At 61.6% G+C, this 57,671-nt stretch carries 51 protein-coding genes (1 of these 51 running past the window's edge); 29 read left to right on the forward strand and 22 right to left on the reverse strand.

All coding sequences use genetic code 11. The features are described from left to right. Positions 1–131: 131 nt before the first annotated feature. Together H097_RS10715 and H097_RS10720 are read right to left on the reverse strand one after the other, a co-directional pair. Positions 132–1,625: a CoA-acylating methylmalonate-semialdehyde dehydrogenase gene (locus H097_RS10715; RefSeq protein ID WP_032859737.1), complete on the reverse strand. Its 1,494-nt coding sequence runs from the start codon at positions 1,623–1,625 to the stop codon at positions 132–134. 74 nt (positions 1,626–1,699) lie between these two features. Continuing rightward, the gene (locus tag H097_RS10720) at positions 1,700–3,049 is read right to left on the reverse strand and encodes an aspartate aminotransferase family protein (RefSeq protein WP_032859739.1); all 1,350 of its coding nucleotides are present in this window, start codon (positions 3,047–3,049) and stop codon (positions 1,700–1,702) included. 125 nt (positions 3,050–3,174) lie between these two features. Between H097_RS10720 and H097_RS10725 the strand changes: the two genes are divergently transcribed. From H097_RS10725 to H097_RS10750, 6 genes are all read left to right on the forward strand, one after another. Continuing rightward, the gene (locus tag H097_RS10725) at positions 3,175–4,095 is read left to right on the forward strand and encodes a LysR family transcriptional regulator (protein ID WP_032859741.1); all 921 of its coding nucleotides are present in this window, start codon (positions 3,175–3,177) and stop codon (positions 4,093–4,095) included. Between the two features lie 86 nt (positions 4,096–4,181). Continuing rightward, complete coding sequence (locus H097_RS10730) at positions 4,182–5,576, forward strand: nucleobase:cation symporter-2 family protein (protein WP_032859744.1); 1,395 nt, start codon at positions 4,182–4,184, stop codon at positions 5,574–5,576. Positions 5,577–5,663: 87 nt separating this feature from the next. Next, positions 5,664–6,323 (forward strand): TetR/AcrR family transcriptional regulator, encoded by a 660-nt coding sequence (locus H097_RS10735; RefSeq protein ID WP_029297545.1) that lies wholly within the window; start codon positions 5,664–5,666, stop codon positions 6,321–6,323. Between the two features lie 13 nt (positions 6,324–6,336). After that, entirely contained in the window at positions 6,337–6,918 is a 582-nt protein-coding gene (locus tag H097_RS10740) for a YigZ family protein (protein ID WP_032859747.1), read from the forward strand. A gap of 46 nt (positions 6,919–6,964) precedes the next feature. Continuing rightward, positions 6,965–7,651: an SDR family oxidoreductase gene (locus H097_RS10745; RefSeq protein WP_032859750.1), complete on the forward strand. Its 687-nt coding sequence runs from the start codon at positions 6,965–6,967 to the stop codon at positions 7,649–7,651. Positions 7,652–7,790: 139 nt separating this feature from the next. Then, on the forward strand, positions 7,791–9,146 hold the full coding sequence (locus H097_RS10750) for an 8-oxoguanine deaminase (protein ID WP_032859751.1): 1,356 nt from the start codon (positions 7,791–7,793) through the stop codon (positions 9,144–9,146). Here H097_RS10750 and H097_RS10755 read toward each other — a convergent pair whose 3' ends face one another. Beyond that, positions 9,147–10,235, reverse strand: a complete 1,089-nt coding sequence (locus H097_RS10755) for a calcium:proton antiporter (RefSeq protein ID WP_032859753.1) — start codon at positions 10,233–10,235, stop codon at positions 9,147–9,149. A gap of 194 nt (positions 10,236–10,429) precedes the next feature. Between H097_RS10755 and H097_RS10760 the strand changes: the two genes are divergently transcribed. Beyond that, positions 10,430–11,383 carry an adenosine deaminase gene (locus tag H097_RS10760; protein ID WP_032859755.1) on the forward strand — a complete coding sequence of 318 codons (954 nt, stop codon included), beginning with the start codon at positions 10,430–10,432 and terminating at the stop codon, positions 11,381–11,383. Between the two features lie 103 nt (positions 11,384–11,486). Here H097_RS10760 and H097_RS10765 read toward each other — a convergent pair whose 3' ends face one another. Both H097_RS10765 and H097_RS10770 read right to left on the reverse strand, forming a co-directional pair. After that, positions 11,487–12,185, reverse strand: coding sequence for a helix-turn-helix transcriptional regulator (locus H097_RS10765; protein ID WP_032859757.1), 699 nt, complete (start codon positions 12,183–12,185; stop codon positions 11,487–11,489). A 134-nt stretch (positions 12,186–12,319) separates the two neighbouring features. Further along, positions 12,320–13,249 carry a LysR family transcriptional regulator gene (locus H097_RS10770; protein ID WP_032859759.1) on the reverse strand — a complete coding sequence of 310 codons (930 nt, stop codon included), beginning with the start codon at positions 13,247–13,249 and terminating at the stop codon, positions 12,320–12,322. A 122-nt stretch (positions 13,250–13,371) separates the two neighbouring features. Here H097_RS10770 and H097_RS10775 point away from each other — a divergent pair, with 122 nt between their 5' ends. After that, on the forward strand, positions 13,372–14,385 hold the full coding sequence (locus H097_RS10775) for a zinc-binding alcohol dehydrogenase family protein (protein ID WP_032859762.1): 1,014 nt from the start codon (positions 13,372–13,374) through the stop codon (positions 14,383–14,385). Between the two features lie 149 nt (positions 14,386–14,534). Continuing rightward, positions 14,535–14,714 carry a hypothetical protein gene (locus tag H097_RS10780; RefSeq protein ID WP_032859764.1) on the forward strand — a complete coding sequence of 60 codons (180 nt, stop codon included), beginning with the start codon at positions 14,535–14,537 and terminating at the stop codon, positions 14,712–14,714. 8 nt (positions 14,715–14,722) lie between these two features. On the opposite strand, the gene H097_RS10785 is transcribed toward H097_RS10780, so the two are convergent. Further along, positions 14,723–15,916: a multidrug effflux MFS transporter gene (locus H097_RS10785; protein ID WP_032859766.1), complete on the reverse strand. Its 1,194-nt coding sequence runs from the start codon at positions 15,914–15,916 to the stop codon at positions 14,723–14,725. A gap of 86 nt (positions 15,917–16,002) precedes the next feature. Further along, entirely contained in the window at positions 16,003–16,200 is a 198-nt protein-coding gene (locus tag H097_RS10790) for a cation transporter (protein WP_032859767.1), read from the reverse strand. 147 nt (positions 16,201–16,347) lie between these two features. Between H097_RS10790 and H097_RS10795 the strand changes: the two genes are divergently transcribed. The 3 genes from H097_RS10795 (at position 16,348) to cueR (ending at position 19,557) form a co-directional block, all read left to right on the forward strand. Then, positions 16,348–16,728 carry a hypothetical protein gene (locus H097_RS10795; RefSeq protein ID WP_032859768.1) on the forward strand — a complete coding sequence of 127 codons (381 nt, stop codon included), beginning with the start codon at positions 16,348–16,350 and terminating at the stop codon, positions 16,726–16,728. Positions 16,729–16,951: 223 nt separating this feature from the next. Then, a complete protein-coding gene (locus H097_RS10800) occupies positions 16,952–19,153 on the forward strand; it encodes a heavy metal translocating P-type ATPase (protein WP_032859770.1) in 2,202 nt (733 codons plus the stop codon). Further along, positions 19,150–19,557, forward strand: a complete 408-nt coding sequence (cueR, locus tag H097_RS10805; protein ID WP_032859772.1) for a Cu(I)-responsive transcriptional regulator — start codon at positions 19,150–19,152, stop codon at positions 19,555–19,557. Before H097_RS10800 ends, cueR begins: the two co-directional genes overlap by 4 nt. A gap of 148 nt (positions 19,558–19,705) precedes the next feature. On the opposite strand, the gene H097_RS10810 is transcribed toward cueR, so the two are convergent. After that, positions 19,706–20,602, reverse strand: a complete 897-nt coding sequence (locus H097_RS10810; RefSeq protein ID WP_032859773.1) for a PA4780 family RIO1-like protein kinase — start codon at positions 20,600–20,602, stop codon at positions 19,706–19,708. Positions 20,603–20,776: 174 nt separating this feature from the next. Beyond that, positions 20,777–22,054: an acetyl-CoA C-acetyltransferase gene (locus H097_RS10815; RefSeq protein ID WP_032859775.1), complete on the reverse strand. Its 1,278-nt coding sequence runs from the start codon at positions 22,052–22,054 to the stop codon at positions 20,777–20,779. A 106-nt stretch (positions 22,055–22,160) separates the two neighbouring features. Here H097_RS10815 and H097_RS10820 point away from each other — a divergent pair, with 106 nt between their 5' ends. From H097_RS10820 to H097_RS10840, 4 genes are all read left to right on the forward strand, one after another. Further along, positions 22,161–23,513, forward strand: coding sequence for a 3-oxoacyl-ACP reductase (locus tag H097_RS10820; protein ID WP_032859777.1), 1,353 nt, complete (start codon positions 22,161–22,163; stop codon positions 23,511–23,513). A 2-nt stretch (positions 23,514–23,515) separates the two neighbouring features. Beyond that, complete coding sequence (locus tag H097_RS10825) at positions 23,516–24,364, forward strand: MaoC/PaaZ C-terminal domain-containing protein (protein ID WP_032859779.1); 849 nt, start codon at positions 23,516–23,518, stop codon at positions 24,362–24,364. Positions 24,365–24,676: 312 nt separating this feature from the next. Then, entirely contained in the window at positions 24,677–26,335 is a 1,659-nt protein-coding gene (locus H097_RS10835; protein ID WP_032859781.1) for a collagen-like triple helix repeat-containing protein, read from the forward strand. Positions 26,336–26,519: 184 nt separating this feature from the next. Further along, positions 26,520–28,202, forward strand: a complete 1,683-nt coding sequence (locus H097_RS10840) for a POTRA domain-containing protein (protein WP_032859782.1) — start codon at positions 26,520–26,522, stop codon at positions 28,200–28,202. 215 nt (positions 28,203–28,417) lie between these two features. Here H097_RS10840 and H097_RS10845 read toward each other — a convergent pair whose 3' ends face one another. The 3 genes from H097_RS10845 to H097_RS10855 are packed head-to-tail and all read right to left on the reverse strand — an operon-like array spanning position 28,418 to position 29,287. Further along, positions 28,418–28,606 (reverse strand): Flp family type IVb pilin, encoded by a 189-nt coding sequence (locus H097_RS10845; RefSeq protein WP_032859783.1) that lies wholly within the window; start codon positions 28,604–28,606, stop codon positions 28,418–28,420. A gap of 44 nt (positions 28,607–28,650) precedes the next feature. Continuing rightward, a complete protein-coding gene (locus H097_RS10850) occupies positions 28,651–29,043 on the reverse strand; it encodes a response regulator (protein ID WP_032859784.1) in 393 nt (130 codons plus the stop codon). Positions 29,044–29,098: 55 nt separating this feature from the next. After that, complete coding sequence (locus H097_RS10855; protein WP_032859785.1) at positions 29,099–29,287, reverse strand: Flp family type IVb pilin; 189 nt, start codon at positions 29,285–29,287, stop codon at positions 29,099–29,101. 329 nt (positions 29,288–29,616) lie between these two features. Between H097_RS10855 and cpaB the strand changes: the two genes are divergently transcribed. From cpaB to H097_RS10895, 8 genes are read left to right on the forward strand one after another with little or no spacing between them, the layout of a single operon-like run. Continuing rightward, complete coding sequence (gene cpaB, locus H097_RS10860; RefSeq protein ID WP_032859786.1) at positions 29,617–30,564, forward strand: Flp pilus assembly protein CpaB; 948 nt, start codon at positions 29,617–29,619, stop codon at positions 30,562–30,564. Positions 30,565–30,583: 19 nt separating this feature from the next. Continuing rightward, positions 30,584–31,786 carry a type II and III secretion system protein family protein gene (locus H097_RS10865; RefSeq protein WP_032859787.1) on the forward strand — a complete coding sequence of 401 codons (1,203 nt, stop codon included), beginning with the start codon at positions 30,584–30,586 and terminating at the stop codon, positions 31,784–31,786. Then, a complete protein-coding gene (locus H097_RS10870; RefSeq protein ID WP_032859788.1) occupies positions 31,783–32,976 on the forward strand; it encodes a pilus assembly protein in 1,194 nt (397 codons plus the stop codon). Before H097_RS10865 ends, H097_RS10870 begins: the two co-directional genes overlap by 4 nt. Next, the gene (locus H097_RS10875) at positions 32,973–34,244 is read left to right on the forward strand and encodes a CpaF family protein (RefSeq protein WP_032859789.1); all 1,272 of its coding nucleotides are present in this window, start codon (positions 32,973–32,975) and stop codon (positions 34,242–34,244) included. Before H097_RS10870 ends, H097_RS10875 begins: the two co-directional genes overlap by 4 nt. 10 nt (positions 34,245–34,254) lie before the next feature. Further along, positions 34,255–35,136, forward strand: coding sequence for a type II secretion system F family protein (locus H097_RS10880; RefSeq protein WP_032859790.1), 882 nt, complete (start codon positions 34,255–34,257; stop codon positions 35,134–35,136). Between the two features lies 1 nt (position 35,137). Further along, positions 35,138–36,025: a type II secretion system F family protein gene (locus H097_RS10885; RefSeq protein ID WP_032859792.1), complete on the forward strand. Its 888-nt coding sequence runs from the start codon at positions 35,138–35,140 to the stop codon at positions 36,023–36,025. 10 nt (positions 36,026–36,035) lie between these two features. After that, complete coding sequence (locus H097_RS10890) at positions 36,036–36,752, forward strand: tetratricopeptide repeat protein (RefSeq protein ID WP_032859794.1); 717 nt, start codon at positions 36,036–36,038, stop codon at positions 36,750–36,752. Positions 36,753–36,771: 19 nt separating this feature from the next. Then, on the forward strand, positions 36,772–37,044 hold the full coding sequence (locus H097_RS10895) for a DUF3613 domain-containing protein (protein WP_032859795.1): 273 nt from the start codon (positions 36,772–36,774) through the stop codon (positions 37,042–37,044). 178 nt (positions 37,045–37,222) lie between these two features. On the opposite strand, the gene H097_RS10900 is transcribed toward H097_RS10895, so the two are convergent. After that, positions 37,223–38,005 carry a response regulator transcription factor gene (locus H097_RS10900; protein ID WP_032859796.1) on the reverse strand — a complete coding sequence of 261 codons (783 nt, stop codon included), beginning with the start codon at positions 38,003–38,005 and terminating at the stop codon, positions 37,223–37,225. Positions 38,006–38,131: 126 nt separating this feature from the next. Beyond that, positions 38,132–38,605, reverse strand: coding sequence for a prepilin peptidase (locus tag H097_RS10905; RefSeq protein ID WP_032859798.1), 474 nt, complete (start codon positions 38,603–38,605; stop codon positions 38,132–38,134). 72 nt (positions 38,606–38,677) lie between these two features. Here H097_RS10905 and H097_RS10910 point away from each other — a divergent pair, with 72 nt between their 5' ends. Beyond that, on the forward strand, positions 38,678–39,115 hold the full coding sequence (locus H097_RS10910) for a TadE/TadG family type IV pilus assembly protein (RefSeq protein WP_032859799.1): 438 nt from the start codon (positions 38,678–38,680) through the stop codon (positions 39,113–39,115). Then, positions 39,112–41,856 carry an ATP-binding protein gene (locus H097_RS10915; RefSeq protein ID WP_032859800.1) on the forward strand — a complete coding sequence of 915 codons (2,745 nt, stop codon included), beginning with the start codon at positions 39,112–39,114 and terminating at the stop codon, positions 41,854–41,856. The genes H097_RS10910 and H097_RS10915 overlap by 4 nt, the downstream gene beginning before the upstream one ends. On the opposite strand, the gene H097_RS10920 is transcribed toward H097_RS10915, so the two are convergent. From H097_RS10920 to pbpC, 6 genes are all read right to left on the reverse strand, one after another. Then, on the reverse strand, positions 41,853–43,835 hold the full coding sequence (locus H097_RS10920; protein WP_032859802.1) for a pilus assembly protein TadG-related protein: 1,983 nt from the start codon (positions 43,833–43,835) through the stop codon (positions 41,853–41,855). The two genes, H097_RS10915 and H097_RS10920, sit on opposite strands and share 4 nt — an antisense overlap. A 258-nt stretch (positions 43,836–44,093) precedes the next feature. Next, positions 44,094–44,651, reverse strand: coding sequence for a DUF4136 domain-containing protein (locus H097_RS10925; protein ID WP_032859804.1), 558 nt, complete (start codon positions 44,649–44,651; stop codon positions 44,094–44,096). A gap of 45 nt (positions 44,652–44,696) precedes the next feature. Next, positions 44,697–45,299: a DUF4136 domain-containing protein gene (locus H097_RS10930; protein ID WP_029297619.1), complete on the reverse strand. Its 603-nt coding sequence runs from the start codon at positions 45,297–45,299 to the stop codon at positions 44,697–44,699. A 24-nt stretch (positions 45,300–45,323) separates the two neighbouring features. Next, on the reverse strand, positions 45,324–46,073 hold the full coding sequence (locus H097_RS10935; protein ID WP_032859805.1) for a methyltransferase: 750 nt from the start codon (positions 46,071–46,073) through the stop codon (positions 45,324–45,326). Continuing rightward, positions 46,066–46,374 (reverse strand): MazG-like family protein, encoded by a 309-nt coding sequence (locus H097_RS10940; protein ID WP_032859807.1) that lies wholly within the window; start codon positions 46,372–46,374, stop codon positions 46,066–46,068. Before H097_RS10940 ends, H097_RS10935 begins: the two co-directional genes overlap by 8 nt. Before the next feature lie 86 nt (positions 46,375–46,460). Next, positions 46,461–48,791: a peptidoglycan glycosyltransferase PbpC gene (gene pbpC, locus H097_RS10945; protein WP_050593336.1), complete on the reverse strand. Its 2,331-nt coding sequence runs from the start codon at positions 48,789–48,791 to the stop codon at positions 46,461–46,463. 99 nt (positions 48,792–48,890) lie between these two features. On the opposite strand from pbpC, the gene H097_RS10950 reads away from it, so the two are divergent. Beyond that, the gene (locus tag H097_RS10950) at positions 48,891–49,184 is read left to right on the forward strand and encodes a hypothetical protein (protein ID WP_032859808.1); all 294 of its coding nucleotides are present in this window, start codon (positions 48,891–48,893) and stop codon (positions 49,182–49,184) included. 63 nt (positions 49,185–49,247) lie between these two features. Here the strand turns inward: H097_RS10950 and H097_RS10955 are convergent, their stop codons facing one another. Continuing rightward, positions 49,248–54,149 (reverse strand): alpha-2-macroglobulin, encoded by a 4,902-nt coding sequence (locus tag H097_RS10955; RefSeq protein WP_032859809.1) that lies wholly within the window; start codon positions 54,147–54,149, stop codon positions 49,248–49,250. Between the two features lie 467 nt (positions 54,150–54,616). Between H097_RS10955 and H097_RS10960 the strand changes: the two genes are divergently transcribed. Continuing rightward, positions 54,617–54,916 carry a hypothetical protein gene (locus H097_RS10960; protein ID WP_032859811.1) on the forward strand — a complete coding sequence of 100 codons (300 nt, stop codon included), beginning with the start codon at positions 54,617–54,619 and terminating at the stop codon, positions 54,914–54,916. Between the two features lie 159 nt (positions 54,917–55,075). Then, the gene (locus H097_RS10965; protein ID WP_032859813.1) at positions 55,076–56,419 is read left to right on the forward strand and encodes an MATE family efflux transporter; all 1,344 of its coding nucleotides are present in this window, start codon (positions 55,076–55,078) and stop codon (positions 56,417–56,419) included. 113 nt (positions 56,420–56,532) lie between these two features. Here the strand turns inward: H097_RS10965 and speA are convergent, their stop codons facing one another. Beyond that, a protein-coding gene (gene speA / locus H097_RS10970) for an arginine decarboxylase (RefSeq protein ID WP_032859816.1) crosses the window boundary here: on the reverse strand, positions 56,533–57,671 show its 3' portion. It continues 775 nt past the right edge of the window; only the last 1,139 of its 1,914 coding nucleotides appear in the window; its start codon lies off the right edge, out of view; its stop codon occupies positions 56,533–56,535.

Here is a 57,671-nt window from a genome sequence, read left to right on the forward strand (position 1 = left end):
GAAGTGGGGCGAATTATAGACAGATATAAATCGCCGTCAACCGTTACTTTCACATTTCTGTCATATCGGTCAAAAAAGCTCCAGAAACGCAAAGGCCGGCCCCAAGGGGCCGGCCTTCTGCTCATCCGACCTTACAAACTAGGGAAGGCGAACTGCGATGCTTCATGGCTTGCACGCTGTGGCCAGCGCTGGGTGATCGCCTTGCGACGGGTATAGAAACGCACCCCGTCCGGCCCATAGGCATGCAAGTCGCCAAACAGCGAACGCTTCCAGCCACCAAAGCTGTGATAAGCCACCGGCACCGGCAATGGCACGTTAACCCCCACCATGCCCACTTCAATCTCGTCACAGAACAGCCGCGCCGCCTCACCGTCACGGGTAAAGATGCAGGTACCGTTGCCATATTCATGGTCGTTGATCAGTTGCATCGCCGCTTCCAGGCTGTTCACCCGGACGACGCACAGCACTGGGCCAAATATCTCTTCTTTATAGATGCGCATCTCGGGCGTCACGCGATCAAACAGGCAGCCGCCCAGGAAGAAACCATCTTCATTCCCGGCAACGCTCAGGCCACGCCCATCGACCACCAGCTCAGCGCCCGAAGACACACCGTCTTCTATATAGCCGCTGACCTTGTCGCGCGCCTGCGCAGAAACCAGTGGCCCCATGTCCAGGCCACAGGAAGTACCCGCACCAATCTTCAGTGCCTTGATCTGCGGCACCAGCTTGGCAATCAATGCATCCGCCACCTGGTCACCCACGCAGACCGCCACCGAGATCGCCATGCAACGCTCGCCGCAGGAGCCATAGGCGGCGCCCATCAAGGCACTCACGGCGTTATCCAGATCCGCATCCGGCATCAGCACCGCATGGTTCTTCGCCCCGCCCAGCGCCTGCACACGCTTGCCGCGCTTGGTCGCTTCGGAATAGATGTACTCGGCAATCGGCGTCGAGCCAACAAAACTCAAGGCCTTGACCTCAGGTGCCTCGATCAGTGCATCCACCGCGCCCTTGTCGCCATGGACCACACTCAACACGCCTTTGGGCAAACCGGCTTCCTGCAACAACTGGGCAATCAGCAGCGTCGAGCTTGGGTCGCGCTCCGATGGCTTGAGGATGAAGCAGTTACCGCAGACGATGGCCAGTGGATACATCCACAGCGGCACCATGGCAGGGAAGTTGAACGGCGTAATACCGGCCACCACGCCCAGCGGCTGAAAGTCGGACCAGGCATCAATGTTCGGGCCGACGTTACGGCTGTATTCACCCTTGAGGATCTCCGGCGCCGAACACGCGTACTCGACGTTCTCGATCCCGCGCTTCAACTCACCGGCCGCGTCTTCCAGGGTCTTGCCATGCTCTTCGCTGATCAACTGCGAGATACGCGCTTCGTTCTGCTCCAGCAATTGCTTGAAACGAAACATCACCTGGGCGCGTTTGGCCGGTGGCGTATTACGCCAGGCCGGAAATGCCGCCCTGGCCGAGTCGATCGCCTGTTGAATGGTTTCACGGCTGGCCAATGGCACCTGGTGAATCACCTGGCCGGTGGACGGGTTGTAAACGTCGGCACTACGACCGCTGTCGTTGACCATTTCGCCATTGATCAAATGCTGGATAAGGCTCATGCAAGGCTCCTGAAAAGTTGTCCACAGGCGCGACACGCGTCGCGCCAGGCTGTTGTTCTATATAGAAGGAGAAATCAGTCGATCTTGTTCAGCACTTCGCCGACGGCATCGAACAAGCGATCCAGGTCCTGCGGCTTGCTGTTGAAGGTTGGGCCGAACTGCAGGGTGTCGCCGCCAAAACGCACATAGAACCCGGCCTTCCACAACGCCATGCCCGCTTCGAATGGACGCACGATGGCATCCCCATCACGCGGCGCGATCTGGATCGCACCGGCCAGGCCGTAGTTACGGATGTCGATTACGTTCTTGCTGCCCTTCAAGCCGTGCAGCGCATTCTCAAAGTGCGGCGCGACTTCGGCCACGCTCTGCACCAGGTTTTCCTTCTGCAACAGATCCAATGCCGCCAGGCCAGCAGCACAGGCTACCGGGTGTGCCGAGTAGGTGTAGCCGTGTGGGAATTCCACCGCGTACTCAGGCGTCGCCTGGTTCATGAAGGTCTGATAGATCTCACTGCTGGCAATCACCGCGCCCATTGGGATCGCACCGTTGGTGACTTGCTTGGCGATGCACATCAGGTCTGGCGTCACACCGAAACTGTCCGCACCGAACATCGAGCCGGTACGGCCAAAACCGGTGATCACTTCGTCGAACACCAACAGGATGTTGTGCTGGTCACAGATTTCACGCAGGCGCTTGAGGTAGCCCTGTGGCGGAACAAGTACCCCCGCAGAACCAGCCAGCGGCTCAACAAATACCGCGGCAATATTTGATGCATCGTGCAACTCAATCAGCTTGAGCAACTCGTCAGCCAGGGCAATGCCACCCAGCTCCGGCATACCGCGCGAGTACGCATTGCTCGCCAGCAAGGTGTGCGGCAGGTGATCGACATCCATCATCGCCTGGCCAAAAATCTTACGGTTGCCGTTGACGCCGCCCAGGCTGGTGCCCGCGATGTTCACCCCGTGATAACCACGAGCACGCCCGATCATCTTGGTCTTGGTCGCCTGGCCCTTCAGGCGCCAGTAGGCACGCACCATCTTTACCGCCGTATCGGCGCACTCGGAACCGGAGTCGGTAAAAAACACATGGTTCAGGTTGCCTGGGGTCAGGTCGGTAATCTTTTCTGCCAACTGAAAGGACAGCGGATGACCGTATTGGAAGCCTGGCGAGTAATCCAGGGTGCCCAGTTGCTTGGCGACCGCTTCCTGGATTTCCTTGCGGGTGTGCCCCGCGCCGCAGGTCCACAGGCCCGACAACGAGTCGTACACCCGGCGCCCCTTGTCATCGATCAACCAACTGCCTTCGGCCCCCACGATCAGACGCGGGTCGCGCTGGAAGTTGCGGTTGGCGGTGTAAGGCATCCAGTGGGCGTCCAGCTTCAACTGGCTGGCCAGGGTGGATGGGGCGTTTTCGGGCATGTTCATCAGCAAAACCTCGCAAGGCAAAAGGCAGCGTCGGGATTGAAAAGCGTTGTTGCAGCTAAATTGCCACGAGGATAAAGTCTAGGAAATCCAACTCTTCTAACCTTCAGTCAGGTCTTTACTAAACTATGAGCAGCCGCCGACCCGACCCACTGGCCCAAGTCAGCGACTTCGATATCCGCCTGTTGCGCATCTTTCGCAGTGTGGTGGAGTGCGGAGGCTTCTCGGCGGCGGAAACCGTGCTGGGCATCGGGCGCTCAGCCATCAGCCAGCAAATGAGCGATCTCGAACAACGCCTGGGCCTGCGCCTGTGCCAACGCGGGCGCGCCGGCTTCTCCCTGACGGAAGAAGGCCGGGAGGTCTACCAATCGGCCCTGCAACTGTTGAGTGCGCTGGAAAGTTTCCGCACCGAGGTCAACGGCCTGCACCAGCACCTGCGCGGCGAACTGATCATCGGCCTGACCGATAACCTGGTGACCCTGCCCCATATGCGCATCACCCATGCATTGGCGCAGTTGAAAGAGCGCGGCCCGGATGTGCAGATCCAGATCCGCATGATCGCCCCCAATGAAGTGGAACAAGGCGTGCTCGACGGGCGCCTGCATGTCGGCGTGGTACCCCAGGCCAGCGCGCTGTCGGGCCTGGAGTATCAGCCCTTGTACAGCGAGCGCTCGCTGCTCTACTGCGCGGTGGGCCATCCGCTGTTTTATGCCGACGACAAGCAACTGGACGACCCACGCATCAATAGCCAGGACGCCATCGCACCGACTTTCCGTCTGCCCGCCGATATCCAGGCCCACTATCAAGCGCTCAACTGCACTGCCAGCGCCTCCGACCGCGAAGGCATGGCCTTCCTGATCCTTACCGGGCGCTACATCGGCTACCTGCCCGACCACTACGCCAGCCTATGGGTGCAACAAGGCCGACTACGTGCGCTGAAATCGCCTACACGCTTTTACGATTTAAGCCTGGCTTCGGTCACCCGCAAGGGCCGCCGCCCTCATTTGGTGCTGGAAAGCTTTCTCGACAGCCTGGCCGCAACCCGCTGATACGGGCCCCATACAAAACCTGAGCAAGTGGACAGTTTTTTGCAAGGCATAGGGACCATGAACCGTCAGCCCTGAGTCCCCATGCCATGCCAGCAGAATCCTCCAGCCCCAACGACCTGATCTACGGCCTCAACGACCGCCCCAAACCACTGCCCGCCTTGCTCGCGGCACTGCAACATGCGCTCGCCAGCTTCGTCGGCATTATCACCCCGCCCTTGATCATCGGCTCCACCCTGGGCCTGGCCGCCCACTTGCCCTACTTGATCAGCATGGCGTTGATGGTTTCCGGCGTAGGCACCTTCATCCAGGCCCGTAGGCCCTTTGGGATTGGCGCGGGCATGATTTGCCTGCAAGGCACCAGCTTTGCCTTTCTCGGCGCAGTGTTATCGGCCGGTTTCCTGGTCAAGCAGCGCGGCGGCAGCCCGGAGGACATCCTGGCGATGATCTTCGGCGTGTGTTTTTTCGGCGCGCTGGTACAGATCGTGCTGAGCCGCTTTATCGGCCAACTGCGCCGCGTCATCACCCCGCTGGTGACCGGGATTGTGATTACCCTGATTGGCATCAGCCTGATCAAGGTGGGCATCACGGATCTGGGTGGAGGCTTCAACGCCCCGGACTTTGGCGCCCCGACCAACCTGGCCCTTGGCCTGTTCGTGGTGCTGACGATTATCCTGCTCAACCGTTCGAACACGCCGTGGGTACGCCTGAGCGCGATCATCATCGGCCTGGTGCTGGGCAGCATTGCCGCCTGGTTCAGCGGCAAGTTGGTGCCCCAGCCCTTGCCCGACCTGCCCTTGATCAGTCTGCCGACGCCGTTTCATTTTGGCTTCAGTTTCGACTGGACAGCCTTCCTACCCGTCGCGCTGATTTATCTGATCAGCAGCATCGAAACCGTCGGTGATCTCACCGCCAACTGTATGATCGCCCGCCAGCCCATCAGCGGTCCTTCTTATATAAGCCGGCTCAAGGGCGGCGTGCTCGGGGATGGTGTCAGTTGCATGATCGCCGCCACCTTCAGCGCCTTCCCCAATACCACCTTTGCCCAGAACAACGGCGTGATCCAATTGACCGGTGTCGCCAGCCGTTATGTGGGCCTGTACATCGGTGTGGTGCTGTTTTGTCTCGGGCTGTTTCCGCTGATTGGTGCGGTGCTGCAGCAGATTCCCAAGCCAGTGCTCGGCGGCGCAACCCTGGTGATGTTCGGCAGTGTCGCCGCCGCTGGTGTGCGTATCCTGGCGCAGGCCCCGCTGGATCGACGTAGCATGCTGATCATCGCCACCTCGTTTGGGGTCGGCCTGGGCATCGCCGCGCAACCGAATTTGTTGCACCTGATGCCAACCCTGGTGCAAAACCTGTTCGACTCGGCCATCACCAGCGGCGGGATGACGGCCATTGTGTTGTGCCTGATCCTGCCGGAATCCAAGGCCGCGGCACCTGCCGCAAATCCGCTGGTGGAACACGACACGCTGGAACCGCTTTGACGCTTTTATCGTATCGGGACTTGTCTGAGGCTTGAGGGTGGGTTATCTGTGCAGCAATCGCATTCATCGATCTGCACGGAAACCTCCATGAGCCTCGAAGTTCCTGCCCACAACAGCCACGCCGGAAAACCCGCCAGTCGCATTCGGCAAAAGAACGAACAAGCGATCATCCAGGCCGCCGAAGACGAATTCGCCCGGCATGGCTACAAAGGCACCAGCATGAACACCATCGCCGCGAGTGCCGGGCTGCCGAAGGCCAACCTGCACTATTACTTCACCAATAAGCTGGGGCTGTATATCGCGGTACTGAGCAATATCCTCGAACTGTGGGACAGCACCTTCAACACCCTGACCGCCGAGGATGATCCCGCCGAGGCGCTGACTCGCTACATCCGCACCAAGATGGAATATTCCCGACGCCAGCCGCAAGCCTCGCGGATCTTCGCCATGGAGATCATCAGCGGTGGCGAATGCCTTACCGAATATTTCAGCCAGGACTACCGCACCTGGTTCAGCGGTCGGGCCGCGGTGTTCCAGGCCTGGATCGATGCCGGCAAGATGGACCCCGTGGATCCGGTACACTTGATCTTCCTGCTGTGGGGCAGCACCCAGCATTACGCTGACTTCGCGACCCAGATCTGCCGCGTGACCGGTCGCACCAAGCTGACCAAGCAGGACATGGAAGACGCTGGCAGCAACCTCATCCACATTATTCTCAAGGGCTGTGGCATCAAGCCGGCCCTCTGAACGAAGCGACCCGATGCCTTTCACCCTTACGGGCTTTTGTGAATTTCGCGAAGAAATCCGCAAAAGCCGCTTCATCACCTTTGCCGCACCCATTACCAGCCCGCAAGACGCCCAGGCGTTTATCGAGCAGCACAGCGACCTCAACGCCACGCACAACTGCTGGGCCTGGAAACTGGGCGGGCAGTACCGCAGCAACGATGACGGCGAACCCGGCGGCACCGCCGGGCGCCCGATCCTGGCCGCCATCGAGGCCCAGGGCTTTGATCAGGTCGTGGTGCTGGTGGTCCGTTGGTATGGCGGCATCCAGCTAGGCACCGGAGGCCTGGCCCGTGCCTATGGCGGTGGCGCCAATAAATGCCTGCAAAACGCCGAACGGGTCGAACTGATCAGCCGCGTGCCCTTGAGCTGCGCCTGCGGCTTCGCCGAACTGACCCTGGTCAAGCTGCGCGTCGCCGAACTGGGCGGCCTGGTGCTGGAAGAAACCTTCACCGCCAACGGTGTTGAGCTGCAATTGGCACTCGGCGAAGCCCATATCGACACCCTGCAAACGCAGTTGGCCGACCTGAGCCGCGGGCGAATCCTGCTGCAACGTTGAACCTGATAATGTTGTTCACTGAACCTCGACGCCAAAGGAAGCCTTCATGTCTACGCCAAAAACCGCATTGATCATCGGCGCCTCGCGCGGGCTGGGCCTTGGCCTGGTCAAGCAATTGCTCCAGGACGGCTGGGACGTGACCGCCACCGTGCGTGATCCGGGCAAGGCCGATGCCCTGAAAGCCGTGGGCCCGGTCCAGATCGAGAAACTCGACATGGACGACCAGCAAGCCGTGATCGCCCTGAGCCAGCGCCTCAAGGACCGCACCTTTGACCTGCTGTTCGTCAATGCCGGCGTCAAGGGCCCGGCCAACCAGACCCCGGGCCACGCGACCCTGGCTGAAGTCGGCCAGCTGTTTTTCACCAATGCCGTGGCACCGATCAACCTCGCCCAGCGCTTTGCCCCGCAGATTCGCCAGGGCAGCGGCGTGCTGGCATTCATGAGCTCGGTGCTGGGCAGCGTGACCATGCCCGATGCGCCAGACCTGGCACTGTACAAAGCCAGCAAGGCCGCGCTGAACTCCATGACCAACAGTTTTGTGACGCAATTGGGCGAGCAGAAGCTGACGGTGTTGTCGCTGCACCCGGGCTGGGTCAAGACCGATATGGGCGGCGAAGGTGCCGACCTGGATGTGGAGACCAGCGTGCGCGGCCTGATTGCCCAAGTGAACGCCTACACCGGCAAGGGCGGCCATCACTTCGTCAACTACAAGGGCGAGACCATTCCCTGGTAACCAGCAGATGAGCGGTGGATAGACCCCACCGCTCACTCCACGTAGACTGCCCTCCTCGCCCTTACCGGCGACCCTGGATCAGCAGACAGGGCAACACTGAGCTGGCAAACCTGAACCCATCATTCAGAGGAGCCGGCCAATGCCTGCGACCCGTATCTGGTTAAAAAACCCTCTCGCGATCTTCACTGCCAATGCCCTGGACGCCCGTGGCGGCCTGGTGTTGCAAGACGGCGTGATCGTCGAAGTGCTCGCCCTCGGCCAACAACCGAGCATCGCCTGCGAACAAACCTTCGATGCCCGCGAGCATGTGATCCTTCCCGGCCTGATCAACACCCACCATCACTTCTACCAGACCCTGACCCGCGCCTGGGCGCCGGTGGTCAACCAGCCTTTGTTCCCCTGGCTGAAAACCCTGTACCCGGTCTGGGCCCGCCTGACGCCGGAAAAACTCGCACTGGCCAGCAAGGTCGCCCTGGCAGAATTACTCCTCTCGGGCTGCACCACCGCCGCCGATCACCACTACCTGTTCCCCGACGGCCTGGAAAATGCGATCGACGTGCAAGTCGACAGCGTGCGCGAACTGGGCATGCGCGCCATGCTCACTCGCGGTTCCATGAGCCTGGGCGAAGCTGACGGTGGGCTGCCACCGCAGCAGACCGTGCAGCAAGGTGAAGTGATCCTCGAAGACAGCCAGCGCCTGATCCAGCGCTACCACGAGCGCGGCGACGGCGCGCACATCCAGATTGCCCTGGCGCCCTGCTCGCCGTTCTCGGTCACTCCCGAAATCATGAGCGCCAGCGCCGAACTGGCCAACCAGCTCGATGTACGCCTGCACACCCACCTGGCCGAAACCCTCGACGAAGAAGACTTCTGCCTGCAACGCTTCGGCCTGCGCACCGTGGACTATCTGGACAGTGTCGGCTGGCTCGGCCCACGTACCTGGCTGGCCCATGGCATTCACTTCAACCCCGATGAAATCGCCCGCCTGGGCGCGGCCGGCACCGGGATTTGCCACTGCCCAAGCTCCAACATGCGCCTGGCCTCCGGCATCTGCCCGACCCTGGACCTGATCGCCGCTGGCGCGCCGATTGGCCTGGGCGTGGATGGTTCGGCCTCCAACGATGCGTCCAATATGATCCTCGAAGCACGTCAGGCCCTGTATATCCAGCGCCTGCGCTACGGGGCAGAAAAAATCACCCCTGAAGGCGTGCTGGGCTGGGCCACCAAAGGCTCTGCGCAACTGCTCGGCCGCAGCGACATCGGCGAGTTGGCCGTGGGCAAACAAGCTGACCTGGCGTTGTTCAAACTCGATGAGCTGCGCTTCTCTGGCAGCCACGATCCGATTTCGGCGCTGCTGTTATGCGGCGCCGACCGCGCGGATCGCGTGATGGTGGGCGGCAAGTGGCGGGTGATCGACGGGCAAATCGAGGGCATGGACCTCAAGGGCCTGATCGCCGATCACAGCCAGGCGGCGCGGCAGTTGATCGCCGGCTGACTACAACCCCAACAGCGACAACATGATAAAGGTCGCAAACAGTACAAAGTGGGTCATCCCTTCGATGGCGTTGGTTTCGCCATCGTTGAGGTTGATCGCGCTGACAATCAGCGTGATAAACACCATCACTGTTTGCACCGGTGTCATCGCCATCTGAAACGGCTGGCCGGTGTACAGCGCCATCGCTTCCATCACCGGCACAGTCAAGATCACCGTCGACAACGAAGCCCCCAGCGCGATGTTGACCACTGACTGCATGCGGTTGGCCAATGCCGCACGCAACGCGGTCAGAATCTCTGGCGCGGCAGAAATCGCCGCCACCAGGATTGCCGTGATCACCGGCGGCGCACCCGTGCCCTCCAGGCCAAGGTCCAGGGTCTTGGACATCACTTCGGCCAATGCGCCAATGACCACCACGCCAAACACCAGGGTTGCGATGGAGAATGTCAGGTTGACCGGCGAAGCCTGTTCTTCCGGCAGCGGCTTGCGGCGTTTTTCCGGATAGCTGTAGCTGAAGAAGTAACTGTGTGGTCCCACCTGCATGCGCAGGAACAAGGCGTACAACACCACCATCGCGCCAATGGTGAAGGCCGAGTAGATTTTCCAGTCGGCCTCGGGGATAAATTCCGGCACCACCATGGACACGCCCATGGCGGTCAGGATCATCACGCTGTAGGTCCGCGCCGAATCATCGTTGTAGGACTGCTCGCCATGCTTGATGCCGCCCATCAGTGCGGCCAGGCCGAGAATGCCGTTGATATCCAGCATCACCGCCGAGTAAATCGTATCGCGCACCAGGGTCGGTGACGCCTCGTTGCTCATCATGATCGCCAGGATCACCACTTCAACCAGCACCGCCGCGAGGGTCAGGATCATCGTGCCGTAAGGATCGCCGACTTTTTCGGCGAGCAGTTCGGCGTGGTGGGCCACGCGCATCGAGGCCATGACGATAAAACCGATCAGCACCAGGCCACCGAGCAGCGCCGTGGCCTGCCCACTGTGCAGCAGCCAGTGTTCCAGCGGATAGGCCGCGATGGCGGCGAGCAGCGCCAGCCACATGAATTTTTCTTGCTTGAGGGATGTGAGCATTACGGGCCTTTTCGAACAGCGAATCAGTCTGTGATGGGGTACAGACTGCGGCGTTTCGCTAACGTTTCGTTACACCTTAGTTCATTCCTCCATTGCCGCAGGCACGAAGAATGCTTACCGCTCGGTCAGGTTTTACCGATTATTTGCGTCCTGGCCTGTAGAATGTCGCCATTGCACCTGATGAGAACGCACACATGTACGACTGGCTCAACGCCCTGCCCAAGGCCGAACTGCACCTGCACCTGGAGGGTTCGCTGGAGCCCGAGTTGCTGTTCGCCCTGGCCGAACGCAACAAAATCGCATTGCCGTGGAACGACGTCGAAACCCTGCGCAAGGCCTACGCCTTCAACAACCTGCAGGAGTTTCTCGACCTCTATTACAAGGGCGCCGATGTATTGCGCACGTCCCAGGATTTCTACGACCTGACCTGGGCCTACCTGCTGCGTTGCAAGGCGCAGAACGTGATCCATACCGAACCGTTCTTCGACCCGCAGACCCACACCGACCGTGGCATTCCCTTTGAAGTGGTGCTCAATGGCATCGCCAGCGCACTCAAGGACGGCGAGCAGCAACTGGGTATCACCAGCGGCCTGATCCTCAGCTTCCTGCGCCACCTGAGCGAAGAGCAAGCGCAAAAAACCCTCGACCAGGCGCTGCCGTTCCGTGATGCGTTTGTCGCCGTGGGCCTGGACAGCTCGGAAATGGGCCACCCACCGAGCAAATTCCAGCGTGTGTTCGATCGCGCCCGTGGCGAAGGTTTCCTGACCGTCGCCCATGCTGGCGAAGAAGGCCCACCGGAATACATCTGGGAAGCCCTCGACCTGCTGAAAATCCAGCGTATCGACCATGGCGTGCGCGCCATCGAAGACGAGCGCCTGATGCAGCGGATCATCGACGAGCAGATCCCCCTGACCGTGTGCCCGCTGTCCAATACCAAGCTGTGTGTATTCGACGACATGGCCCAGCACAACATCCTCGACATGCTGGAGCGTGGGGTGAAGGTCACCGTGAACTCCGATGACCCGGCGTATTTCGGCGGTTATGTCACCGAGAACTTCCACGCGCTGCACACCTCGCTGGGCATGACCCAGGACCAGGCCCGCCGCCTGGCGCAAAACAGCCTGGATGCACGCCTGGTCAAGCCCTGACCCCTCCCTGTAGGAGCGAGCTTGCTCGCGAAGGACGCCAACGATAAAGCGTACATCCTGGATGAACGCGACGCCTTTGAATTGTTCGCGGGCAAGCCCGCTCCTACACAGCCGCCATCCGGGCAATTTCCAAGCGCCCGGTCTCGGTGACCTGCACTGCGCTTGACTCATTGACCGTCTTCAACCAGCGCGACTGCATGAACAACTGCAACAATCCCGCCCCCAACGCCCCGCCCAGGTGCGGCTGCTGCTCGCTCCAGTCAGAGCAATCGCAAGCCATTGTCGAGAAACTATGCTGGGCCAGGGCCTGGGTGAAAATGCCATGCTCGGCCAAATGGCGTGCACCCAGGGGCGTCACATGGAGCCACTGTTCAAAGCGTTCAATCCACTTTGCCAGCACCATGCGCTGATAGAGGGCTGCCGCCATTTCCCCCCCAAGATGATCGTGGCATATCCGTGCCTGGCGCAACGAAGCCGGCGCCAGCAATGCCGTCACCGGCCGGCTGGATGCACTGCGCGCCACGCTAGCCATCGTGGTACTGGCCAATGCATCGACGGCTGCGCCCACATCCGCTGCCGCCATGCGGAAGAAGCGTTTACGCCCGCGGGCTTCAATACGTAGTAATCCACCGGCCGCCAAACGCGCCAAATGCGCATTCGCCGATGAAGCCGATAACCCAGCCAACATCGCCAACTCCTCGGAGGGCTTGGCCGAGCCGTCCATCAACGCCCAGATCATCGCGGTGCGTTTGGGGTCGGCCAACAATGTTGCGATCTGGCTGATGCAAGGTGCCTGTTCCATGTACTCACTCCCTGTTCAATCGTTGGTCTGCTCCATTTCGCCGAAAAGTATAAGTGTGTGAGCAGCGGATTCCGTGGCGTCTTACAGCCAAATCAGCGACAGCTACTGCCTGAAATTTCCTGAATTTCCCGAGGTTATTGTGTAGTCCCCCGTCGTTCAGGCAACTGCGCGCTCAACTTCCCACAACGTGCCACGAGCATTTCACGCAGGAGGTTGATCGGCTTACTCAATTGCGCACGATGGGCGCACAGCAGATTGAGCGGTGTGCGCTCACCCAGCAGCTCCGGCAAGAGCAACTGCAAGCGGCCGGCCAGCACATCGGCGCTGACATCCAGCCAGGACTTGTAGGCAATGCCCACCCCAGCCACGGCCCAACGCCGCACGACATCAGCGTCGTCACTGAAACGGTCGCCGCTGACGGTCAGGCTGATTTCCCGTCTAGCATCCTGAAAGCTCCAATGGTCGTGCACCCGGCTGCCGAGCATAAACAGCAGGCAATTGTGCTGGGCCAGTTCTTCCAGATGGCGCGGCTCGCCATGTCGGGCCAGGTAGCTGGGCGCCGCGCACAACACTCGGCGGTTGTCTGGCGCGACCGGCAAGGCCACCAGGCTCGAATCCTCGGGTTCGCCATAGCGCAAGGCGATATCCACCGGCTGGCGGAACAGGTCGGCGATCCGGTCGCCCAGCAGTAGGCGCACGTTCAACTGCGGGTGTTCACGCTGAAACTCGTCGAGCCAGGGCAGCAACAGGTTGCGTCCGAAGTCCGAAGGCGCCGACAACTGCAGGACACCGCTGACATGATCCTGGCCGCTGGCCAGCAACCGCCGCCCCTCATCCAGTTGGCTCAAGGCACCGCGGGCGTACTGCAGAAAACCTTCACCCTCGGCGGTCAGGCGCAGGCTGCGGGTGGAGCGCGCCAGCAAGCGCACGCCCAATTGTTGTTCGATGCGTTTTAACGCCGCACTGGCCACTGCCGCCGACATATCCATGACCCGTGCGGCGGCAGACAAACTGCCCAAATCCGCCGCACGCACGAACAACTGCAAATCATCAAAACGCAGCATGACCACCGTCCCGAGGAATTATCAAAAATCCGTTGAAAGAGAGTGCTCTTTTAGCGGGTTTTATCTGCAAGAGAAATAGCTAATGATCTGTCCATCACATTCGCCCCTCTATGGAACGCGCCATGAAAGCCATCGCCTACTACGCCGCATTGCCGATCAACGACCCCAAGTCCCTGCAAGACATCGAATTGCCTGAGCCAGTGGCCGGCCCGCGTGACTTGCTGGTGGAAGTCAAAGCCATCTCGGTCAACCCGGTGGACACCAAGATCCGCCAGAACGTCGCTCCGGAAAACGGCGCAGCCAAAGTGCTGGGCTGGGATGTGGCCGGCGTGGTCAAGGCGGTCGGCAGCGACGTCACGCTGTTCAAGGCCGGTGACAAGGTGTTTTACGCCGGCTCCCTGACACGCCCGGGCGGCAACAGCGAACTGCACACGGTGGATGAGCGGATTGTCGGCCATATGCCAAAAAGCCTGGGTTTTGCCGAAGCCGCCGCCCTGCCGCTGACCGCCATCACCGCCTGGGAGCTACTGTTCGAACGCCTGCAAGTGGCTGAAGGCAAGGCCGATCAAGGCCAGAGCCTGCTGATTGTCGGCGCTGCCGGCGGCGTAGGCTCGATCCTCACCCAACTGGCTGCGCAACTCACCGCACTCAAGGTGATCGGGAGCGCCTCGCGCCCGGACACCCAGGCCTGGGCCAAGGATCTGGGGGCCGACCTGGTGGTCGATCACAGCCAGCCCCTGAGCGAAGAGCTCAAGCGCGCCGGCCACCCACAGGTGACCCACGTCGCCAGCCTGACCCAGACCGACCAGCACCTGGACCAATTGGTCGAAGCCCTCGCACCCCAGGGCAAACTGGCATTGATCGACGATCCCAAGGCCCTGGATGTGACCAAGCTCAAGCGCAAGAGCCTGTCGCTGCACTGGGAGTTCATGTACACCCGCTCGATGTTCGAGACCGCTGACATGATCGAGCAGCACAACCTGCTCAATCGGGTCGCCGAGCTGATCGACGCCGGCACCCTGAAAACCACGGTGGGCGAACACTTCGGCGTGATCAATGCGGCGAACCTGCGCCGAGCCCATGCCTTGCTGGAAAGCGGCAAGGCCAAGGGCAAGATCGTGTTGGAAGGCTTCTAAGACGCGGGCTCTGTCAGTGTCATCCGTTATCGCTGTAGGTAACGGACGGCACCGCTAGTCAGAGACTTGATCCTTGTCATATTTGTGAGCGTATTCGGGTTTATATTGGCCGCCTTTGCCACGCAATCTTTTACGTGAGGAAGTCAGCAATGAAGATCCTGATAAAAGCGTTAGCAAAATCCCAAGGCAACAAATGGCAGGTCCGCCTGGACCACGACGCCTTTACCTTCCGCAGTGAAGCCGAGGCTCGCGCCTTCGCCAACACCCTGCAAAACCGAATCCAGGCACCCCATCGTTTTCCCGAAAGCCAGCAGCGCGCTACTGGCTGAAAAAGCGGTCAGGCCTGCGCTTGCAAGGTTCGCTGCCGTTGCAGGCGCTGGGTCAACATGGCCACCACTACCGCCAACACCCCACACAAGCTGATGACGATCGACATCGGCATGGCCGTGCCGTCGTGCAGTGCGCCGACCAACGATGCCGCACCTGCGGCCACGCCAAACTGGATGCAGCCCAGCAGGGCCGACGCGCTGCCGGCCCGCGCGCCCTGCCCGTTCATGGCGCACGCCGACGTATTGGGCATGATGCAACCCAGGCTGGCGATGCACAGGAACAGCGGCACCAGCAGCGGCCACAATGCTTCGGTATGCAAGGCACTGACCGCCAGCAGCGACAGCGCTGCCGCGAGGTAGACCCACACCGTGCGGGTCAGCAGAAACGCCGGGCCGCGCTTGGACAGCAGCCGCGCGTTGACCTGGGCCACCAGGATAAAGCCTGCGGCATTGGTGCCGAACAGCCACCCATAGTGCTCGGCCGGCACGCCGTAGAGCTTGATAAATACGAAAGGTGAGCCGGCGATGTAGGCGAACATCCCGCCAATTGCGATACCACCGGTCACGGCATACCCCAGGTACACCCGATCAGCCAGCAGCCGCCCGTATTGGCGCAACGCCCCGGACAGTGGCTGCCGAGGCTGATGGGCCGGAAAACTCTCCGGCAAACCGATAGCCACCGCCACCCCGGCGCCGACGCTGAATACCGTCAACGCGAGGAAAATCGACTGCCAGCCCCACAGGCTGACCATCACCCCACCGAGCATCGGCGCCAGGATCGGCGCCAGCCCGACCACCAGCATCAATTGCGAAAAGACCTTGGCCGAGCCCACCGCGTCGCACTTGTCGCTGACCACCGCCCGGGAAATCACCATGCCCGCACACCCGCCCAGGGCCTGGACGAAGCGCGCACCGATCAGCCATTCCAGGGACGGCGCATAGGCGCACGCCAGGGAGGCCACGGTGAACAAGGTGACACCGCTCAACAGCGGGATGCGCCGCCCGAAACGATCCGCCAGCGGCCCATAGATCAACTGGCCGATCGCAAGGCCCGTGAAATACACGGCCAGGGTCAGCTGGATATGTTTTTCGTCGGTGCCGAACGCCACCGCCATGGCCGGGAAGCCCGGCAGGTAAAAATCGATAGCCAGCGGCGCAAATGCGCTCAAGGCCCCAAGAATAAGGATTATGCGAAGGTTCATCAGGCACCCGGAAGAGTCGGCAGCCCGACAGTCTAGCCGCGCTTGGGTGCCTTGAACATTACGTTAGCTCGCTACCTATTAAATAATCAGGCGAGCTTGGCGCTGTAGCCTTCTTCGGTGATCAGGCTGATCACTTCGTCCGGCGACAAACGACTTTCCACACCGACTTCCTTGGCGGCCAGATTCACATTCACACTGGCGGCCGGATCCTTCGCTTGTACCGCTTGGGTCACGGCCCGGACGCAGTGGCCGCAGGTCATTCCTTCAACGCTGAATATTTGCATGACATGACTCCTTGAGTGAGGTTGCACCCAGTCTCATCCTTGCCACGATGGCAAGGTCAAGCACTGAAAACAAGCGCCGGGCTGGTATTCCCTGGCGGCGTCGGCCAAGCTGCAACCATCCACGATTTGAAACCCGGAGAATTCACCATGCGCTGGTCGTTTTTTGGCCTTGTCAGCCTGTTGAGCCTGTTCGCCGCTGTCCCCCAGGCCAGCGCCGCCGAGGACTATGCGGTGCTGATCATTTCCAGGGAGCGCCTGGAAGTACCGACCAACTGTGAGGTCGGCCTGTACGTCAATGACCAGTTGGCCGGACGGCTGTTCCAGGAGCAATCCACCTCATTCAACTTCCCGGAAGGCAAGGTCTCGCTGCGGCTCAAATTGCTGCCGGGCCAGGTTCCCGGATGCCTGCCGGGGCTTCTGGCGCCCAAGGCCCAAGAGATCACGCTCAAAGCCGGCGACGTGCGCAAATTGCGCATTGCCCAGGGCGCCGACGGCATGTACCTCAAGGCCGCCAAGCTCGGTTACTGACGCGAACCTGTCTCAATGCCGTTTTCTGTAGGAGCGAGCTTGCTCGCGAAGAACGTCAACGATAACGCGTGTTTACCGGGTAAACGCGGCGCTCTCCAGTTTTTCGCGAGCAAGCTCGCGCCTACAGAAAAACGGTATCAGGGCTTGCCGTGAATTAAGGGGCTTGACCTTCCTATCAGGTCAAGGTTGATCCTACAGGCAACTTTTCCTGGAGGAACGCCCCATGAATGGATCCACCACCTTCGACCTGCCGATCAGCGGCATGACCTGCGCCAGTTGCGTCGGGCGGGTCGAACGCGCCCTGAACAAGGTGCCCGGCGTGCAAAACGTCAGCGTCAACCTGGCCAATGAACGGGCCCACGTCGAGGTGACGGGCCAGATGGACCCCGCCGTGCTGATCGCCGCCGTGGAAAAAGCCGGCTACACCGCCACCCTGCCGCAAAGCGAAACCGCCACCCAAGCCAGCCAGGAACAACGCCTGAAACGCGAACGTTGGTCGCTGGTGATGGCCATTGCGCTGGCGTTGCCGCTGGTCCTGCCGATGCTGGTGCAACCGTTCGGCCTGCACTGGATGCTACCGGCCTGGGTGCAATTCCTGCTCGCCACCCCCGTGCAGTTCATCTTTGGTGCGCGCTTCTATGTCGCCGCCTGGAAAGCCGTGCGCGCCGGCGCGGGCAACATGGACCTGCTGGTGGCCATCGGCACCAGCGCAGGCTATGGCCTGAGTATCTACCAGTGGCTCAGCGCGCCGGCTGGCGTCGAGCCGCACTTGTACTTCGAAGCCTCGGCGGTGGTGATCGCCCTGGTGCTGCTTGGCAAATACATGGAAAGCCGCGCCAAACGCCAGACTGCCAGCGCCATCCGCGCCCTGGAGGCCTTGCGGCCAGAGCGGGCGATTCAGGTGATCGATGGCCGCGAGCAAGAGGTCGCGATCAGCGCCCTGCGCCTCAATGATCTGGTGCTGGTCAAGCCCGGCGAACGTTTCCCGGTAGATGGCGAAGTGGTCGAAGGCCAAAGCCATGCCGACGAAGCCTTGATCACCGGGGAAAGCCTGCCAGTGCCGAAACAACCGGGGGATAAAGTCACCGGCGGCGCGATCAACGGTGAAGGCCGTTTGCTGGTACGCACCCTGGCCCTCGGCGCAGAAAGCGTGCTGGCGCGGATCATTCGCCTGGTCGAAGACGCCCAGGCGGCCAAGGCGCCGATCCAGAAACTGGTGGATAAAGTCAGCCAGGTGTTTGTGCCGACCGTGCTGGTGATCGCCCTCGCCACCCTGGTTGGCTGGTGGTTGTATGGTGCACCGCTGGAAACCGCATTGATCAATGCCGTCGCGGTGCTGGTGATTGCCTGCCCTTGCGCATTAGGCCTGGCCACGCCGACCGCAATCATGGCCGGCACCGGTGTCGCGGCCCGCCACGGGATTTTGATCAAGGACGCCGAAGCCCTGGAGCGCGCCCACGAAGTCAGCGCGGTGGTGTTCGACAAGACCGGCACCCTCACTTCCGGCGCCCCCAAAATCGCCCACCTCAGTGCAGTGGATGGCAACGAAGCACTGTTGCTGCAACAGGCCGGCGCCCTGCAACGCGGTAGCGAACACCCATTGGCCAAGGCGGTACTGGACGCCTGCAATGATCAAGGCCTGCCGGTTGCCGATGTCAGCGCCAGCCAATCCCTGACCGGGCGCGGCATTGCCGGCACCCTGGACGGTCGGCAACTGGCCCTGGGCAATCGGCGCCTGCTCGATGAGACCGGCTTGAAGCCGGGTGACCTGGCCGCCAACGCCAGTGCCTGGGAAGCTGAAGGCCGCACCTTGTCCTGGTTGATCGAGCAAAGCCCGGAACCTCGGGTGCTGGGCCTGTTTGCCTTTGGCGACACCCTCAAGGACGGTGCCCTGCAAGCCGTGCAACAGCTCAAGGCGCGACACATCAGCAGCCACTTGCTGACCGGCGACAACCGCGGCAGTGCCCGCGTGGTGGCACAAGCGCTGGGCATCGATGATGTGCACGCCGAAGTGTTGCCCGCCGACAAAGCCGCCACCGTCGCCGAGCTGAAAAAGACTGGCGTGGTGGCCATGGTCGGCGACGGCATCAACGATGCCCCGGCCCTGGCCGCCGCGGATATCGGCATCGCCATGGGCGGCGGCACCGACGTGGCGATGCACGCGGCGGGTATCACGCTGATGCGTGGCGATCCACGCCTGGTGCCGGCAGCCCTGGAAATCAGCCGCAAGACCTACGCGAAAATCCGGCAGAATCTGTTCTGGGCCTTTGTGTATAACTTGATCGGCATTCCGCTGGCCGTGTTCGGCCTGCTCAATCCGGTGTTGGCCGGCGCCGCCATGGCCCTGTCCAGCGTCAGCGTGGTCAGCAACGCACTGCTGTTGAAAACCTGGAAACCCAAGGATCTGGAGGATCACCGCTCATGAACATCGGCCAGGCAGCCCGGCAAAGCGGCTTGAGCGCAAAGATGATTCGTTATTACGAATCCATCAACCTGCTCAAGCCGGCCCATCGCAGCGACAGTGGCTATCGCCTGTATAGCGCCGACGACCTGCACACCCTGGCGTTTATCAAGCGCTCGCGGGACTTGGGGTTTTCACTGGCAGAAGTCGGCAAGCTGCTGGAGCTGTGGCAGGACCGGCAACGGGCCAGTGCCGACGTCAAGGCGTTGGCTCGCCAGCATATCGAGGAGTTGAATCAAAAGATCCGCGAACTGGGGCAGTTGCGCGATACGTTGCAGGACTTGGTGGAGCACTGCCAGGGCGATCACCGGCCCGATTGTCCGATTCTCAAGGAGTTGGCGTCGGGCAGTTGCTGCGGATCCAACTGACCGAACGCAAAACCCAATGTGGGAGCGGGCTTGTGTGGGAGCCGGGCTTGCCCGCGATAGCATCACCTCGGTGCAACTGATGTACCGAGGTGCCTGCATCGCAGGCAAGCCAGCTCCCACATTTTTTAACCCCCAGTGTGCTGGGCGATCACTGCATCCAAGGCGGCGGCGGTTCTTCCGCCGGTTTGCCCGGTGGTGCATCATCCGCCGCACGGATCGCCTGGCGCCGCTCTTCGTCAAGCCGCGCCGCTTCGATCTCACGCATCACGCCGCCGACATCCGCCAATTCTTCCGGCTCGTCGAACTCGCCAGTCAACACACTGGCCGGATGCAAGGTGCCGGCTTCGTACAGCGCCCACATTTCCTTGGCGTACTTGGTGGTCTTCAATTCGGGGGCAAACCGCCCGAAATACGAAGCCATGTTGCCCACGTCCCGCTCCAGCATGCTGAATGCGTGGTTGTTACCCGCCGCATCCACCGCCTGAGGCAAGTCGATGATCACCGGGCCCGTCGGCGTCAGCAATACGTTGAACTCGGAAAGATCACCGTGCACCAGACCGGTACACAGCATCAGCACGATCTGCGAGATCAGGAACGCGTGATACTCACGGGCCTGATCCGGTTCCAGGACCACGTCGTTCAGGCGTGGCGCCGCGTCACCGTATTCATCGGCCACCAACTCCATCAGCAACACGCCTTCAAGGAAGTCGTAGGGCTGTGGCACGCGAACACCCGCACCGGCCAGGCGAAACAGCGCCGCTACTTCAGCGTTCTGCCAGGCGTCTTCGGTTTCTTTCTTGCCGAACTTGGAGCCCTTGGCCATGGCCCGGGCCTGCCGGCTGTTGCGGACCTTGCGGCCTTCCTGGTATTCGGCCGCCTGACGAAAGCTTCGTTTATTCGCCTCCTTGTAGACCTTGGCGCAACGTAATTCGTTGCCGCAGCGCACCACATAAACAGCTGCTTCTTTACCACTCATGAGTGGGCGCAGCACTTCGTCGACCAGACCGTCCTCGATCAGGGGTTCAATGCGTTTAGGAGTCTTCATCAGCTTTTATTGTGGGTCCTTTATTACCAAACACGCGTATGGCACTCGTTATACGGCAATCCTCGCACAGCGGGGAGAGGGTAACGAGCCTTGATCTGCTAAAGAATGCATCCAATATGCCAGATTAATCCGACAAAGCCGCTATTGCTCAAGGCGTTCGGATGATAGCCGAGATCAGCGCTCAATGATCGCCGTCACGCCCTGCCCGCCCGCAGCACAGATCGAAATCAGCCCGCGCCCCTTGCCGGCGGCGTCCAGCAGCTTGGCCAGGTTGGCGACAATACGCCCACCGGTGGCGGCAAATGGATGCCCAGCGGCCAGGGAGCTGCCCTTGACGTTCAGGCGGCTGCGGTCGATAGAGCCCAACGGCGCGTCCAGGCCCAGGCGGGTCTTGCAGTAATCGGCATCTTCCCAGGCCTTGAGCGTGCACAACACTTGGGCGGCGAAGGCTTCGTGAATTTCGTAGTAATCAAAATCCTGCAGCGTCAGGCCATTGCGCGCCAGCAAACGGGGTACGGCATATACCGGCGCCATCAACAGCCCTTCGGCACCGTTGACGAAATCCACCGCCGCCGCTTCGCCATCACGCAGGTAGGCGAGAATCGGCAGGCCACGCTCCTTGGCCCAGGCTTCGCTGCCCAATAACACCAGGGACGCGCCATCGGTCAGCGGCGTGGAGTTGCCGGCGGTCAGGGTGCCCTTTTCACTGCGTTCAAAAGCCGGTTTGAGGCTGGCGAGCTTTTCCAGGGTCAGGTCCGGGCGCAGGTTGTTGTCACGGGTCAGGCCCAGGAACGGTGTGAGCAAATCGTTGTGCCAGCCCTCGGCGTAGGACGCGGCCATTTTCTGATGGCTTTCCAAGGCCAGTTGGTCCTGCTCGGCGCGGGGGATCTGCCAGGTCTGCGCCATCAGTTCGCAATGCTGGCCCATGGACAGGCCAGTACGCGGTTCACCATTGCGCGGCAGTTCCGGCTTGAGGTGATGCGGGCGAAGTTGTAACAGGACTTTTAATTTATCCGCCATGGATTGGCTGCGATTGGCTTGCAGCAAGATTTTGCGCAGGCCCTCATTCACCCCGATGGGCGCGTCGGAAGTGGTATCGACCCCGCCGGCGATCCCGCATTCGATCTGCCCCAGGGCAATCTTGTTAGCCACCAGTAGCGCCGCTTCCAGCCCGGTGCCGCAGGCCTGTTGAATGTCATAGGCCGGGGTTTGTGGCGACAGGCGCGAGCCCAGCACGCATTCGCGGGTCAGGTTGAAGTCCCGCGAATGCTTGAGCACCGCGCCTGCGGCCACTTCACCCATGCGCAAGCCGTGCAGGTTATAGCGCTCGATCAAGCCTTCCAGGGCCGCCGTCAACATGGCCTGGTTACTCGCCGTGGCATAGGGGCCATTGGAACGGGCGAAGGGGATACGATTACCGCCAATGATCGCGACACGGCGCAACTGAGTCATGGAAAGCTCCCTGTTAGGTGGTAGGTGCAATCCTGAGCCTAGACTAGGAACGACTGTCACCTATTGATGGTCCACCCTTTGAACCCCAGCAGCCGGAGAGCGTTCCATGTCTGACCGTTATATCGACTTCGCCAACTCAAGCCTTGGCCACCGCGTGGTCTCGGCCATTGGCCTGCCGTCCCCGGTACGCCTGGAGCGCTGGCAAGCCGGACGCCTGCGCCCGGTGGAAGGCGCCCTGCTGTTGGGCGGCGGCCCACTGGCGGCCCAGGTGTTGGGGTTTGCCAATAAACTCACCGAGGCCATCTACAGCTACGGCCCCGAACCGCTCAAGGCCACGCCGTGGATCCCCGGGCATGGCCCCAAGCTCAAGGCGGTGCTGTTCGATGCCAGCCATTTGCAACATACCGACCAACTCAAGCAACTGCGCGAGTTCTTCCAGCCGCTGCTGAAAAATCTCGATCACAGCGCACACCTGGTGATTCTCGGCCGCGCCCCGGAAAGCCTCAGCGAACCGTTTGCCGCCAGCACCCAGCGCGCGCTCGAAGGGTTCAGCCGGTCGCTGGCCAAGGAGCTGCGCAACGGCGGCACCTTGCAATTGCTGTATGTCACAGAAGGCGCCGAGGATCAATTGGAAGGTGCGCTACGGTTTTTCCTTTCGCCGAAAAGTGCCTATATCAGCGGCCAGGTGCTGCGCCTGAACGCCTGCCCAACCCAGGTGCACGACTGGACCCGCCCACTGGCCGGGCTCAAGGCCCTGGTGACCGGCGCCGCACGAGGTATCGGTGCTTCGATTGCCGAAACCCTGGCCCGCGACGGTGCCGAGATTGTGTTGCTGGATGTGCCCCAGGCCAAGGCCGATCTCGACGCCCTCGCCGCTCGGTTGGGCGGGCGCGGCATTGCCCTGGACATTTGCGCCGATGACGCCGCCACGCAGTTGATCGAGCAGTTGCCGAACGGCATCGACATCGTGGTGCACAACGCCGGCATCACCCGCGACAAGACCCTGGCCAACATGACCCCGGAATACTGGGACGCGGTATTGGCGGTCAACCTCAATGCCCCGCAAGTGCTGACCAAGGCCCTGCTCGACAGCGGCACCCTGCACGACAACGGCCGCGTGGTGTTGCTGGCTTCGATCAGCGGCATCGCTGGCAATCGCGGGCAAACCAACTACGCCGCGAGCAAGGCCGGGCTGATCGGCCTGGCCCAGGCCTGGGCGCCGCTGCTGGCGCAACGGGGCATCAGCATCAACGCGGTGGCCCCAGGTTTTATCGAGACCCAGATGACCGCGCACATTCCCTTTGCCTTGCGTGAAGCCGGGCGACGCATGAGCTCGCTGGGCCAGGGTGGCTTACCGCAAGATGTGGCCGAAGCCGTGGCCTGGCTGGGCCAACCGGGGTCAGGTGCAATCAGTGGCCAGGCGCTGCGCGTATGCGGGCAAAGCCTGCTGGGAGCGTAACTATGCTGTGGCACACATTACCCCGCAGCCCGGCACTGCCGCCGCTGTATTGGCGCGCCGCGCTCAAGCGCAAGATCACCGGCACCACGTTGCCCACTTCAGGGCTGCACTGCCGGGTGCAGGTCAATCCCGAGGCGGTAGCGGCCTATCGCAAGGTCTGCGGGTTTGCCGAGAGCCCGATGCTGCCGGCGACTTATCCACACATCCTGGCGTTCGGCCTGCAGTTGCAGTTGCTGACGGCGCGGGAATTCCCCTTCCCGCTGCTGGGGCTGGTGCACTTGAGCAACCGTATCCGTGTGTTTCGCCCCATGGGCGGGGTCAGCGACGTGCGAGTCAGTGTGCATACGCGCAACCTGCAACCCCATGCCAAGGGCGCGACCTTTGACCTGATCACCACCGTCGAGGATTCCCTGGGTTTGTTGTGGGAGGGCGAAAGCCGAATGCTCTGTCGCGGGGTGAAACTCGATGGTGAAGCGCCAGAACAATCCCTGCCAGCGCCCAATATGGTCAACGAGCTGACCCGCTGGCAGGCACCGTCCGACATCGGTCGGCGGTACGCCCGGGTATCCGGTGACTACAACCCGATCCACTTGAGCGCCCTCACCGCCAAGCTGTTCGGTTTCCCCCAGGCCATCGCCCACGGGCTGTGGAACAAGGCACGTACCGTGGCGGCCCTGCATGAACATCTGCCCTCGGCGAATATCGAGCTCTACGTTGAGTTCAAGAAACCGGTACGGCTGCCTGGCGAAGTCATCTTGTTGACCGGTGCCCCCGGTTCCAGTGGCGAGTTGCAACTCAAGGGCAGTGGCGATATCGAACATATGCTCGGAAAGTGGCAGCCGATTGCCTGAAACAGCGGCAATTTGCTGATTAATTGTATATATACAACCTAAGTTATAGCGGGCTATCGATAGCCCGCTAACTTATCCAAGTGATTGTTTTACATAACATCACCTCAAAACAAAAACCTCTACATATACCCTTGGTATTAATCACCAAGACGCACTTACGCGCCTGTATATAAATCGTTAATACCAAGTTGAGCGTTGCGATAAAGAGTGCCGAGGACTGTGATAGCCACAACGGACGCATGTATTGCCCGCCGAAGAACGGGCGAACTTGCGAAACCAACAAAGGCTGTACCAGGTGCTAAGGAACTCATCATGAAAACTCAAGTCGTGTTGTGGAAAGCAAGTACTGCATTGGCCCTTATCCTGGCGATGAGCCTGGGTGGCTGCAGCAGTGGTGGTGGCGGTCACAAGAGCAGCGTTGCATCCTCCTCCCCAGATGCTGGCGCCGGGACCGGTGGTGGTACTGGCGGTGGTGACGGTGGCGGAACCGGCGGTGGCACAGGTGGTGGTGACGGCGGCGGTACTGGCGGTGGCACAGGTGGCGGAACCGGCGGTGGTACTGGCGGTGGCACAGGTGGCGGAACCGGCGGCGGTACTGGCGGCGGTACTGGCGGTGGCACAGGTGGCGGAACCGGCGGTGGTACTGGCGGCGGCACAGGTGGCGGCACCGGCTCAACCACCAGCCCCTTGGTAACCGGTCAAATCGCAGCCAACCTGGGTGACACCCTCGGCAACGTAGGCACAGCTATCGGTGGCATCGGCACAACCGTGGGCGGCGTTCCCGTCGTCGGCACTACAGCCGGTGGCTTGGTGACCAGCGTCGGCACGGCGGTAGGCAGCGTCAGCGATGGCTTGACGGATGGCCTGGGTTCCCTGGGCACTAACAGCAACTCCCTGGGCATTACCGTGGCCGGTGTGGGCAACGCTGTCGCCGATCTGGGCGGTGGTGTTTCGACCACTGGCAAATCGTTGTCCACCACCTTGGGTGGCATCCCTGTCGTCGGCGGCCTTACCGGTGGTGTCGGCGGCACTGTCGGTGGCGTGGTAGACAAAGTAGGCCAGGCCGTCACCATGCTCGGTGACACCTTGAGCACTGCCAGCACCACGGGTCCCCTGGGATCGGTCACCAACACCCTGGGCGGCAAAGTACTGGTACCGGTGGTCTCGCTGGTTGAAAACACCACCGGCAATCTCGGTAAAGCCACCGGCCTGGGTGCCCCGGTCAATGGCCTGCTGGATAAAGTCGGCTCAACCGTCACCGGCCTGAGTGGCCAAGTGTCTGGTGCTGGTGGTACTGGCAACCCTGTCACTGGCATCGTGGGCAGTGTGCTCGGCGGTGTAGGTGCAGTAGCAGGTACTTCCGGTGGCCTGGTTTCGCCTTCTGCCGGGACTGGCAGCGGCAGCGCCCCAGCATCCGGCCTGCCTGAACTGGTAGGTGGCCTGGTGGCCAACGTCGGCAACGGTCTGAATGCTGGCAACACCAACGGCACCGTCAGTGCGGGTGGTGTGGCAGGCGGTGCACTGGGTAACACAGTGGCCTCGCTTGGCACAGTGATCGGTGGCAACGGCGTCGCCAACACAGCGGCCACCGCACCGATTGCAGGCCTGGCCAGCAATGTGGGCGCCGCGCTGAACCCTGTGACTTCGGGTGTCAGCAGCCTGACCCAAAATATCGGTACCACCACCGGCATCGGTGCACCGGTTAACGGCCTGGTGACTCAAGTGGGCGGGGCGGTCAGCAGTATCGGCACCAGCATCACGGCCACCAATGCCAACCCCATCACCAATACCCTGGGGCAAACCGTTAACACAGTCGGTGGGGTTGTCACCTCACTGGGCGGCGCAGTCACCGGTGGCACGGGTACAACAGGTGGTCTGCTCGGCAACTTGAACATCGGCGCCACCGCCACTGGCAGCACCAGCGGCACCGTAGGCGTCGGCGGTCTGCTCAACGGCCTGACCGGTAAATAAGAGAATTGCACCTGGCCCATTAGACGGCCTCCCCTACAGCGCCTACGCTTGGTTGAGACGAGAGACTCCAATGGATCTCTCGTCTTTTTTATTGGCTGTCAGCCAGTGAAAGCCCCCGAACCGCGCCCCAGAGCCCGGCGGAAACCAGCGAAATGCTGCTGCAGTTTTGACCATGGAGTGTCCTATGCGCGTTTTGACGCCGTTGTTATTGCTCACCCTCAGCGCTTACGTCCACGCCGAGACCCTACCCAGCTTCCTCAACAGCAACGACACCATCCGCAACCTCCCCGTGCCCAACCTGCCGGCCGACGCCTACCGCCCGGTGACCCCACAGACCCAACTGCCGCAGACCCCGGCCGCACAAGCCCAACCGTTGCTGATGGACACCAAGGTCACCATCCGCAAGCTGCAGATCGACGGCGGCACGGTGTACCCGCTCCAGGAAGTCGCCCAGGTGTTCGAGCCGTTGATTGGCCACGAAACCAACCTCGCGCAACTGATCGAAGCCACCCGCAGCATCACCCGACGTTATCAACAGGATGGTTATCTGTTGTCCTACGCTTTCCTGCCCGACCAGCGCTTCGAACAGGGCCTGGTGCGCGTGGTGTTGGTCGAGGGCTATATCAAGGACTACCAGGTGCAAGGCGACATTGGCTCGGTCTCGGCCTACGTCGACAAACTGGCACAAAAGCTCCTGGCCGAACGCCCACTGACTCGCAAGACCTTCGAACGCTACACCACGTTGATGGGGCGTATTCCCGGCGTCACCCTGCAAGCGCAGGTACCGCCACCGGGCACCACCGATGGTGCCGCGCATATGAATATCCAGGCCAGCCGCAAACCGTTTACCAGCAGCATGAGCATGACCGACGACAGTCGCGGCGGCCTGCAAGCCTTGATCGCCGGCACCAGCAATTCCCACACCTCGATGGGCGAACAAGTGAGCCTCAGCGGGCTGTTCCCGCCGGGGGAGGACAAAGAGCATTACTACCGCCTCGACTACAGCCAGTTCATCAATGCCGAAGGCACGCAACTGAGCCTGTATGGCGCGCGCTATCGCAGCGACCCGAGCACCCACATCCGCCTGGACGGCGGCTTCTCACTCAAGCCGCATCGGGAGAACGACCGCTTCTCCATCGGCCTGAGCCATCCGCTGATCGCCTCGCCCAGCGAGTCGCTGACCCTGGGTACACGCTTCTACGGGGTGAACGACAGGACCCGCTATCAACTGGTCGGTTACCCGCAACGCTTCGATGTGGAAACCGACCTGCGTGCGCTGGCCTTCGAAGGGGATTGGCGTAAAGCCGACAACCGCCAACTGCGCATCCTCAGCGCCGGCCTGTACCAAGGTATCGACGGCCTGGGCGCCAATACGCGCAGTGACCTGGAAGGAATAAAGTCGGACCTGGACTTCTTCCGCCTGCGCCTGTCCGGGGTGCAGAGCGACAAGTTCTTCGACAACTGGCAAGGCGTTCTTTCGGCGGCGCTGTACTGGAGCGACGACACTCTGCCCGACAGCGAACGTGCGGTATTCGGTGGGCAGAACTTCGGGCGCGGTTATCCCGATGACCAGGGCTCGGGCGACAAGGGCTGGGGCGTGGCCTACGAGGTCAACTACAGCTACAACCGGGCGGGGGACTGGGTCAGGATCGTGCAGCCTTACATCGTGCTCGACCGTGCCAAGGCCTGGTTCAACAACCTGCCGGTGAAGGGCAGCGACATGTCTTCTGCGGCCGTCGGCCTGCGTTTTGGCGATGCCAAGTACTACAATATTGCGTTGGAGGCGGCCAAGCCGATGTCGGATATGGCGTTGGACAGTTTTAACCGACGGCCGCGGTATACGTTGAGTTTTAGCTATCAACTGTAGGGGGCTTGGATTTTTTTGGGGGGGGCCGCCCAAGACCAAACTCGCTCCCCTTGTGGGAGCGAGCTTGCTCGCGATAGTCGTTAACGGTGACGTTGGGTATCTGACACTCTGCGGCGCTCTAACTGACGCCATCGCGAGCAAGCCCGCTCCCACAGATAAGCAGCTTCGCACTTTGGTTTTATTGCCCTGCTTTTGATCTTGGGCGCCCCGTTAACTCAGGTCAACGCATCCCCCACCTTGCCAAAGAACGTAGTGATCTGCGGCCCCAGCAACTTCCCGGCCGCCAGCACCACCAACGCAATCACCACAATCAAAATCACATATTCGATAGCCGTCGCACCCTCCCGCCGGCGCAAGAACAGCATCGACCACGCACAAATCCTCATCAGCAAGGCAAGCAACATAAAATATCTCCTCAACTGGGCGCTACGGACTGGCCAACTGCTCCCTACGCCCTGGGAAACAGATTGTTTAGGGTGTCGATCAATCGAACCAGGTAGATGGGTTTGCGAAACAGGTCCAGGACCTGCAACCGCAACATGTCACTGACATCATCCATTTCGGCATGACCGGACATGACAATCACGGGCAGATGCTGGCGTGAGGTGTGCTCACGCAAGCGCTTGATCAGGGAAATCCCGCTTTCCTCAGGCATGCGCAGGTCGGTGATGACCAGCCCGATATCAGGATGCAGTGTCAGTTCCTGCAACGCGTCCGTGACGGAGGTGGCGCAGAAACAAACGAAGCCCTCGTTTTCCAGCGATTCGGCCAGTTCTACGAGGGCATCTTCTTCGTCATCCACCAACAGGATCTGTTGGCGGCTCGCAACAACGGCGTTCATGAGCAATACCTTGCGAAACAATCACTGATGGGCTTGCTCAAAGCACTGTTGCCAATCAGGTCAGGGCTGCCCCGACTTTAGCGAACATGGCCGCGATCTGAGGCCCAAGCAATTTCCCCGCTGCCAGCACGACAAGGGCAATAACGGCCACGAGGATCACATACTCAATCGCTGTGGCGCCTTCCTTGCGGTGAAAGAGCAGTTGGAGCTGGACGTAGAGCTTCATCATGAAGGTAAGGAACATATGACTTCTCCTTTGCGCTTACGTGCGCAGATCTCGCAGTGCTGCACGGTGATTGCTGCGTGCCACTAGAGCATTGTCAACAAACCCCACCTCAACAACTGTAAGAACTGATTAATCACAAAGTATTAGTCGTAAAACTGGCGCCATAAACCCGTGTTTTCAGGGCGCATGTCGATAGTTCCAAAATAAATCATGGTCGGTAATGGCATTTTGTCCTAGCTCGGCTACCTTCAAATAACGAAATCGTTAGATGTTCATAGCTGCCTGGTTGCGAAATCAACTCGTTGGGAAAGACGGGCGCGTGGTGCAACAGGAAAGGGAGAGCCTTCATGAACAGTCGTGTCAGCATGATCCTGGCCGGGTTGTTATTAATCGGCGCGCTGTTCGCGGGCTATTGGGGACTGGTGCTGAGTCGTCCGCCTGAGCCGGCTGCCGAGCCTGCGCCATCTGGCGTTTCTGTGGAAAAAACCGTCGCCGCCGTCGAAGACCAGACCCGTCAATCGGTAGTGGTCCTGGCCCATGATGTACCGCCGTATGTTGCCCTCACCGCTGCTGACCTGACCCTGGAAAGACTGCGCACCGCACCCGCCGGTAGTTTGACCAGCCTCGACCAGGCCATCGGCCGCACACCCTTGAGAGCCCTGAGTGCCGGCACCTGGCTGGATAACTCCAGCTTCAATGCCGGTGGCCCGCTGGCCCGCATGATCCGCCCTGACGAGCGCGCCCTGGCCGTGGCCGTCGATGAGGTCATCGGCGCGGCTGGCCAGTTGAGCCCAGGCGATTATGTGGATGTGCTGCTGTTCCTGCGCTCGGAAGGCGCTAACCCTGAGCCCACGTCCCAGATCATCGTGCCGGCCCTGCGCCTGCTCAGCGTGGGCGATAACCTCGGCCCGACCAACGATGGCAAGCCCGCCGTGGCGCCGCCCACCACCGATGAAGAAAAAGCCCGTCAGGTACAACGCCAGGCAAACCCGCCACGCACCGTGGTGTTGGCGGTGCCGGAACAGTTGATGAGCCGCCTGATGCTGGCCACCAGCGTCGGCGCCTTGCGCCTGGCCGTACGCAGTGCCGATGAACAGTTGCTGAGCCAGTACTGGGCCGGGGATAACGAGGCGTCGGCCAATCTGCAAAGCGCCAATCGCGACCTGTACCAGTTCACTCAACTGGCCATGGTCGCCGCGCCGAAAAGAGTTGCACAAGCCGGGGCCACCAACGAATCCAGGCGCTCCGGCATCGAGGTCATACGCGGTAACCAAGCGACCCAACAAAATCCCTGATTGAACAAGGATGCCTTGAATGCACCAACGTTTAGCACCTGTGTTCACTCAAATGGCCTGGGCACTGATGCTGTCCAGCCTGCCTGTCGGCCTGGCGTTTGCGGCCTCGGACAGTTGCAGCAACCTGGGCGCCCTGCCGGCCGTGGTCGAGGTCGGCGAAGGCTTGCAGCAAACCCTGCAATCACCGGTGGCAATTACCCGCTTGGCCATCGGCGACCCGAAAATCGCCGATGTGCACCTCAACGGTGACCGCAGCTTCCTGCTCACCGGCGTTGCTTCTGGTGCCACCAGCCTGATGGTCTGGACTCGCTGTTCCAGCGCCCCGCGCCAGAGCATGGTATTCGTCAAGGGCAAAGCCAGTTCAAGCCTGACCAGCCAGGCCCTGTCGCCCTCCGACGACCCGTCCCTGCCGAGCCAGGTGCAGACCGATATCCGCTTTGTCGAAGTCAGCCGCACCAAGCTCAAGGAGGCCAGCACATCAATCTTTGGCGGCACTGGCAACTTCCTGTTCGGCAGCCCGCGTACAGCGGGCATGAGCCTGCCGCTGGACAACAACACCTTTAACATCGGCATCGGCGGCGGGCGGTTTTCGGCGCTGATCAATGCCCTGGAACGCAGCGGCTTTGCCTATACCCTGGCGCGGCCGAGCCTGGTTGCCATGAGCGGGCACAGCGCGACCTTTCTCGCCGGCGGCGAAGTACCGATCCCGGTGCCCAGTACCGGCAGCGATACGATTTCCATCGAGTACAAAGAGTTCGGCATCCGCCTGACGTTGACCCCCACCGTGATCGACCGCACGCGGATTTCCCTCAAGGTGGCGCCGGAAGTCAGCGAACTGGATTACGCCAACGCCTTGCAGGTAGAAGGCATCCAGGTGCCGGCCCTGACCGTGCGCCGTACCGACACCACGGTGTCTTTGGCCGACGGCGAAAGTTTTGTGATCAGCGGCCTGATCAGTAATAACAACCGTTCCACCATCAGCAAGTTTCCAGGCCTGGGCGATATCCCGATCCTCGGTGCGTTTTTCCGCGACAGCAACGTCAGCCGCGAGGAAAAAGAGCTGCTGATGATCGTCACCCCGCACTTGGTCCAGCCCCTGGCCGCCAACGCACGCCTGCCGTCCCTGCCCGGGGAAAAACTGCGCAACTACGACCCCAACTGGTATCGCCTGTACTTCCTGGAAAACGGCAACTTCGACCGACGCACAGGACTTTCCCAATGAGCGATAGCCTGAGCCAGACGTTCCTGGCAATCACCCGCAACACCACCGACCTGGAATGGCTGCAAGGCGCCCTCGCGCCCCTGGGCCAAGTGGTCAGTGCCGGTGGTGGCAGCCTCGACGAACTGTTGGCCCTGGTGGACGTGACCTTCGCCAACCTGGTGTTCGTGGGCCTGGACCGCGAGCATGTGGTGGCCCAGAGCGCCTTGATCGAGGGCGCCCTGGAAGCCAAGCCGATGCTGGCTATCGTCGCCCTCGGTGACGGCATGGACAATCAACTGGTGCTCAACGCCATGCGTGCCGGCGCGCGGGATTTTGTCGCCTACGGTTCACGCTCCAGCGAAGTCGCCGGCCTGGTGCGACGCCTGAGCAAGCGCCTGCCCCCGGTCGCTCACAACGCACACCTGGGCGGCCTCACTGTGCTGTATGGCACCCAGGGCAATGCCGACGGCGCCCTGCTCGCCAGCCACCTGGCGATGGTGGTGCAAAAGAGCGGTCAACAGACCTTGCTGCTGGACCTGGGCCTGCCCCGTGGCGACAGCCTGGCGCTGCTGGGCCTGGAAAGCTCATTCAACTTTGGCGATGCCCTGCGCCACCTGCGCCGCCTGGACACCACCCTGATCAACAGCGCGTTCACCGCCACCGACGGTGGCCTGCGCATCCTCGCCTATACCGAAAGCGACGAGCCGCTGGAAATGACCAGCGCCGCCGAGCTGTACATGTTGCTCAGTGCCCTACGCCAACACTTCCAGCACATCGTGGTGAACCTCACCGGCCAGCGCGACAGCGAAGCCTTGCGCACGTTTGTCAGCCATTGCGACAAGCTCTTGTGGTGTACCGACCAGAACGTCCTCGACTGCCGGCGCAACCTGGCAGTCCTCAATCAGTGGCGGGAAAAAGGCATGAAGCTTGATCATGCCAAGCTGCTGGTGGACCGCTACCTCAAAGGTGCCGCGCCGGATAAAGAGGCATTGGAAAATAGCTTCGGCCTGGAAGCCATCGCGGTTTTGCCGTTCAGCCCCGAGGTGCGCCTGAACGCCAAGAACCAGGGGCAAACCTTATTCAGCCTGGCCCCCCGGGAGCCCCTGACGCAGACTCTGAAAGCCTTGGGCGAACGCCTGGCCAAGCGTACCGAAGGCCTGGAAAAACCCTCCACCCGTTGGTTCGAACGGCTGCTGGGGACCGCCAAATGAGCGGCGAAAAACTCTTCGGCGCACCCGCTCGGGGGCTTAACAGCACCGTGGATCACGACGGCCTGAAACTGGTGCTGCACCGCTACATCATCGATGCCATCGAAGAGTCGGGGAAAAACCTGCTGGAAGGCTCACGCCAATCCCTGGCGCAATTTGTCATCGACAAGGTGTCCGAATACATCACACGCATGCACCTGGCGATTTCCCGCTATGAAATGGAGCGCCTGGCCGAAGAAATCGTCGATGAACTGACCGGCTTCGGGCCGCTGGAAGTGCTGCTGCGCGACCCCTCGGTGACCGAGATTCTGGTCAACGGCCCGCACCGGGTATTTGTCGAGCGCGACGGCCTGTTGCACCAGAGCGATCTGCGCTTTATCGACGCCCATCATGTGGAGCGGGTCATGCAGCGCATCCTCGCGCCACTGGGCCGGCGCCTGGATGAGTCGTCACCAATGGTCGATGCCAGGCTGCCCGACGGCAGCCGGGTCAACGCAATCATCCCGCCGATTGCCCTGGACGGTCCGTGCCTGTCGATTCGAAAGTTTCGCAAGGACATGCTCAAGAGCAGCGACCTGGTGGCGATGCAGACCATCGACCAATCGATCTTCGAGTTTTTCCAGGAGGCAGTGGGCAAGCGCTGCAACATCCTGATCAGCGGCGGTACCGGCACCGGCAAGACCACTCTGCTGAACATCCTCAGCCAGTTGATCAACCCCCACGAGCGCCTGGTGACCATCGAAGACGTGGCCGAACTGCAACTGGGCCATCCCCACGTCGTACGCCTGGAAACCCGCCCGCCGAATGCCGAGGGCCACGGTGAAGTGAAGGCCAGCGACCTGATCCGCAACGCCCTGCGGATGCGCCCGGACCGCATCATCCTCGGCGAGATCCGTGGCGTGGAAGTGCTGGATGTGATGACTGCGATGAACACCGGCCACGACGGTTCCATGAGTACCGTGCACGCCAACAATGCCCAGGATGCCCTGTTGCGCCTGGAAACCCTGGTAGGCCTGACCGGTCGTGTGGTGGCGGAAAAGACCCTGCGCCAGATGATTTGCGCAGCGCTGGATGTGGTGATCCAGCTGACCCGACTGCCCGATGGCCGACGCTGTGTCAGTGAAGTGGTGGAAGTGGTGGGGGTGCGCGACGACGTGTATGTCACCAACACCTTGTTCCGGCATGACCGGCGCACCGGCTTTGGCTTCCTGCGTGAGGCGGTCAACCCGGCGGGTGACAAACTGCGCCGCGAGTCGGCCCTGCCGCTATAGGAGCGTCATCATGACCGGCGCCATCCTGATGTTCAGTTGCGTGATCCTGATTGGCGTGTCGGTGCACCTGTTCCTCAGTGGCCTGCGCCAGGCGGAAACCGATCGGGTCCTGGAACGACTCGCCGAAGGGCAGCCGCTGCTGGCCGAAGAGCGTGGCCATTGGGTCGCCCTGGAGCGCATGTTCCAGCGCGCGGGCCTGGGCAAGCCCACCGACAGCCTGGGCCTGTGGGTGACCTGCTGGGTGTTGGGCGCGGTGCTGGGCTTTCTGGTGTGGAGCTGGCTCGGGTTGGCCGCAATGGTTGTGCTGCCGCCCTTGATACTGCGGCTGTACATCGCCTGGCGCTATCGGCGGCGGGTAAAGCGGATGGTCGAGCAACTGCCACAAGTGCTCGACCATACGGTGCGCAGCCTGAAGTCCGGACGCACCCTGGCCGACGCCTTGCTGGGGGCCATCGACAGCACCGAGGAACCCTTGAAGCCCGCCATGGGGCGTATCCAGCGCAACGTGCAATTGGGGGTCAGCCTGCCCGAGGCCGCCAGTGACTTCGCCGAATTCTACGAGCAGGACGAGTTCCGCATGCTTGCCCTGGGGCTCAAGGTCAACCACCGCTATGGCGGCAACGCCAGTGACTTGCTGGAGAACCTGATCAAGGTCATCCGCGAACGGGAACAAGGCGCCCGGCAATTGCGTGCCATGACCGGCGAGACGCGCGTCACTGCCTTCGTGCTGGCCGGCATGCCGATTGCGATGGTGGGCTATTTCATGATGATCAACCCCGGCTACCTGCTGACCATGTGGAACGACGACAGCGGCCGCTACATGCTGCTGGCCGCACTCACCATGCAGGTGCTGGGCTGCCTGACGATGTGGCGCATGTTGCGGAGTATTTGAGATGGTCCTGTTGATCAGTGCCCTGCTGTTTCTTGCTGCACTCGTGTTGATCGCCGGCCAGCTCATGGCCCAGCGCCGTCGCCAGCGCCTGGTCAACCAGCGCCTGCAAGGCCAATTGGTGCGTGGCGACCGATTCGGTACCCTGCTCACCCAGTTTGGCAGCAGCCAACTGGCCCAGCGCTCAGTGAGCATGGATAACGAAACGCAGATCCTGCTCAACCGTGTGGGCTGGCGCAAAGCCAATCAACGCTCGATCTTCGCCGCCTGCCAGATTGGTGTGCCATTGGTGCTGGCAGGCGTGATCCTGATAGGCGAGGAAGTGATTTTTCCCGGTGTCGACTCCCCGTGGATCGCGCCCCTGCTCGGCCTGGGCCTGGGCTACCTGATCCCCAAGCGCATCCTCGCCAGCGCGGCCAAGGCCCGGCAGCAACAGATCTCCCGCGAGGTGTCGACCTTCATCCCACTGCTGCGAATTTTGTTCGAGTCGGGCATGGCGGTAGAACAATCCCTGCGTGTGCTCAGCGTTGAAGCGCAGCGCCTGTTGCCCGCGCTGACCCAGGAACTGCGGTTGATCCTGTCCCGGGTCGACTCGGGCCTGGAACTGAGTGAGGAGTTGGGCAAGACCGCCAGGCTGCTGGCCGTGGACGAGTTCACCGACACCTGCATCATTTTGCAGCAACTGATCCAACAGGGCGGCGGCGCCATGAAGTCGCTGCTGGCCCTCAAGCAACTGCTCGATGACCGCCGCCTCACCCGCTTGCAGGAGTTCATCTCGAAGATGTCGGCCAAGATGTCGGTGGTGATGATGGTCTTCCTGTTTCCCGCTTTATTGATTGTGCTGGGGGGGCCGGCATTCATTGCGATCTCCCGGGCCCTGAGCAGTTTTTGAGGAGCGCTCGATGAAAGCACTGATTACCGGTTTGAGCCTGCTGCTGCTCGGCGGCTGTGCCAGCAACGGCCAGGCACCGTGGTCGGCGCTCATGTCGCCTGGCGCCTGCGCCAAGCCCAGTTCCGAACAGGAGCTGTCGTTGAACCTGGCTGACGACATGGCCAATGAAGGGAAAATGCACGCCAGCCTGGCCAACCTGCAAAGCCTGCCGGAGTCTTTGCCGCAAGTGCGCCTGCGCAAGGCCAAGGTCTACCGCCTGCTCGGGCGCAGTGAGGCACAACCGCTGTACCGCAGCCTGCTGGGCACCTGCATGGCGGCCGAGGGTGAACACGGCCTGGGGCAACTGGCAGCGGCCCGGGGCGACAACGCGCAGGCCTTGACCCATATGCAACGCGCGGCGCAACTGGCTCCCACCGATGAGAAAATCCGCAATGACCTGGGCGTGGTCTACCTCAACCAACGCCGAATGGAAGATGCACGTTTTGAGTTCATGACGGCCATGGAGCTCAAGCAGAGCGACCAACTGGCCGCCGTCAATCTGGTGACCCTGTTGATCTACCAGGACAACTGGGGGCAGGCCGCGCAACTGGCCAGCCAGGTGGGCCTGAGCCCCGAGCAGGTCACCGAGGCCCAGGCCCGGGCCGAGAAACTCAAGGCTGCCGGCGCGCCAGTTGCCAAGGATCAGGTCGCGGCGGCCAGCGATACACCGCCTGTACTAATCAAGTAAGCGCTTGAAGGAGCCGACGATGAAACTCCATTACCTCGCCAGCCTGACGCTGCTGGCCCTGCCCCTGACGGTACTGGCCATCGAGCCGGGCCCCTCGTCCAAGGCCCAGCAGGAAACCGAGCATTGGCTGGGGCTGCAAGTCAGCGGGCAAGCCGCCTCGCCCACGGTGCAACAGGCAACGTTCGCCGAACGCGAACTGGCGCTGCAGCGTTTGCTGGAAAGCAAGAAATTCGCGATCCCCGAAAAGTTCGACGAGGACAGCGCAGGCGGGGGCTCGGGCGGCAGCAAATAAACCAAACGCCCTGACAATCACTGAAAATTTATCGGATACACCTCAACTCAAAATGTGGGAGCGGGCTTGCTCGCGAATGCGGTGGGTCAGTCAATATAGGTGCTGACTGATCTACCGCATTCGCGAGCAAGCCCGCTCCCACATTGGTTTTGTGCATGTCCTGAGTAATCAGTAATCCTCAGTGCGCCGTCACCCGCTGGCGCAATGCCGAGCTGCTCGGCGACAGCGCCAATGCCAGTTGGGTGCGGTTATGCATATGGGTCAAGCGCAACACCTGGGACACGTACAGCTTGACCGTGTTCTCGGTGATGCCCAGCTCGCAGGCAATCTGGTAGTTGGTCTGCCCCTTGCCCACCAACCTGGCGACGTCCAGTTGCCGCGGTGACAACTGATTGAAGATCGCCGGCACCTCCAGGCGCTCGGTCTCCTCGCTTGCCCCTTCGCCATCGGCTCGCGCCGCCGGGCCGCGACGGACCTTGTCCAGGTCCTGGTACAAGTCGTCGATGGATTCTGAAAGGTATTGCAGCTTCTGGTTCAAATTCCCCAGATGCAGATTCTTGTGGCGTTCTTCCAGCGCAGCTTCCTGACGCTGCAACCCTTCCAGCAACTCATTGAGGTTGATGGGCTTCTGGTAGTAATCGGAGATACCCACGCGCAAGGCCTTGATCACGTCTTGCTTGTCGGCGCGACCGGTCAACATGATGGCTTCGAATGCACGCTGCTTGCCGGCGATTTTTTGCAGTGCCTGCACCAACTCGATACCGTCCATGTCGGGCATATGCAGGTCACACAGCACCAGGCCGATCTGCGGGTCCTCGCTGAAGCGTTGCACGGCCTGCTGGCTGGATTCACAAGGGACACAGCGATAACCGCTGCTTTCGAGAAATTCGCAAAGCTCTTCCACGATCAGCGGCTGATCATCGACCACGAGCACTTTTACTGCAGACGTAAGCTTGTTCACGCGCTACTCCATGCCTGGCAAGCCAAAGATTGACCTATCCGTTCCGAAGAACTTTCCTACTTGCTTGTGTAAATAAACTTAGACGTACTTTCCGACTATGTACATAGCGATAGAGAGCATCCACGACTAATGGAGCCACAGCCAGGCCAGGGTGAAACCCACTAACAGAAACGGCGCAAAGGGCAGCTTCCTTGACGGGTCTACCACCAGATAACCCAGGCGCGCTCTAACACCTTGACTGGCAAGTGGTAACAGCCGCGGCCCATAGATCAGCCAGGCGACATTCGCCACGCCGGCACCGATCAGCGACCACAACAGGTAGGTCGAATTCGACGCCAGTGCCAACGCCGCGAGCAGCTTCACATCACCGGCGCCCAGGCGCCCGAGGGCGTAGCCGGGCAGCGTCAACAGCAGCGCCAGGAAGAAGGCCCACACCCCTTCAGCCCTGGAGGTCCCCAGCCATGTCGAGCCGCTCCACATCAGGTAAAGCAGCGCCAGCAGCACGGCACCCAGGGTCAGGCGATTGGCAATCTGCCGCTGGCGAACGTCCTGCACCGCACACACCACCAACCAGACAAAAACCACGAGGCCTTGGATCACGTAAAAACCGTCCCTTTTTGCTGATTGATTCTATGCTGATATCAGGTAGTAGCAGTCAGGGTAGTCGCAGTGATGAAAACCAGCCTCCCTAGAAAGCAAAAAGGTGCCGTCGCCATCGAGTTTGCGGCGGTCTTCGTGATTTTTTTTGCCGTGTTCTATGCCATGGTCAGCTACAGCCTGCCGCTGTTGCTGTTGCAGTCGTTCAACCAGGCCACGGCCGAGGCCGTGCGCCGCAGCGTGGCGTTGGACCCCAGCACCCCCAACTACAATGCTGCGCTCATACTGCGGGCGACCCAGACCGTGCAAAGCCAATTGCAGTGGATTCCCGCCACCTTCCAGTTCCAGGCGGGCCATATCAACCCGACCTACACCGCCGGGGTGCTGACCGTCGAAATCAACTACCCCTCGGCTAATCTCAAGAATGTCCTGCCGTTTATTGTCCTGCCAGGCATTGGCACGGTGCCCAGGCTGCCAACGACACTGCATGCCCAGTCGAGCCTGCAATTTTGACCTCCGGTGACAAAATCTTCGGCAGGCTGCTCGGCCGCAGCAGCGCCCAGGCCCTGCAAGCCCCAGCCAGCCAGCCTAGCCCCGGCCTGCACCTGCGCCTGGACCAGCAAGGCCATGTGCTGCAGATCAGCCGTGCGCTGCGCCCGCAACTGGCCCATCACCTTAGCGCCCAGCCCCAACCGCTGTTGCGCGACCTGCTGTGCCTGCCTGGCGCACTGAGTATCGAAGGCACGCCCGTCGACTGGCAGCGCAATAGCCTGGACCTGGATTTCCAAGGTGCCGCCGACACGATCCTGCATACCCGTGGCTGGGTCGAGCCCGATGGCGATGTCTGGATCCTGCGCCTACTGGATATCAGCGACCTGCTGCAAGGCCGGCAGTTGGCCCAGCAGCGCGAACAGAACCATCAACTTGCCAGCCAGATGAGCGAGCAACTGCGCGTCTGCAGCCTGACGCGCCTGCCGCAAGTGTTCAACGACCACCTGCGCAGCCTCGCCCAGCGCTGGCGCATCCCTTGCGTGGCCATGGTTTTGCTGGACCAGCAGGATCAGGACTGGCTGGTCTACAGCAGCCACAGCGCCCATGACGCGCCGCAACTGTGGACGCCGGGGCAACGCCTCGGCACCTGCCTGGACAGTCTCAGCGGCAACACCCCACTGAGCCTCAAACATCTCCAGGGCCGCAATGAGCACCCACGCCTGTACAGCGTGTTTGGCAATGCCGAGGGCTTGCTGGTGCCCTATCGCGATAGCCAGGGGGTCGCCGCCTGGTTGCTGTGCGGGTTCTACAGCGGCCACCCCGACGTCAACGAGCGTGACTGGCTGAACCTCGCCGCCGCCCTCGCCGCCCCCTTGCTCAGCCGCCTGCGCGAGCAGCGTCATCACCAGCAGCTGGAGCGCGTGGAAGCCTTGCAGGGCCTGCTCGGTACCGGCTGGTGGGAGTTGCTGAGCAGCGGTGAAGAGATCCTGTTGGCACCACAACTGATGCGCAGCCTGAGCCCGGAAGATGCGCCGACCAGGCAAGTCCTGGGCAACTGGCTGGAGTTGATTCACCCCGCCGACCGCCAGGAGCTCAACAGCCGCCTGCAAGACCTGCAAACCCTAAGCAAACCGTTGCTGACCAGCGTGCGCCTGCTGCGTACCGACGCCAAGCAGAACCCTATCTGGTACCGCGTGCAGGGCCAGGTGCTGGGTGCCGGCGACCAGCGGCGCTGGATCGGTTTCATGCTCGATATCAGCGACATCAAGAACCAACAACTGCAGGCCGCCGCCGCCCATGCGCGCCTGGATAACCTGATCGCCAGCTCCCCGGCGGTGATCTACGTCCAGCGCTACGTCAACGGCGCGCTGCACCCGGCGTTCTTCAGCGACAGCCTGCTGCCGCTGCTGGGCTGGACCCTGGCCGAATGCACCCACGACACCTCCGTGGAATGGGTACACCCCGACGACCGCGATGTGTACTTCGAACGCACCCGGCAACTGCTGCGTGAAGGCAGCGTGCGCAGCCGCTACCGGGTGCGTGATCGCCAGGGCAATTACCACTGGCTGTTGGACGAAGCCAAGCTTTTGCGCGACGACCTCGGCTTGCCGGTGGAAGCCGTCGGCCTGTGGCTGGACGTCACCGAAGCGACCCTGGCCGCGCAACAGATCAAGGAAAGCGAGGAGCGCTACCGGATCCTCGTGGAAGACTCGCCGGCGATGATCTGCCGTTATCGCCCGGACCTGACCCTGACTTTCGGCAACACGCCCCTGGCCAACTACCTGGAATGCACGCCCGCACAGTTACCGGGGATCAACCTGGGCGAATGGCTGTCGGCCGAACAACGCAACGCCTTTGTAAAACGCATCAGCCAGTTGAGCCCGGAATTTCCCGTCAGCACCGCCGAAATCAGCCTGCAACTGCCGGGGCGCGAACATGCGTGGTGGGTCTGGTCCGACCGTGGCGTGTTCGACGAGCACGGCCAGTTGCAGGAAATCCAGGCCGTGGGCCGCGATAACACCGAAGTGCGTCGCTCCCAGCAGCAACTGACCCAAAGCGCGAAAATGGCCACCCTCGGCGAAATGGCCACCGGCCTGGCCCATGAGATCAACCAGCCGCTGAACGTGATGCGCATGGCCATCGTCAATGTGCTCAAGCGCCTGGGCAACGGCGACGTGCAGATCGATTACCTGACGGAAAAACTCCAGCGCATCGACGCCCAGGTCCAGCGCGCAGCCAGGGTGGTAGACCATATGCGTGTGTTCGGCCGCCGCTCGGAGGTCGAGCAACAGCCTTTCGACCCGGCCCAGGCGGTGGAAGGTACCCAGTCACTGCTGGGCGAAGGCCTGCGCGGCAAAGGCGTGGACCTGCGCATCACCCCCATGGACTTCAATGTGCAGGTCAACGGTCATGTCGACCAATTGGAACAGGTGCTGATCAACCTGGTGGTCAACGCCCGCGACGCACTCGTGGCCCGACATGAAAAAAACCACGACTTCCAACCCTGGATCGCGCTGTACAGCGAACACGACAGCCGTCATGTACGGATCTGGATTGAAGATAACGGCGGCGGGATCGACGCACGGTTGCTGGAACGGATTTTCGAACCGTTCTTTACCACCAAGCCCATCGGTGTTGGTACCGGGCTGGGGTTGTCGGTGAGCTACGGCATTGTGGAAAACATGGGCGGACGGTTGAGCGTCGTCAACAGTGAGCATGGCGCGCGGTTTTGTGTGGAGTTGCCGGTGGTGGGTGGGGGTTAGATGACGAGGTAGGCGCGGCCGGAGTGACAGCTCAAGTTGGCGCCTACGTCGACTTTGTTCAGGTCGACGCCTAAGGCCAGCAACAGGGTATTTATCAGCGAGTCCAGCAACGGTGAAAGTGTTGCCTTTATTACCTTGAGTAACTCCGTAGTGACCGTATTAAAAATAGCTCCTAATCCGGTAATAAGGCTGCCTAGTAAATTTTCGTTACCTGGGGTCGGCGCATACATATTCAGAGTCAGCCCAGCCGCAGCCCCTGTTACCGGATCAGTCAAACCGCTGACGATATTGGTGGTGGTGTAGCCATAGTAATAAGGCTGCTGTGTGATATCAGGCAAGTCGGGGGAAAGGTAGGTGTGAGGTACATTATTGTTAGCCAGTATTTGAATATTGGCAGTCAGGCCAATACCACCACCCACTGAAGGAATAGGGGTTTCACACAAAACGATGAGCGTGCATTTTCTCGTTCCGATATCGATAATCTTCATCGGATTCACCACAACAGTAGGCGGCGGCGGGCCAGAAGCAAAAACACTGGAGTAGGGAATCTTGCCCATTCTCAGGTTCACCAGCGACGTATTGGTTGCTGTAGTCAGGCTTTTGTTCGTCGGGCTGGCACAACTGTAACCTGTGACCCAACTACTGGCACTGGCGGCATCCAACTCAATATCAATACCAATATCGGGAGGCAGGACTTGTGGATAAGGAGAGATACACGACACCGCACAGGTCAGAACACTGAGATCAAGACCAACCAGCCCCTTAACAATAGTGAGCACTGGCCCTGCCAAGCCGGTTGCTGCGGCAAGCAAGTCAGATACGGTATTGAGCACTGGCAAGTTGACTGATAAGCGAGTTCGTAACTGAGCAGTTTGTACATAAATGCGATTTGGACCAATCTGAGGATTGTGCCCAGGTGCAATAGCATGAGCGGGGTTGCCAATGGCTGACAATTGTGGCGGTTGCAGCACCTGAACACTAACATCGATCTGTGCGATCGACGGCCCCAAACTGATAGGAAAACTGGCCACTAGACCATTTTTCTTGTTAGCCAATTGCACGAAGCCTTGTATCAAGTCAAACAACCGCATGTTCGCCGCAAGGCCGGCGACGTCCGTGCCACTTTCAATGTGCAACGCGTCTCCCAGCACCACTTTAGTGGCTCCCGCAGCTAACTTGATGGCTTGAAGACTTGCGATAGTCGCGGTAGCCCCCAAAGTACCGTTAGGGTCCATAACATTGATTGCACTTTGAACCAACTGGCTGACGTTGATGGTATTCCCCAGTACCTCTGAGTACCCGACCGCTGTCAGACCCAAGTCAAGTTTCAGCCGATCCAAATAGCCCAATAAGGAAATATTGGAGGTAATCAAACCATTCCAGCCAGCCAGCGAAACGGACAAATTCCCCCCCAGCAATCCGCCGAATAACTTGCTTAGAATGAGCGCCTTATTGGTGTCAACAGCGACCGCAGTGCTGCGAATAGTCAGTTGCGCCACCGGCGGCGCCAGCGCCGCAACCGCCGTCGCCGTCAATGTCGTATTAGAGTTGTACGTCCCGCTGAACAACCTCCACACCCCATTGGCAATACCCGTGGAGACAGTACGGCTCGCCACCACACGAATAGCATCATTCTTGGTGGCGTCGGCGGTAAAGACGCGGGTATTGAGGGCATTGGTCAACAACGTCCCACAGCTCACCGCCAGCGCGCGGCTGTTGTCGTTGGCGACGACGGTGAAGCCATTACGGGTGGCGTTTTGCTTGGCGTAATCAACAGCGGTGGTGCTGCCTGAACACTGCCCGCCGCGATTGGCGGACTCTAGAGCGGCAGTGTCGGCAACGGCCTGCAGCTTGCGTTTTTCCAGGTACAGGCGGCCGCTATCGACCACCAGCAACAAAAACACCAGGGCCAACGCCAAGGTCCCGGCGAACACCAGACCGATTGCGCCACGTTGGCCAGAACGAAGTCGGGGAGACATCGAGCACTCCTTTGCCGGCGAACTGCCGAGCGCTTACTCTCCTGTAGTGAACTGCAGTGTAGACAAGGCTTGGAAGGTACGCTGGCAAGTAGCCATATTTGGCGACTGACGGAACCTGTAGGCGCTGGCTTGCCTGCGATGCGGGCGCTGCGGTGTAACAGGTACACCGCGCCGATCCCATCGCGGCCTCGCTGGGGCTCGACGGCTCCCACATTTGATCGGTGCTTGTGACACAGATCGGGACTGGCCGAGCGTGACTTAGCGTGGCGGGTAGTTGGACAGCACCTTGGTCACCGTCGCCCGGATCGCCGCGCTGCGGTCTTGCGGGTTGGGCGAGCTGCTCATCATCTGCTCGTCGCTGCCGCGCCACACCAGTTTGCCGTCCTTGCCGTCCAGCAGGTCGATCTGGAGAGTGGCGACCTTATAGGTGACGTTGCGCGTTTCGTTGTACATCGGCGCCCCCCAATAGCCATTCCACGGGCCGCCCCAGGCGCCGCCGTAGTTGGTGGTGACTTGTTGCTGGCGGTCTTCGACGATCAGGTAGGCCTGCACGTTCACGTCAGCCTTGGCCCCAGGGGCGGCCGGGCGCAGGCCGCGCTGGTCGAGCTGGTCGGCCACCGCCTGGCGGATGCGCTGTTCGGTAAGGTCACTCTTGATCCGCGGATCATCGGGACGGTATTGCAACGCCGGGTCTTTCCAGGCCCAACTGCGGTAGGCGCCAAAGTCGCGGCTGGCGTCAAAGTCGTGGTTGACCTGATTGGTCTGGCAACCGCCCAGCAGCACGGCAAAAGCGAGCAAAGCGATACGACGCAACATGGTAGTTCTCCAAAGGGCAAACCCAACCTGAGATGAGAATAGCTGTTAACTCGGAGGATACGCCGTCATCGCCTTCTGCACAGCCTGGCGCAAGGCATCGCCGCGTTCACTCAAGCTACCCTGGCTGCCCGTTTCGGCGCTGGCGCTCCACACCGGCTGGCCCGTGCGGGCATCGAACAGGTTGACCCGGACCACCACAACCTGCACTTCATAGGTGCGCACAATCGGCACCGAGTTGTACATGCCGTAGCCGTTGCCATAGCGATTGTAGCCACCGTAGCCATAGCCATAATCGTCCTGCACCTGACGCAGGCGCTTCTCCAGGTGCACATCGGCGCTGACCAGCAGGTCCGGCGCACGCTGGTCATGCACCGGGCGCAGGCCGCGTTGGTCGAGGGCGCCGCTGACGGCTTCGGCGATCTGCGCAGGATCTGCCCAGGCCGAGCCCGCCGGCAACTGGCCGTTGCGCCAGGCCCAGTTGCGGTAGGCGCCATAATCACGCACCGGCGCCGGGTAAGCGCTGGCGTCAAAGGTGTTGGCCGCCTGGGCAGGCGCCGGCGGCATCGGCTTGGACGCCGCAACATAAGGGTTGTTGCTGGAGCAGGCCCCCAGCCCCAGGCACAGCAGGATCAATGCACAGCGCTTCATTTCGATCTCCGCAGACTGGGCCGCTTAAACCGGACGGCAGATCCAGTGCAAATAACGCCCAAGTCCGGCAAAGCTTGGGTGACGACGGTGAGCGAGCTCCATCTCCAACAAGTCCTGCAAGTCGGCGCGGGCCTGGAACTCCACCGGCATATAGTCGTGGAATACCCGCACCCCGCTCTGGCTTTCGACCTGCCACAAGCCTTCAAGTTGCGCCGCCAATTCCCGAGGGTCCAGGGGTTGTTGCGGGGTCAGGCTCTGTTTTTCGCCGGCCATGTCGTTCTTGCGCATCTTGCGAAAGTGGCCCTTGAGCAAGTTGCGGTAAATCAGCGCATCGCGGTTGTAGAACGCCAGGGACAACCAGCCGCCCGGTGTCGTCAACTGGTGCAGCACCGGCAGGATCGCATGGGGTTCGGCCAGCCATTCCAACACCGCGTGGCACAGCACCAGGTCATAGGGTTCGGTGAGCTGACCCAACAGGTCCTGCCACGGCGCCTGGATGAAGGTTGCAGTCTGCCCCGCCTCGGCGAAACGCTGGCGGGCGCCTTCCAGCATCGGCTCGGCAGGTTCGGCCAATGTCACGTGATGCCCGCGTTCGGCCAGCCACAACGACATATGGCCCAGGCCGGCGCCGATATCCAGCACGCGCAAGGGGCGATCCGGCAGGGCCTCGATCAGGTCGGCCTGCAGCACCGCCAGGCGAATCGCGCCCTTGGCACCACCGTAGATTTTCTCGGCAAACCGCGTCGCCAACTGGTCGAAATGACGATCACTCATGGGCAAACCGCCGCTCGTTATCGGCCAGCTTGGCGTTTACCACCTGGTTCATATCCAGGCCCAGTTCACCGCACAACAGCAGGAGATAGAGCACGATGTCCCCCACTTCCTGGCCTGCGTGGGCGAGTTTGTCGGCGGGTAACTGGCGGGATTGGTCTTCGCTCAACCACTGGAAGATTTCTACCAGTTCAGCCATTTCGACACTGGCGGCCATGGCCAGGTTTTTCGGGCTGTGGAACTGTTTCCAGTCGTTGTTATCGCGGATGCGATGCATGCGTTCGGTGAGGTGTTCGAGATTCATGGGGCGCTCCTGAAGGGGTATAGCTTCGGGCTCAAAGGCGGGGATGGCAACTAAATTTGCGGTGCCTGTCAGGGCGCCATCGCGATCTAATCAACCACGCTGAACTCAACCCTGGCCGTCTGCCCCGCCTCATCGAGCACACTCAGTTGATAGCGTCCCAACTGCTCCAGGCTGGCATTGATGCTGTCCTGGTTGGCACTGTCGCCCAGCGGCGCCCCGTTAAGGAACCACCAGCGCCGTCCACTGCCGCCCAACGCCGACAGTTTCAGGCGCAGTTGCTGTTGGCTGCCTGCCGGCAATCGCAGTTGATCCCCCTCACGCACGCCCACCACCGATAACGGCGATGACGCCGCCAACGCCGGCGGCGGGCAATCCGAGTCTGGCGCAGGGATGCGTGCGTCACGCCGCTCGATCCTCGGCAACCACGGTTCCAGCGGTGCAGGCCACAGGGCAATGTCTCGCGATACCGCGCCCGGACAACTGGCGGCCACACGCGAACCCTTGGCATTGATCCACACGGTTTCCATCAAGCCGACACCCAAGGGCTGATCCAGGGCCTGCAAGGTCGGTGGCGTGGTGTTGTCCAGCGTCCAGGCAAATCGCTGGCGCCGGCAATTGGGGTCGTTGCGGCTCATGGGCTGGCCCAGGGGCCAACAGATCGCCGCCACGCCGACATTCATCGGCACAGGTTTGACGGGCGCGGTAATACCCCGCTGGCTGTCGCGGTTGGTCAGCACATCGTGCACTTGCAGCATCAACGGCGCCGCCGAGGCCAGGCCAAACTGGCCCGGCACCGGGGTGCCGTCCGGGCGACCGATCCACACGCCAATCAAGTAGCGTGGCCCGACCCCGATGGCCCAGGCATCGCGAAAGCCGTAGCTGGTGCCGGTCTTCCAGGCCAGCACCGGGCGCTGTACCAACTCGGCCCGGGGATCACGATCCGGCCGTGCCTGGCCGCTAAGGATGCGCCGCACGATCCACGCCGAACCCGGCGATAACAATGGGCGCTCCTTGAGCGTATCCCCAGGCTGCAAGCGGATCGCCGCGCTCTTGCCGTCACGGGCCAACGCACTGTAGCCGCCGACCAGGTCCTCCAGACGGCTGCCAGCCCCGCCGAGGATCAACGCCAGGTTCGGTTCGGCCAGCGCCGGCAACGCCAGGGGCATGCCGCCGATACGCATTTCCCCGGCAAAGCGCTTGGGCCCGTAGGCTTCCAGCAATTGCACCGCCGGCAGGTTCAACGAGCTGGAGAGCGCCGTACTGGCCGGCACCGCGCCGGTAAAACCCATGGAGAAATTGCCCGGCCGGTAATCGCCATAGCGCCGTGGCACATCCTGCAGCAGCGATTCGGAATGAATCAGCCCTGCGTCCAGGGCCATGCCATACAGGAAAGGTTTGAGGGTCGACCCTGGCGAACGCAGGGCGCTGATCATATCCACATGGCCAAAGCGTCGCGCATCGTTGATATCCACCGAGCCCAGGTAGGCGCGCACGGCCATGCTTTCTTCTTCTACCACGAGGATGGCCGCCGAGGTGTGCTCCGGCAGGCGTGCGCGCCAGCCCAGCAGCAGGTCTTCGAGACGGCGTTGCAGGGTCGCGTCGATCGTGGTGCGAATCAGCGGCGGGCTGTCGGGACGGTTCAGGCGGCGTGCCAGCAGCGGCGCCAGGCTGGGTTCCAGGCGCGGCGCCAGCAACAGGGGTTCTTCCAGGGCCTCGTCGACCGCCGGTTGCGGCCAGACCTGGAACTCGGCCAACCGCCGCAGCACTTTGTCCCGCGCCTCCTGGGCGCGCAGCGGATGGCGATCCGGGCGCAGACGACTGGGTGCCTGGGGCAGCACCGCGAGCAAGGCCGCTTCGGCATGGGTCAACTGTTGCGGCGACTTGCCCAGATACGCCCAACTGGCCGCCGCCACTCCCTGCAAGGTTCCGCCGAAGGGCGCGCGGTTCAGGTACAGGTTGAGGATCTGGTCCTTGGACAGATGCCACTCCAACTGCGCCGTGCGCCACAGCTGGCGCAACTTGCCCGGCAAGGTGCGCGAATGCGGATCGAGCAGGCGCGCCACTTGCATCGACAAGGTGCTACCGCCCGACACCACCCGCGCACCGGAGAGGTTCTGCCAGGTTGCCCGCACCAGGGCCAGCGGGTTGACGCCGGGGTGTTGGTAGAACCAACGATCCTCGTAGGTCAGCAGCGCATCGAGGTAATACGGCGAGACTTCACCGGTGGCGACCGGGTAACGCCATACGCCGTTGGCATCGGCGAAGCGCCACAAGGGCGTGCCGTCTTCGGCCAGCACCACGCGGGCCAGGTCGTCCTTGGGCAGGGGCAAAGGCCAGAGGCGGTCGGCCAGCCAGAGCAGGGCAATCACCAACAACAGGCTACCCAGGGTCCAGCGTGCAACTAATCGCAAATTCAAACGGGCAAACCTCTATGCTTTAAGGGAACTCGCCCAGGCGATTAACGACCAAAGGCTCAGGTCCGGCAGATACGCCCACCCTTTCATCAGGAAACTCATATGCAGGTAGAAAGCTTTTTCGAATGGCTGGGCCAGGCGCTCGGTTCGGTCATCCGTTTTATCGTCGACGGGCTCAGCGGCCTGTTCGGCGCCCTGACCAATGCCGGCGGCAATTTTATCGATGGCTTGTCCCGTACCTTGGGCATGGATACCTCGATCGTCAGCATCATCACCCTGATCATTGGCCTGATGCTGCTGTATTCGGCAGTCCGGGCATTTATGCGGGCCTCGATCATCATGGGGATTATCTGGTTGATGCTCGGGTTGTGGCTGCTCAGTTGGGTTGTGCATTAAATACACAGCCTATGGAGGAGGGGCCCACATTAAAGATAGAGCCCACTCCCACAGGTGGGGCGCTTAACGCCCCTTGATCACCATATCCACCGGGGTTTCCCCCACTGCCTGCCAGTTCGGCCGGTACATCGACTCCACTTGCGGCGGCGGTACGCGGTAAGTCCCCGGCGTTACCGCACGAGCCAGGTACAGCAAGTGCGTGGTGCCATAGCCGTCCAGGTTCAGCGCGGCAACATAACGATCATCGCGATACTCCTGGTGCTTGATCGACGCATTCTGCATCGACTCACGCCACTCCTTGACCTGGCTGCTGGCGTTTTCCAGGCTGGCGGCGCTCTGCCCCAGGTTCTGGTTCTCCAACTCCAGGCCGGCCGGCAACAGGTCCACCACCAGTGCATCCGGTACCCGCTGCTTGTTGGCGCTGACGGCAATGTGTACCAGCACCAGATCACCGCTGCGCAGGTTCTGCAGGTTCAACGGCTGGCCATTCATGCCCAGGTACTCACGGCGAATGCTCAGGTTTTCGCCACCGGCTGCTGGCGCCTGCTGTGGATAACCGGAAATGCTCAGTTGCTGGTAAATCGGCTCGCTGCCTTGATTGCGCAAGGTCAACGGTGAAGCCAGCAACGGACCTTCCAGCTTCAGGCCGGACTGGCCGTTGTTCAACTCGCGGGTTTCGCCGCCGCTGCGCAACTGAGCAGTCCAGTTGGTTTCCGGCTTGCCCAGCAGGCCACGGCCGGCGAGGAACAGCGAGTTGCGCTCCTGGGTCGACAGCCACGGGCTGGCCGCCATCTGGTCCGACAGCTCGAACAGGCGCTCTTCACGCTTGCCCTTGGCCAGGTCGTTTTCTTCGAGCAGAGCCAGGATCATCGCCTGGTCACGCAGAGGGCTGCCGTAGTCGGCCAGCCATTCATTGGCTTTGCGTTTCACCGCCAGACCGGCCAGCAATGCCTGGTCGGCACGGGGCTGGTCGCCCATCTTTTGCAAGGCAATCGCCAACTGCACCAATGGCAGGCCGGAACGTGCATCGCTGCGGCGTTCGAACAGGCTACGCAATGCGCCCAACGGCGCCTGTTGACTGCGCGCCAGCACCAGTCCGGCGTAGGCCTGCACGGCGAAGCGTGTGTGGTCGGCGTTGTCGCTGTAGTCGACCTCGATCAGGTTGCGCTCCTGCACATACCGCAGCAGACGTTCGCTGGCCTTCTTCAGCGCTTCAGACGGCACCGCAAAACCCTGGTCGCGGGCACGCAGCAGGAAATCGGTGACATAGGCCGTCAGCCAGTACTCTTCCTCGCCATCAGCGCCCCACAAACCGAAGCTGCCGTTGTAGCGCTGCATGCCCAATAGGCGTTCGATACCCAATTCGATCTTGCGCTTGCGCTCGGCATCCGGCTCGCCGGTCAAACCCAGGCGCGCCAGCACGGTGGCATCGGCATACAGCGACGGGTACAAGCCGCTGGCGGTTTGTTCCAGGCAACCATACGGGTAGGCCTTGAGTGCACGAATCTGCTCGCCCAGGTTCAACGGCGGCCGGCTCGACAGGCTCAGCAACGCCTCACGCCCAGCCGGTTCAAACAAGGCCAGCTCAGCATCTGGCAGGCTCCAGGCTTCATCCTTGAGTACCGCACGGTATTGCTTGAGCAGCGCCGGATAGGCCGGGCGCACGCCCAATGTCCATTCACGGGTAAACGCCGGCAGGTTCTCGCCCGGCAGGTCCAGGCCATTGACCGTGACCTTGACCTTGCCCTGGCCGAAGCCACCCAGCGCGCGCACCGGGATCTGCAAGGTGGTGCGCTGGCCTTCGGTCAGTTGCACGCTGTGGGACGGCTCGCCCAGCAGGGTCAGTTGCCCTTCGGCGGTCAGTTGCACATCCAGTTTCTGTGCCTTGCCCGACAGGTTGGACAGGTCCAGCGCCAGGCGCGTCTGGTCACCACCGGCGAGGAAGCGCGGGGCCGACAGCTCGGCAATCAGTGGCGCGGCGATCACGGTCTTGGCTTCGGCCATGCCATAGCGGTCGTCGCTCCAGGCCTGGGCCATCAGGCGCAGCTCACCGTTGAAGTCGGGAATATTGACGCTGACCTCACCCTCACCTTTCTCGTTCAAGGTCACCGGCGCGCTTTGCAGGGCGACGATAGTGACGCTGGTATCCGGGCGCTTGCCGCCCTTGGCCAGCGCCGCGTCACCACCAAAGGCCAGGCTGGCCAGGCGGCCCTGGCCGGCTTCGATCAGTTGGCCGTAGATGTCGAACTGGTCCACGCCATAAGCCTTGCGGCCAAACAGGCTGGAATACGGGTCCGGGGTTGGGTACTCGGTGATATTAAGAATGCCCACGTCCACCGCGGCCACCAGCACATGCACTTGCTTAGGCACACTGCCGTCGGCGTTTTTCGCTGCGACTTTCACCGTCAGCGGCTGCTTGGGGCGCATTTTTTCCGGCGCGCTAAGGGTCAGGCCCAGTTTGCGCTGGGTACGATCCAACGGCAGATGCAGCAAGCCCACGGCGCGTTTAGGCGTGATATTGGCCTTGCGCTCGCCGGGACGGATCACCAGCGCACTCACATACAGGTCATGACGCGACCATTTCGGGTCGAGCTTCACCGCAAAGCTCTTGCCTTCGGCCGGCACGTCGATCTCTTGCCACCACAACGGGCCTTCGCTGGACTCCACCAACAGGTAGCCTTTGCCGGCCGCCGGCGGGGTAACGGTGACGTTGGCTGTATCGCCATCGCCATACGCCGGTTTATCCAGCGCCAGCTTGACCTGATCGGGGCGCACGGCGCCGCCTTCGGTGTTGTCCTGGGCCTGGTAACCAGCCCAGAAACGCTGGCTGCTGATCAGGCCGGTCTGCGGGTCTTCGACTTCGACGCGGTACGGGCCCCACTCCACCTGGAAGCTGACCTTGGCCGTGTCGCCCGCCTTGATGTTGACGGTCTGCTCATCGAGGTTGAGGAATTTCTCGTTGTAGTGATAGCTCCAGCCATCGTTGTCCGAGTAGTTCCAGTAGTAGTCACGGCGTTCGCGAATCAGGCGCACCTTGAGGTTGTCGACCGCGAGTTTCTGCCCCTGCTGGTTGGCCAGCAGCACTTCAAACTCCGCAGGGCCATCGCCATTGGTTTCCTTGCCATCGAACAGGCCACGCAGGCCGGGCAGTTGCTCGGCCGGCCATACCGGCTGCACCAGGCGCCGGGTGATCGGGCGCCCGCCGGACTCTTGCAGGCTGGCCTGGACGATCAGTTGCAGCGGCGACTTGGCCTCGCTCCACTTGCTTTCCAGGGTGAGTTTTTCCTCGCCCTTGGCGTCGAGCACGCTTTCATCCAGTTCAAAATCCTGGCTCAGTTCTTCTTCAGTCACCGAGCCAAACTCATAACCCGGCAGCGATTTGACCGCCTCGCGCAACGGCCGCACATACACTTGCCCGCTCAGGCGATTGCCCGCCGCCGGGGCGCCGTAGAGGTAACGGCCATTAACCTGGATAACCGCATTGTCGCCAGGGTTGAGTGGTGTATCGCTGCCCTTGAGCTCCAGGGCCAGGCGCTCGGGCAGGAAGTCTTCGACGAGGAATTCGTACAGTTGCGGCTTGCCGTCACCCAGGTCGAACACCAGTTGCCAGCGCCCGGTCGGCGCTTCTCCGGCCAGTTGCAGCTGGTATTGATAGAGGCCGGAAGCATCGGCATCCCACACGAATTTGCGGCTGACCTGCTCATCCGGGCGGCGTACTTCGACGCTCACCGGTTGCGGCTTGACGGCATTCCCGTCCTTGTCGCGCAGCAAGGCGTTGAGCAGCACGGTTTCGCCAGGGCGGTACAGATCGCGCGGGCCGAACACAAAGAATTGCAGGGGGTGCGCGGGCTGGCCGCCGATATCGAACTCGGCCAGGTCCAGCGCTGCGCTGTCGAGGCGCAACAGGCTGGTTTGCTCGCCCTGCTTGGCGAGCAATACCTGGGCCTTTTTCGGCAGCGGCAGTTGCGCGTGGCCGCCCTTCTCGGTCTTGCCCTGGCCCAGCACGCGGCCTTCGGCATCGAGGATTTCCAGATCGACGCCATCCAGCGCCTTGCCGCCTTCCAGCGCCTGGGTGAACACATCCAGGCGGTTGGCGTAGCGGTGCACCGACAGACCGATATCACTGAGGGTGAACAACGTGGCCGGCTGCGAATAGTTGTAGGTGCCCGAAGCACGCATCACCGCCAGGTACACGCCCGGCTGCTGCAGTTGCTTGAGACCGGCGATGGGCAACAACAGGGTTTCACGGGTATTGCGCGCAGGATTGAGGTCGAAGCGGCCGCCGTAGACCAGGTCGGCCATGGGCAACAGTTCACGGGATTCATAGCTTTGCAGGCTGGTATTGCGGCCCCACTGGGCGAGGAACGCCGGCAGCGACTCGGGTTTGATGCGGAAGAATTCGACGTCGATCTTGTCGACATTCAGCGCGATCACCGGCAGGCCTTCGGCCAGGCGGGTCGGCAACAGGGTGCCACGGCTGGCGAAGCCGACGGTGGCTTGCAGGTCGCGGGTTTCCAGGCGTGCCGTGTATTCAGCGGCGAGCTTGGCGTCGTTGACCCCACGCAGCCCGGCGTCCACGGTCAGCACCAGTTTGCGCTGGGGCTCCAGGTGGCGCAGGCGCAACTCCATCAGGTTGTCGGAAAGCTCCCAGGCACCGTCGACCTTGCCGGATTTGCTGTCCACCAGGTGCAGCTTGTCGGCGAACTTCTGCTCGGGATCCAGCGGGATCGAAAAACTCACCGACAAAGTGCTGGCGCCATCGAGCTGCACCTCAGACACGTCCACCACGCTTAACTCACGGCCGGCATAACGCTGCTTGAGCGTCGCCACATCCACCGCAGCCTTGGCCGGCTGCGGCGCTGTCACCGCCGCCGCAGGGGCAGTGGGTGCAGCCGGTTTATCGGAAGAATCGCAGGCGCTCAGCAGGGCCAGCGCGCAGGCCAGGAACAATCCTTTGTTAAGCATGGGGCACTCGTTGTCGGGGTGTCTGAGGGGTGAACTATATATCAGTGCCAGCCAAGTGGCTGTGGCGCTGCTCACATTGACCGACGGAGGGCGGTTTGGTTCTCGACTACCTCAAAAGCGTAGAAAATCCCCTGTGGGAGCGCTGGGGTGGCTGGCAGTTGGTCATGGTTTGTAAAGGGCCAGCAAGGCGCATCCCTTTAAATTGCAGGACGTTTCCTAGACAATCCTTGGCGCCTTGTGCCTGTTGGGATGGGTGACTAGTCTGCGGTCCGTCACTGCTTATCAGTGATCGGGTTTAGTCGCCCGGAATCCAAATTCGGTGCATGGTCCATTTATGGTAGCTGTGCGCAGGGCGCCTTCGGGTGCGCCGGATTTCCGATTTTGCCGGTCGACTAACCTGCGTACAGCCGCCACCTTTCGTTTAGTCGCGACAGGTTCGGCTTCAGAATCAAATTCGGAGCTAAGCCATGCATAAGATTGTCCCCGACCCACCGTCAGACCTTCTCAACGACCGCGCCGCCTTCAATCGCGCCCTCAGCCACTATCTACCGACCCAGGGCTTTCACTCAGTCAGCGAAGAACTGAGTTTCGAAGACTCCCTGCTCTACACCGCCAGCCTGCTGAACAGCGCCTCGGCCACCGTGCTCGACTGTGGCGAACACTTGCCCGGCACCCAACGGGCCAAGGTGCTGGCGGTGTGGCATTTGCTGGAAATCGCCAAGACCACAGTCGACCGCTCCATCGAGTGCCTGCATTCCCCGGCATAAACGCGGTCAAAAATGTGGGAGCTGGCTTGCCTGCGATGGCGGTGGACCAGTAACAAATCAGTTGCCTGACACACCCCTATCGCAGGCAAGCCAGCTCCCACATTGTGTCTGCGGTGCTGTCCATGCAGCGTTACAATGCCGCTCCTCCAAGGAGCCCGCATGTCCACCTTACTCACCGACTGGCGTCACCGTCCCACTCACCGCCGTGTCTGGGCCCTGGCCGCGCCGATGATTCTGTCGAATATCTCGGTGCCGCTGGTGGCCTTGGTGGACAGTATGGTCATCGGCCACCTGCCCCACGCCCATCAACTGGGCGCCGTGGCCGTGGGGGCCAGCCTGTATACCTTCCTGGCCTGGGCCATGGGTTTTCTGCGCATGGGCACCACCGGGTTCGCCGCGCAAGCGGCCGGACGCAATGATGGTGCGGCGCTGCGGCAAATCCTGCTGCAAGGCCTGCTGTTGGCCCTAGGGTTGGCGATGGTGCTGGGCACGGTGGGCATTCCCCTGAGTCATCTGGCGCTGGAATGGATGCAGCCTTCGGCCGAACTGAACCAACTGACCCGCGAGTTTTTCCACACCCGCCTGTTCGGATTACCTGCGGCGTTGGCCACTTATGCGCTGGTGGGCTGGTTCCTCGGCACGCAAAACGCCCGGGCGCCGCTGGCAATTCTGCTGACCACAAACCTTGTGAATATCGCCCTGAACCTGTGGTTCGTTTTGGGCCTGGACTGGGGCGTGGTCGGTTCGGCGCGGGCCTCGGTGATTGCCGAATGGACCGGCGCCCTGCTCGGCCTGGCCCTCACGCAAAAAGCCTTGCGCGCCTACCCCGGGCATATTGCCTGGGCGGCGCTCAAGGTCTGGCAAAGCTGGCGCGCGCTGCTGGCGGTCAACCGCGACATTTTTATCCGCAGTCTGGCGCTGCAATCGGTGTTTTTCATGATCACGGTGCAAGGCGCTCGGCTGGGCGATGCCACTGTCGCGGCCAATGCCCTGCTGCTCAACGGGCTATTGCTGACGGCCCATGCGCTGGACGGGCTCGCTCACGCGGTGGAAGCACTCTGCGGCCACGCCATCGGCGCCCGTGATCGCCAGGCTTTGCGCCGCTCACTGGTAGTGGCCTGCGGCTGGTCGCTGATCGCCAGCCTCGGTTTTGTGCTGTTGTTCACCTTCGCCGGCCACTTGTTTATCGCCATGCAAACCGATATTCCCAGCGTACGCGCAACCGCCGATATCTACCTGCCGTACCTGGCGGTGCTGCCGTTGATTGCGGTGTGGAGTTATCTGCTGGACGGTTTGTTCATTGGCGCGACGCGCGCGCGGGAGATGCGCAATGGGATGCTGCTGACGGTGCTGATTATGCTGCCGTTTGCGTGGGGATTGCAGGGGTTGGGTAACCACGGGCTGTGGATAACCTTCCTGCTGTTTATGGCGGTGCGTAGCTTGACGCTGTGGGCGATTGCCTGGCGGCTGAATCGGCAGGGGCTTTGGCTGGGCGCAAACTAGTGTGGGAGTGGGCTTGCCCGCGATGGCGGCAGATCAGTCAGCACCTGTATTGACTGATCCACTGCTTTCGCGAGCAAGCCCGCTCCCACAGTTTGGCTATGTGCCTGCCGGTCTTATGAGGACAGGTACGAGGAGCGGGTCAGGCCCAACCGCAACGCATCCAGGAACTGCGTACGCTCCGCCGCCGTGATCTTCGCGCTGGCGCACTTGTCACGGTAGTGGGTCATCAACTCCTCCGGCGACAAGTGCACGTAGCGCAGCATGTCTTCGATGGTGTCGTGGGTCTCGATCCCGGCGCTGTACACCGAACCGTCTTCGCGCTGGTAGATGTTCACCGAGTCGGTGTCACCAAACAGGTTGTGCATGTCACCGAGGATTTCCTGGTAGGCGCCCACCAGGAAGATCCCCAGCAGATAGTCTTCGCCGTCATTCAAGCCATGCACCGGCAGGCTGGTCTCGATGCTCTGCTCGTCGACGTATTGCTTGATCTTGCCGTCGGAGTCGCAGGTCAGATCCTGCAATACCGCGCGGCGCAGCGGCTCTTCGTCGAGGCGGTGCAGCGGCAGGATCGGCAGGACCTGGCCGATGGCCCAGGTGTCCGGCAGGCTCTGGAATACCGAGAAGTTGCAGATGTACTTGTCGGCCAGCTTGTCGTTGAGTTCGTCCAGTACCTGGCGGTGCGAGCGCTGGCGGGCTTTCAACGAGTTGTGCAGGCGACGGCACACGGCGAAGTAGCACTGTTCGGCCAGGGCTTTTTCCGCGAGGGTCAGCTTGCCGTCGGCGTACTGGGCGGCCACGTCGCTCATGTAGTGGGTGGCGCGCCAGTAGGTTTCGGTGACCATTTCAATGTCGGTCGGGCCCAGCAGGTCGACCAGCCATTGCACGGTTTCGGGCAGGCTTTCCTTGTTTTCAATCACCGGCACGTCGTCGTTGTGTTTCTCGACGTCGGTCACCTGCACTACCAGCATGGCGTGGTGGGCGGTCAGGGAGCGGCCGCTTTCGGAGAAGATGTGTGGATGCGGCAGGCTCTGCGCGTCGCAGAATTCCTTGAGCATGCCCACCACCACGCCGGCGTAGTCGTCCATGTCGTAGTTGATCGAGCTGGCGTTGCGCGAGTGGGTACCGTCGTAGTCCACGCCCAGGCCACCGCCGACGTCGATGTGGTCCACCGGCAGGCCGAGGTTGCGCAGTTCGCCGTAGTAACGGATGGCTTCCTTGAAACCGTGCTGGTAGTCCGCCAGGTTGGCGATCT

The organism is Pseudomonas sp. FH4 (assembly GCF_000510915.2).
GTDB classification, from domain to species: domain Bacteria; phylum Pseudomonadota; class Gammaproteobacteria; order Pseudomonadales; family Pseudomonadaceae; genus Aquipseudomonas; species Aquipseudomonas brenneri.

What these genes read in the sequence shown, in the direction of transcription:
- H097_RS10715 (WP_032859737.1), bottom strand. Translation starts at nt 1,625, where the DNA reads ATGAGCCTTATCCAGCATTTGATCAATGGCGAAATGGTCAACGACAGC.
- H097_RS10720 (WP_032859739.1), bottom strand. Translation starts at nt 3,049, where the DNA reads ATGAACATGCCCGAAAACGCCCCATCCACCCTGGCCAGCCAGTTGAAG.
- H097_RS10725 (WP_032859741.1), top strand. Translation starts at nt 3,175, where the DNA reads ATGAGCAGCCGCCGACCCGACCCACTGGCCCAAGTCAGCGACTTCGAT.
- H097_RS10730 (WP_032859744.1), top strand. Translation starts at nt 4,182, where the DNA reads ATGCCAGCAGAATCCTCCAGCCCCAACGACCTGATCTACGGCCTCAAC.
- H097_RS10735 (WP_029297545.1), top strand. Translation starts at nt 5,664, where the DNA reads ATGAGCCTCGAAGTTCCTGCCCACAACAGCCACGCCGGAAAACCCGCC.
- H097_RS10740 (WP_032859747.1), top strand. Translation starts at nt 6,337, where the DNA reads ATGCCTTTCACCCTTACGGGCTTTTGTGAATTTCGCGAAGAAATCCGC.
- H097_RS10745 (WP_032859750.1), top strand. Translation starts at nt 6,965, where the DNA reads ATGTCTACGCCAAAAACCGCATTGATCATCGGCGCCTCGCGCGGGCTG.
- H097_RS10750 (WP_032859751.1), top strand. Translation starts at nt 7,791, where the DNA reads ATGCCTGCGACCCGTATCTGGTTAAAAAACCCTCTCGCGATCTTCACT.
- H097_RS10755 (WP_032859753.1), bottom strand. Translation starts at nt 10,235, where the DNA reads ATGCTCACATCCCTCAAGCAAGAAAAATTCATGTGGCTGGCGCTGCTC.
- H097_RS10760 (WP_032859755.1), top strand. Translation starts at nt 10,430, where the DNA reads ATGTACGACTGGCTCAACGCCCTGCCCAAGGCCGAACTGCACCTGCAC.
- H097_RS10765 (WP_032859757.1), bottom strand. Translation starts at nt 12,185, where the DNA reads ATGGAACAGGCACCTTGCATCAGCCAGATCGCAACATTGTTGGCCGAC.
- H097_RS10770 (WP_032859759.1), bottom strand. Translation starts at nt 13,249, where the DNA reads ATGCTGCGTTTTGATGATTTGCAGTTGTTCGTGCGTGCGGCGGATTTG.
- H097_RS10775 (WP_032859762.1), top strand. Translation starts at nt 13,372, where the DNA reads ATGAAAGCCATCGCCTACTACGCCGCATTGCCGATCAACGACCCCAAG.
- H097_RS10780 (WP_032859764.1), top strand. Translation starts at nt 14,535, where the DNA reads ATGAAGATCCTGATAAAAGCGTTAGCAAAATCCCAAGGCAACAAATGG.
- H097_RS10785 (WP_032859766.1), bottom strand. Translation starts at nt 15,916, where the DNA reads ATGAACCTTCGCATAATCCTTATTCTTGGGGCCTTGAGCGCATTTGCG.
- H097_RS10790 (WP_032859767.1), bottom strand. Translation starts at nt 16,200, where the DNA reads ATGCAAATATTCAGCGTTGAAGGAATGACCTGCGGCCACTGCGTCCGG.
- H097_RS10795 (WP_032859768.1), top strand. Translation starts at nt 16,348, where the DNA reads ATGCGCTGGTCGTTTTTTGGCCTTGTCAGCCTGTTGAGCCTGTTCGCC.
- H097_RS10800 (WP_032859770.1), top strand. Translation starts at nt 16,952, where the DNA reads ATGAATGGATCCACCACCTTCGACCTGCCGATCAGCGGCATGACCTGC.
- cueR (WP_032859772.1), top strand. Translation starts at nt 19,150, where the DNA reads ATGAACATCGGCCAGGCAGCCCGGCAAAGCGGCTTGAGCGCAAAGATG.
- H097_RS10810 (WP_032859773.1), bottom strand. Translation starts at nt 20,602, where the DNA reads ATGAAGACTCCTAAACGCATTGAACCCCTGATCGAGGACGGTCTGGTC.
- H097_RS10815 (WP_032859775.1), bottom strand. Translation starts at nt 22,054, where the DNA reads ATGACTCAGTTGCGCCGTGTCGCGATCATTGGCGGTAATCGTATCCCC.
- H097_RS10820 (WP_032859777.1), top strand. Translation starts at nt 22,161, where the DNA reads ATGTCTGACCGTTATATCGACTTCGCCAACTCAAGCCTTGGCCACCGC.
- H097_RS10825 (WP_032859779.1), top strand. Translation starts at nt 23,516, where the DNA reads ATGCTGTGGCACACATTACCCCGCAGCCCGGCACTGCCGCCGCTGTAT.
- H097_RS10835 (WP_032859781.1), top strand. Translation starts at nt 24,677, where the DNA reads ATGAAAACTCAAGTCGTGTTGTGGAAAGCAAGTACTGCATTGGCCCTT.
- H097_RS10840 (WP_032859782.1), top strand. Translation starts at nt 26,520, where the DNA reads ATGCGCGTTTTGACGCCGTTGTTATTGCTCACCCTCAGCGCTTACGTC.
- H097_RS10845 (WP_032859783.1), bottom strand. Translation starts at nt 28,606, where the DNA reads ATGTTGCTTGCCTTGCTGATGAGGATTTGTGCGTGGTCGATGCTGTTC.
- H097_RS10850 (WP_032859784.1), bottom strand. Translation starts at nt 29,043, where the DNA reads ATGAACGCCGTTGTTGCGAGCCGCCAACAGATCCTGTTGGTGGATGAC.
- H097_RS10855 (WP_032859785.1), bottom strand. Translation starts at nt 29,287, where the DNA reads ATGTTCCTTACCTTCATGATGAAGCTCTACGTCCAGCTCCAACTGCTC.
- cpaB (WP_032859786.1), top strand. Translation starts at nt 29,617, where the DNA reads ATGAACAGTCGTGTCAGCATGATCCTGGCCGGGTTGTTATTAATCGGC.
- H097_RS10865 (WP_032859787.1), top strand. Translation starts at nt 30,584, where the DNA reads ATGCACCAACGTTTAGCACCTGTGTTCACTCAAATGGCCTGGGCACTG.
- H097_RS10870 (WP_032859788.1), top strand. Translation starts at nt 31,783, where the DNA reads ATGAGCGATAGCCTGAGCCAGACGTTCCTGGCAATCACCCGCAACACC.
- H097_RS10875 (WP_032859789.1), top strand. Translation starts at nt 32,973, where the DNA reads ATGAGCGGCGAAAAACTCTTCGGCGCACCCGCTCGGGGGCTTAACAGC.
- H097_RS10880 (WP_032859790.1), top strand. Translation starts at nt 34,255, where the DNA reads ATGACCGGCGCCATCCTGATGTTCAGTTGCGTGATCCTGATTGGCGTG.
- H097_RS10885 (WP_032859792.1), top strand. Translation starts at nt 35,138, where the DNA reads ATGGTCCTGTTGATCAGTGCCCTGCTGTTTCTTGCTGCACTCGTGTTG.
- H097_RS10890 (WP_032859794.1), top strand. Translation starts at nt 36,036, where the DNA reads ATGAAAGCACTGATTACCGGTTTGAGCCTGCTGCTGCTCGGCGGCTGT.
- H097_RS10895 (WP_032859795.1), top strand. Translation starts at nt 36,772, where the DNA reads ATGAAACTCCATTACCTCGCCAGCCTGACGCTGCTGGCCCTGCCCCTG.
- H097_RS10910 (WP_032859799.1), top strand. Translation starts at nt 38,678, where the DNA reads ATGAAAACCAGCCTCCCTAGAAAGCAAAAAGGTGCCGTCGCCATCGAG.
- H097_RS10920 (WP_032859802.1), bottom strand. Translation starts at nt 43,835, where the DNA reads ATGTCTCCCCGACTTCGTTCTGGCCAACGTGGCGCAATCGGTCTGGTG.
- H097_RS10925 (WP_032859804.1), bottom strand. Translation starts at nt 44,651, where the DNA reads ATGTTGCGTCGTATCGCTTTGCTCGCTTTTGCCGTGCTGCTGGGCGGT.
- H097_RS10930 (WP_029297619.1), bottom strand. Translation starts at nt 45,299, where the DNA reads ATGAAGCGCTGTGCATTGATCCTGCTGTGCCTGGGGCTGGGGGCCTGC.
- H097_RS10935 (WP_032859805.1), bottom strand. Translation starts at nt 46,073, where the DNA reads ATGAGTGATCGTCATTTCGACCAGTTGGCGACGCGGTTTGCCGAGAAA.
- H097_RS10940 (WP_032859807.1), bottom strand. Translation starts at nt 46,374, where the DNA reads ATGAATCTCGAACACCTCACCGAACGCATGCATCGCATCCGCGATAAC.
- H097_RS10950 (WP_032859808.1), top strand. Translation starts at nt 48,891, where the DNA reads ATGCAGGTAGAAAGCTTTTTCGAATGGCTGGGCCAGGCGCTCGGTTCG.
- H097_RS10955 (WP_032859809.1), bottom strand. Translation starts at nt 54,149, where the DNA reads ATGCTTAACAAAGGATTGTTCCTGGCCTGCGCGCTGGCCCTGCTGAGC.
- H097_RS10960 (WP_032859811.1), top strand. Translation starts at nt 54,617, where the DNA reads ATGCATAAGATTGTCCCCGACCCACCGTCAGACCTTCTCAACGACCGC.
- H097_RS10965 (WP_032859813.1), top strand. Translation starts at nt 55,076, where the DNA reads ATGTCCACCTTACTCACCGACTGGCGTCACCGTCCCACTCACCGCCGT.